The organism is Brachybacterium alimentarium, from assembly GCF_002332425.1.
GTDB classification, from domain to species: domain Bacteria; phylum Actinomycetota; class Actinomycetes; order Actinomycetales; family Dermabacteraceae; genus Brachybacterium; species Brachybacterium alimentarium.
In genome coordinates this window covers 509,804-566,838 of record NZ_NRGS01000005.1, presented here as the reverse complement: position 1 = coordinate 566,838, position 57,035 = coordinate 509,804, and the positions used below count along the sequence as shown (strand labels likewise).

The window sequence follows — 57,035 nt, the reverse complement described above, 5'->3', positions numbered from 1 at the left end:
GGCCCGGCACGCCGCGCGTCTCGCCCCGAACGGGGATGCCGTGCTGAACGCCCCGTCGGCCCCGGCTCGTTCCCAGCGAGAGCTCATCGCCCACGCCTCGTCCCTGCTCGGTCGGCCGGCCCGACGGCCGGTGCGCGTGCCCCTCGTGGTGCTGCGTGCACTGTCCGGCGTGAACACCTTCGCCCGGGAGCTGTCCGGCATCTCGAGGCTCTGGTACGCGCCCTGCGTGCTGCGCCCCGGGATCCTCACCACCGTCGACGGCCTCGAGCCGACCTCCTGGCCCGACGCCGTGCGAGCCTCCGCCGACAAAGCCGCGTCGATCCGCGCGGGGGCCGACGCCGCACCGGTCTCCACGAGCTCTCCCCTGTCGTCGTGAGGACTCCTCCGCCAGGACAGCCCGAGCATCCGGAGCAGCAGGGGTGGGTACTCCGTCGGCGCGGCCTGCTAAATTCGCGGGCATGAGCGAGAACACCGAGCCGTCCTCGGGAGGCAGCGTCTCCCGCCATCTGCACATCGTCATCGATCGTCCCTGGCGCGCCGTGTACGAGTACGCGAGCGATCCGCAGAACCTCCCCCGCTGGGCAGCGGGGCTCGCCGGCAGCGAGGTGCAGCGCGAGGTCTCCCAGTGGTCGATGAACTCCCCGATGGGTCGGGTGCTGGTGAGCTTCGTGCCGGAGAACGAGTACGGGGTCCTCGACCACACCGTCACCCTCGCCACCGGCGAGTCCGTCCTCAACCCCGTGCGCGTGCTGCCACTGGACGAGCAGCGCAGCGAAGTCGTGTTCACGCTGCGCCGAGGCACCATGTCCGAGTCGGAGTTCGCGGAAGATGCCGCAGCCGTCGCGGAGGACCTGGACACGTTGAAGGGCCTCCTCGAGGCGAGCTGACGTCGGGCCAGCCCGACATCGGTCGACCTGGTGACAGGATGGGGCCGACGACGATCCGGCGACAGAGTTGAGACATGAACACGATGACCATGTCCCCACCGGCCGAGACCCCACCCGTGCAGCGCTGGTCCGCCCGCCGGTGGGCGACGAGGATCGGCCTCTTCCTGGCCTATGCCTTCGTCTCCCTCGTGCTCGGCGCCCTCGGATTCAGCATCGTGCTGACCCTGCTGGCCGCCGGCGCTGGCACCGCGGTGATCTGGATCGGCCTGCCGATCCTCGTCGGCGGAGTGCTCACGGCGCACGGGTTCGCCACCGTCGGGCGGGCGCTGGGCTCCTCGCTGCTCGGCGCCGACCTTCCCCGTCCCGCTCCCAAGCAGGCGCCGGAGGGCGCGGGCCGGGCGCGGCGTCTCGTCACGCCGCTGACCGATCCGCAGTCATGGCTGGATGCCCTGTGGATCCTCGCCAACTTCCTCCTGGTCCTCATCACGTTCCCTCTCGCGCTCACCTGGGCCGTCGGCTCCCTGGCGATCATCGGCGGACCGGTCTCCACCCTCGCCCTGGACCGGGTCCTGCCGGAGGACGATGTGAACGGTCTCGGCGCGCTGCTCGGTGCGCCCGAGCAGTACCAACTCGCGCTCGACATCGTCCTGCAGGTCGCGATGGGCCTGTTCTTCCTGCTCACCGTGGGTCTGCTGGTGCGAGGACTCAGCGCCGCGCACCGCGGCCTCGCCCACGGCCTGCTCAGCTCACGGTACGAGACCCAGCAGCGGCTGCTGCGCACCCAGGAGTCCCGCGCCGCAGGTCGCGCCGCCGAGTCCACCGCGCTGCGGCGGCTCGAGCGCGATCTGCACGACGGGCCCCAGCAGCGCCTGGTCCGCGCCACGATGGACCTCGCCCGCGCGGAGTCCCTGGCCGCCGAGAACCCGGAGAAGGCCGGCGAGGTGATGCGCCAGACCCGTGAACAGCTGGGGCTCACGCTCGATGACCTGCGTCGGCTCTCCCGCGGCATCGCCCCGCCGATCCTCGTGGACCGCGGCCTGGCCGCGGCGCTCACCGAGCTCGCGGCCATCTCCCCTCTGCCCGCCACGGTCCAGTGCCGTGATGTCGAGCTGCCCGAGCATGTCGAGATCGGGATCTACTACGTGGTCTCGGAGTCGCTCACCAACGCTGCGAAGCACTCCGGTGCCCAGCAGGTCCACGTGGACGTGGCTCGGATCGGCGATGATGCTCAGGTGAGGATCCAGGACGACGGGCGCGGCGGCGCCGAGATGCGGACCGGAGGCGGGCTCGCCGGCCTGGCCGGACGCGTGGCCTCCCTCGAGGGCACGTTCACCGTGACCTCCCCCGTCGGCCGCGGCACTCAGGTGGAGGCGGTGATCCCGTGCGCATCCTGATCGCCGATGATTCCGCGCTGCTGCGCGAGGGTCTGCGCCTGCTGCTCGAAGATGCCGGACACGAGGTGGTGGGCACGGCCGCGACCGGCACCGAGCTCGTGGCCCGCGCCCTGGAGCTCCGCCCTGAGCTGGTGATCTCCGATATCCGCATGCCGCCGAGCCACAGCGATGAGGGGCTGCGGGCAGCACAGGAGATCCGACGCTCCTGGCCCGATGCGCCGATCGTGCTGCTCAGCCAGTACGTGGTGGTCAGCTATGCGACCGAGCTGATCGAATCCGGCGAGAGCGCCACGGGGTACCTGCTGAAGGACCGTGTGTTCGACATCCGTGCGTTCCTGGAATCGATCGAACGCGTGGCGGCAGGAGGCGTGGCCATCGACCCCGATGTGGTGGGTCAGGTGATCGCCTCACGTCGGCGCACTCCGCTCGATGACCTCACCCCGCGAGAGCGTGAGGTGCTCGAGCTGATGGGCGAGGGGCTCACCAACGCCGGGATCTCGGAGCGGCTGTTCATCAGCGGTGGGGCGGTGGAGAAGCACACCCAGCGCCTGTTCGCGAAGCTCGGCCTGAGCGAGGGCTCGAGCGTGCACCGCCGGGTGACCGCCGTGCTGACACTGCTGGGTCGTTGAGCGGCTGGGTCGTTGAACTGCTGAGGCATTGAGACGTCGAGGCGTCGAGGCGTCGAGGCGTCGAGGCGTCGAGGCGTCGAGGCGTCGAGCATTTTCCCTCCATGGCCCGATGGGGGTCAGCACATTGATTCATCTCGCGAGAAGCATTCTTTCCTCCCCATCGCGACTTTTCCACACTTCTCTCGGCAGTATTGACGGCGCCCCTCAGTACATTCACGCGACGGATACTTACCCCCGCCCCGCACGGCGACTGGGCACTCCTCGGTCGCGAACTCGTGCACCACCGGACCAGAAGACCTCCGTCACCTGCGTGCGGTGCTGAAGACCCCGGACCGGTCGGAGACTCCGCAGCCATCGCAGCGCATGACGGTTCCTCCACAGTGGCCGCCTTTGCACATTTTCATCCACATGATCATCCGCATCCTCGGGGTTATCCACAGAGGGGTGCCGCGATCTACCGGTGGATTTCGAACAGGCATACGCTTAGAGCATGAGTGCAGCGACGTCCGGGGACCGACCCGCGAAGACGGCTCCCGTGCCGGGAGAACCGTCGAGCGGGTCCGCGAGCGTCGGCGCCGACATCCTGGAGGAGGCCACAAGGAGGCTCGCGGCGGTCGCGGGCGGTCCCGAAGCGCGACTTGTGCTCGCCGAGATCGTCGCAGCGACCCTGCACGCCTTCACGCAGACCGCTTCGGTGCGCGACCCGCTCCCTGACACCTCTCCGCGTTCCGCGGAGGAGTCGCTCGCCGTGCTCGCGGGCCTCGATCACCTGCGTTCCTCCCTCGCTGCGATCGAGGCGACCTGGCAGGTCATCGCCGAGCACCGGATCCGCGAGGACGACGAGCAGCGCGACGTCCCCACCGCCGAGCAGGGTCGAGGCGCTGCACATGAGATCGCGCTGGCCCGTCGGCGCGCCCCTGCGTCCGGCGCGTTCTCCCTCGCCGCCGCGCGAAGGCTGGTGACGAAGCTTCCCGGAGCGCTCGAGCTGCTCCGCGAAGGCCGGATCACGGAGCCGAAGGCCGCCGCATTGGCCAGCGCCCTCGCCCACACGAACGCTGCCGCCTGCGCGGTGATCGACCGGGAGATCGTCGCCGACCCCGACTCGCTGCACGGGATCGGTGAGCGCAGGCTCCGTGCCGAGCTCGCGCGGACCGTGCAACGGCTCGAACCCGATGCATCACGGGATCGGGCCGAGCGTGCCGCACGAGCCCGCCACGTGACCATGACGCCTCTGGACGACGGCATGGCGCGGGTGAGCGCGGTGCTGCGTGGCATCGACGCCGCCGGGGTGATGAAGGCTCTCCAGCGCGGGGCGGAATCGCGGCGGGCCGCCGGTGCCCGCGACGCGGTCCGGGCGCTCGAGGCGGATCTCCTGGTGGACGCCGTTCTGCGCGACACCCCGCCGAGTTCGTCCCCCGCAGAGGTGGACGGCCGGTCCACCGCCCGCCGCCGGAAAGGGTCCCGCCGCTCCTCGCGACTGGACGTCGGGATCATCATCACCGACACCGCTCTGCTCGGCCGCGGCGACGACACCGAATGCGCTCAGCTCGAGGGGTACGGGGCGATTCCGGCGCACATCGTCACCGACACCCTGAGGGGTTCGCCCCCGGGGCGCCTGCGCGGCTCGGAGCCGGCGCATCCCGATGCAGAGCTCTCGGCCTTCTACCGGCGCCTGTACACGAGCCCCCGCACCGGAGAGCTGATCGCCATGGAGTCTCGGGCGCGGGCCTTCCCCGACGGGCTGGCACGCATGATCCGCTGGCGCGATGTCACCTGCCGTACGCCGTGGTGCAATGCTGTCGTGCGCCAGATCGACCACGCCGAACCGTATCGCCGTGGTGGCCCCACCAGCTACGACAACGGTCAGGGTCTGTGTGTGCGCTGCAACCTGCTCAAGGAGGCCGGGGACTGGGTGCTCACCCGGGTCACGGACACCTCCGGCCGCGGCGCTCAGGCTTCCGACACGACAGCCCGCAACGGTACGGACATCGCGGAGGGCACGGACATCACGGACGGCAAGGAGGGGCTGGGCTCGGGGCCCGTCTCCGGCTGGTCCTGGTCGAGCCCTCATGGAGCGCAGGGGATCTCACGCACTCCGCGCCTGGTGGATCCCCGCAGTCCGCTCATCACGGCGTCCCCCGAACCGACTGAACCGACTGAACCAGCCGAATCAGCTGAATCAGCCGATCCCGGAGAGCCCGATCCGACCAGTGGAGGATCCTCCACCTGTCCGTTCCTACTCACGCAGTCCGCATCGTCCACGGTCGTGATCACTCAGGCCATAGAGCCCGCAGCGTCAGCCGAGCTTGCGCGCCAGGGTGGTGATGACGTGCCAGTGCTTCTTGTCGGCCAGGAAGCGGCCGTCCTCGTCCCGCACGGTGCGATCGATGATGTGGAATCCGCGGAACATCGCGTCGATCTGCTCAAGAGGCAGGGTCGCGATGTCGGGACGGTCCGCCCAGGTGTCGTTGACCCCGAACATGTCCACCGCCATCACTCCCCCGCGAGGAAGCGCCGCCACCAGCTTGGCCCAGGTCTCCTCGAGGGCCGTCGGCCCCAGAAGTCCCAGCGTGTAGGTCGAGTAGACGATCTGCGCGGCAGGGAACGCATCCACTGCGGCGATGTCGGTGTGATGGAACTCCACCGAGCCGGTCATCCGTTCGTTCTCCACGAGCCGGGCGGCGAGGGTGTCGTCGGTGTCGTAGGCGTGCACGGTCCAGCCGCGTCGTGCGAACTGCAGCGAATCGGCCCCGGCACCTGCGCCGAGATCCAGCACCACGCCCGGTTGACGATCACCGCCGGCCGCTGCGATCGCCTTTGCTACGAGCCGACGGGCAGGACGGCCCGCAGCATGGACGTTCAGGGCCGCCCAGTCCACCTTCTCCGCCGTATCCATGGAAATCAGGCTCTACGAGTTAATGATGGGTTTCAACTTCCCGTGACACAGGACGCCTCTATTTTCGTCACGGGCGAACATCTGCGGTACGCGACCTCATCCCGGCCGGCGATCGCGCCGTCACGCCTAAGATGCGTTCATGTCTGTCGCCCCTTTGCGTATCGCAGCGATCTCTCTGCACACCTCGCCCCTCGAGGAGCCGGGAGGTGCTGATGCCGGAGGCATGAACGTCGTGGTCCTGGAACTGGCCCGGGCCCTCGCCCGTCTCGGGCACCACGTGGACCTGTTCACGCGCCGCCGCGACCCCGAGGCCCCCGCCGTCGTCGAAGTCGCCGACGGGATCCGGTTGCACCATCTCGACGCCGGCCCCGCACGTCCGCTCGCCAAGAGCGCGATGGAGCAGGCGATCACCCCGTTCCGCGAGTCCCTGCAGAAGGTCCTCATCGACGGTGACTACGACCTGGTGCACTCCCACCACTGGTTCAGCGGAGTGGCCGCACTCCCCGTCACCCGCGAGCTCGGGCTCCCCCACCTGCAGTCCTTCCACTCGGTGGCAGCGCCCGACGGTGCGGAATCCCTCGATGCCGGCGAGCCCGCCGAGTCCGGTGGGCGCATCCCTGGCGAGCAGTTCGTGGCCACCGGCTCCGACCTCGTCATCGCAGTCTCCGATGCTGAGGCGAGCACCATCGCCGAGCGCTACGGCGTGCCCACCGAGCGCTTGGCCGTCGTCCGCCCCGGCGTGGACGTGGACACGTTCCGTCCGTGCGACGACATCGACGAACGTCGGGTCCGGCCGACCCTCCTGTTCACCGCCCGGCTCCAGCCCCTGAAGGCCCCGGACCTGGCGCTCGAGGTGCTCGCCCACCTCGACCCGGATCTCGGGGCGCGGCTCGTGCTCGCCGGCGGTGTCTCCGAGGACTTCCAGGACTACCTCGAGGAGCTGCGCGACCGCGCTCGTGACCTCGGTGTCGCCGACCGCATCGAATTCGTCGGCTCCCTGGACCGCGACGAGCTCGCCGAGGCGATGCGCTGCGCCGGGGTCCTGCTGCTGACCAGCTGGTCGGAGACCTTCGGGCTGGTGGCGCTCGAATCGCAGGCCAGCGGCACCCCGGTGATCGCCTGGCGCTGCGCGGGCGGGGTGAAGGAGGCGGTGGGGCCCGAGGGCGTCGTGCTCACCAGCCGAGACCCCGATGTGTGGGCCGAGGCCGCGCAGACCCTGCTGGCCGATCCTGATCGCTACGCCAGCGCCGTCCGCTCCGCCCGCGAGTTCGCCACCACCCGCACGTGGACGGCTTCCGCCGCGACTCTCGCCGATCTCTACGCGGGCGTTCTCGAGACCGACCGCACCGCAGGAGGGACGCAAGCATGACCATCGACCCCTGGCAGCTGCTGGACGAGGCCTCCACGGTGCTCGCCGTGCATGCTCATCCGGACGACGAATCCCTCTCCACCGGCGCCCTGATCGCAGCCCTCACCGCCTCCGGGACCCGCGTCGAGCTGGTCACCGCGACCCGGGGCGAGGAAGGCGAGGTCGTGCCCGGCGCGGTCGAGCCCGGGGACACCCGACCGCTCGAACTCATCCGCGAGGCCGAGATCGACGAGGCCACCGCGACCCTCGGAATCGCCGCGCGCCACATGCTCGGCACGGCGCCCGCCCTCGCCGCAGGCGCGGACCCGCGCGTCTATCGCGACTCGGGGATGCAGTGGATCCGGGAGGGGCTCGCCGGCCCGTCGGACACCACCGGGCCCGACAGCTTCACCCGGCGGCCGCTCGAGGACGCCGTCGCCGACCTGGTCGCGCTGATCGAGCACGTGCGCCCCGATGTGGTCGTCGGCTATGACGACGGCGGAACCTACGGTCACCCCGATCATGTGCAGGCGCACCATGTGGCCGCGGCCGCATGCACCCGGACCGGGGCCCCGTTGCTCGAGGTCGCGAGCGGTGAAGCCCCCGAAGGGGCGGACGGGGCCGACGGGGCCGACGGGGCCGACGGCCGAAGCGCAGCGGACGCGTTCCTGTGGCGCGATCATCCCGGGACCGGGGAGACCGTGCGGCGGGCAGCTGAGTCCTACCGCACGCAGCTCCGCGTCATCGGATGGGCGGGGCCGGAGCGGAGAGACGGCATCGCGATCCGACACGTGGGCGGCCAGGCCGACGTGGTGCCCCTGCGCACCGGCCTCAGGCTGCGCCGCTGACGCTCTCGCGGTCCGGCGGTCCCGTGATCGCGGCAGGTGCTCTCGTGCGTCAGAGGGTGACGTCGAGCAGGGTGGGCAGGTGGTCGGAGGCGCCGGCGAGACGCGCGGCGTCCACGCTGTCGGTGGAGGTGACGGCGCGGGCTCCACGCACCGTGACGTCTGCCGTGGCGAGCACCGCGTCGATGCGGCGCACAGGAGCCTTCGCGGGGAAGGTGTGCTCGGACTGCGCCGCCGGATCGGACAGCAGCGGGGCGAGCAGGCTGCGGGCAGGACCGTCGACGGTCTCGTTGAGGTCGCCGCCGGCGATCACGGGCGCTCCGGTCCTCTCGACCAGGCCCGCCAGGTGCCGCGCGTGCGTGAGGCGGTTCTCCTCCTGGAGGGCGAGGTGGATCGAGGAGACCACGACCGCGCCGCCACCGGGGACCGACAGCCGCACAGCGGCGACGCCGCGCGGGTAGGTCGAGTTCAGGTCGGAGAGCGTCTGGGCGACGGGATGCATGCCGCGACGGATCACCTGCGCCGCCACGTGGTCCTTCGCGAGGATCGCCAGCCCGCGGCCGCCGAATCCACCGACCAGGATGCGGCGGTCGATCTGTCGGGCGAACCAGGCCAGCCGCGTGGTGGGCAGCACGAGACGGGGCGCTTCCTGGAGCAGGAGCACATCGGGGTCCAGATCGTGCACCGCCTCGACGACGGCCCGCAGGTCACCGCGCAGCTCCCACAGATTCCAGCTGAGGATGCGCAGGTCCCAGCCGTCGCCGGCATCCGTGCCCCTGCCCTGGGCCGCGTTCCTGTCCGTCACGGTCAGCCCTCCTTGGTGCCGGACGCCACCCAGGGCTCCAGCAGTCGCTCCACCAGTCCCATCAGCTCGTCGACCTCATAGCCCGGCCATCCGAACAGCATGCGCCGCCACTCCGGGGGCACCGACTTCGGTCCGAGCGCGGCACCGATCAGGGCCCCGGTGATGCAGGCCACGGTGTCGGTGTCGTAGCCGGCCCGAGCCGCAGCTTCGAGGGCGGCGACGAGGGTGTCGCGCTGAGCGAACTTCCCCTCCGGAATCGGTCCGACGCGGGTGATCGCGGACCATGCGGCCTGGAAGGCGCCCACCACCCAGCCGTTGCGGCGGAACAGGGCCGGAGTCGCCTGCTCGGCCTCCTCGATCCGCTCGATCCACAGCTGGCGGCGGTCCTCGCTCAGTCGCGGCAGGCCGCGGCGCACGTCGACCTCGCCGGTGAGGATCGCGTGCCGCACCGCGAAGCCCCACAGCATGCAGGCCTCGGTGGTGTCCTGATGCACGTGTGTCAGTCGGCACACGGCGTCGATGCCCTCAGCGGCGTCGTCGTCCGACGCCAGCAGGTACGGGAGCACGGCGGCGTGGGTGCGCATGAGCGAGCCGTTGCCCGCCGTCGCCGGGAGATCGTCGTGCGCGGAGATCGCCGCGGCCCGGAAATCGGCGGCTCGCGGGATGTAGTGCCCCGCGGCGCGGGCGCCGTCCGCGGCCCGACGGATCACCTGTGAGGTGAGCGTGCCGATGTCCGGCGTGCCCAGCGACCACGAGTACCACTCGCGGGCGATCTGGTCCTGTGCCGACTCGACCCGCAGGTCATGGCGGTTCGACGTGGACAGAGCCGCCTCGAGGACCACGATCGCCATGGACGTGTCGTCGGTCCACTCCCCCGGCTGCCATCCCAGGACGCCGCCGCCGATCATGTCGATGTCCTCGGAGTCGACGACCGGGGACTGGAATTCGTAGGGGGCGCCGAGGGCGTCACCGGTGGCCGCAGCGATCACGGACCCGGCGGCGCGGCGGCGCTGGGCGGGATCGAGGCCCTGAGCCAGGGTCGGTGCAGCGTTGGTCATCACCTCCTCATCGTTCCACATCGGGCACAGTGCTCCCTGAGGCCAGTACCCTGGTGAGGACTTCGAAGGAGCTCCATGACCGACACCACGGGCGCCCCCGGATCCACCGATCCGCACTGCACCGATCCGCATGACCACACCGGCCACGACCACCCGCCCACGGGTGCCGATCTGGTGCAGGACCTCGTCAAGGGCCTGTCGATCCTCGCGCTGCTGATCCCGGTGCTCGCCGTGGTGATGCTCCTGGCGATCCTGCCGGCCGCTCCCACCAGCCCCGTCGTGCTGCTGCTGGGCATCGCTCTCGGTGCCGCGCATCTCGTCTCCCTGGTGGTGACCAGCTTCTTCGTATCCCGCACGCGCAAGCAGCTGGCGGTGAACCCGGGTCTGCTCGCGGTGCGCAGCGCCGTGGAGGAGCTGCTGCGCGTCGCCGCCGTGCTGATCGCGCTGCTGCTGTGGCCCGCCGACATCCGCGCCGAGCTCGGCGTGTGGGTCGGTGCGGGCGCCGCTCTGGTGTGGCTCGCCCTCGCGACCGCGCAGACCGTCTCGACGCGTCGCCGGATCGCCCGCCCGTCGAACTGGTCCAAGGACGCCATCTCGACGCTGCTTTCCGAGCGTGTCGGAGCCCGCTCCACCGTGGTGATGCGTCTGCTCGATGTGATCGGGACCGCAGCCTTCCAGATCGGCGCGACCGTGCTGGTGGTCATGTCCCCCGTGCTCGTGATCGGCACCGTCGTGCTGTCGATCGGCTCGGGGCTGTCCACGCTGGTGCTGCAGCGCCGCGCTCCCGCGGAGCGCTCCCGCACCCCCTGGGCGTACGCCCCTGTCGCGATCGGCCTGCTCACGCTCGCACTCGCCTCCCTGAGCTTCGTCTCCCTCTGATCCCGTTCTGACCCACCCTCGACCTCGCAGGAGCCGATGATGACCGCTGCCCCGACCGATACCGCCCGCTCGGGCCTCCGCCTCACCGAGGTCGATCCCGACATCCGCCTCCAGGACGACCTCTTCGGCCACGTCAACGGCCGCTGGCTCGACACGCACGAGATCCCTGCGGACCGCTCCAGCGACGGGGCCTTCCACCGACTGCGGGACCTCTCCGAGGAGCGGGTGCGCGAGATCATCGAGGAAGCTGCGGCCGATATCACCGACCCGAGCGCCGTGCCCACCACCGATCATGCCCGGGTGGGCATGCTGTACCGGATGTTCATGGACACCGAGGCGATCGAGGCCTCTGGCCTGGCCCCGCTCGAGGACCTCCTCGCCCCGATCAGCGAGAGCGCGGACCTCGACGCGCTGGTGCGCACGATGGCCGCCCCGGACTCCGGCGCGAGCGCGCTGCTCGCCTACGTCTGGACCGACGACCACGACTCGACCAGCTACCAGGTCAAGATCCACCAGGGCGGCCTCGGCCTGCCGGACGAGTCCTACTACCGCGAGGAGGACTACGCCGAGATCCGCTCGGCCTATGTCACCCACCTCGCGAACATGGCCCGGCTCGCCGATCTGCCCGGCCGCCCCGGCCTGCGCGGCGAGGACGCCGAGGGCCTCGCCGCCGCGGTGATGGACTTCGAGACCCGCCTGGCCGCCTGCCACGCCGACGTCGTGCGTCTGCGGGACCGCGAGAAGTCGTACAACCCGATGGACGCCGCGCAGCGGCGCGAGCTGGCCCCGCAGTTCCCTTGGGACGCGTACATCGAGGGCACCGGCGCCCCCGCGAAAGCCTTCGAGGTCGTCTCCGTGGGCCAGCCCGAGTTCGTCTCCGCCGCGGCGGAGCTGCTGGCCGCCGAGGACCTCGACGTGCTGCGCAGCTGGCTCGCGCTGCACACCGTCGGCTCCTACGCGCCGTACCTGCCTGCGGCTCTGGTCGACGAGGACTTCGCGTTCTCCGGGCGCGTGCTGTCCGGCGCGGAAGAGCTGCGCGAGCGCTGGAAGCGGGGCGTCGGCTTCGTCGAGGGGGTCGCGGGCTTCGCCGTCGGCCGCGAGTACGTCTCCCGTCACTTCCCGCCCGCGCACAAGGAGCGCATGACCGTGCTGGTGGATGCGCTCATGGACGCCTACCGCAGCTCCATCCAGTCGCTCGAGTGGATGACGCCGGCCACGCGGGACAAGGCCCTGGCGAAGCTCGAGAAGTTCACCCCGAAGATCGGCTACCCCGACGAGTGGCGCGACTACGAGGGACTCGACGTGGTGCCGGGCGACCTGGTCGCCACGGTGCGCTCGGCTCGTCGCTTCGACGCGGACTTCGAGTACGCCAAGGTGGGCGGTCCGATCGACGAGCACGAATGGCACATGTCCCCGCAGACGGTCAACGCCTACTACAACCCCGGCCGCAACGAGATCGTGTTCCCCGCCGCGATCCTGCAGCCGCCGTTCTTCGATGCCGAGGCCGAGGATGCGGTGAACTTCGGCGGCATCGGCGCGGTGATCGGCCACGAGGTCGGCCACGGCTTCGATGACCAGGGCTCCAAGTACGACGGTGACGGCAACCTCGCCTCCTGGTGGACGATCGAGGACCGCGAGGCCTTCGACGAGCGGGCCGCCCGCCTGATCACCCAGTACTCCCAGCTCTCCCCGCGCGAGCTCGAGGACACCCACCGCGTCAACGGCGCCCTCACGATCGGCGAGAACATCGGCGACCTCGGCGGCCTGTCGATCGCGGTCAAGGCCTACCGCGGCAGCCGCACCCCGGAGCAGGCCGCGGCGGAGCTCGACGGCTTCACCGGCCTGCAGCGCGTGTTCCTGTCCTGGGCGACGGTGTGGCGCGGCAAGAACCGCATCCAGGAGGCGATCCGTCGCCTCGCCGTGGACCCGCACGCGCCCATGGAGTTCCGCTGCAACACGGTGGTCGGGAACCTCCAGGAATTCCATGACGCCTTCGACGTGCGCGAGGGCGATGGGATGTACCGCGCCCCCGAGGACCGCGTGACGATCTGGTGAGCCGGATGCCGTTCTACGTCGGCACCACGCGACCCTCCAGGATCGGCTGGACCCGCATCGGGCTGACGGTCGTGGCCGGGCTGATCGCCACGCTGCTGATGGCCTCGCGCAGCAGCGTGGCCGCCGGGCTGCTGGTCGCCATGGTCTTCGCCCTGCTGACCCTGTGGACCTGGATGGGCCAGCACACCCGGTTCGTCGTCGACGAGCGCGGGGTCACCGTGAGCCTCGGCGGGTTCCTGCCGCGCAGGCCCTGGCCGCTCGAGGACTTCCGCACCGTCCAGTACCGCACGGTGCCGGCTTCCTCGGCCGGGGTCACGCTGGGCGGCTACGGCTGGCGTCGCGGCACGGCGACGTCCTCCACCCCGGAGGAGATCACGCCCCTCGGCGATCGCAAGATCTTCACCACCGGGGAGGTGCGCCAGCCGTACCGGATGATGGTGACCCGGCCCGGCACCCTGATCGAGATCATCGGACGCTCCGGCACGAACTATCTGCTCAGCCCGGACGACCTCGACGGGACGGCCGAGGCGCTCGACCAGGCGATCCGCGCGCACCGCTGAGCGCGGGAACCGGCTAGACTCGGCGTCGTCATCCACTGACAGGGGAGCACCGCCGTGGTGCTGAGAGTGCGCGATTCAGCGCAGACCCTCGAACCTGATCCGGCTCGCACCGGCGTAGGGAGTCGGGATTTCCGCAGGGCACCCTCGGTGCCATGCGCCCCTTCCGTGTTGTGGAAGGAGAAGTGATGACTCGTTTCCGTACTGTCGACCTGCTGGTCACCGTGCTCATCGGGGCCGCCTTCGGCGTCGCGTTCCTGGGATACGGCCAGCTGTACACGCTGATCGGGCCGCTCACGGCCGTCTTCAAACCGGCAGAGGGGCTGCTCGCCGGAATCTGGTTCCTGCCGGCCGTGCTCGCCGCCCTGATCGTGCGCAAGCCGGGCGCGGCCCTGCTCGCCGAGATGATCGCGGCCGTGCTCGAGATGCTGCTGGGCGGCCAGTGGGGCTGGGGCACCGCGGTCTCGGGACTCCTGCAGGGAGGCGGCGTCGAGCTCGCCTTCGCGCTGCTGCGCTACCGCCGCTTCACCCTGCCCGTCGCGATGCTCGGCGGAGCGTGCGCGGGCATGCTCGAGTGGGTCTGGGAGCGTTTCGCCTACTACCCCGAGATGAGCTGGACCTTCGCGGTCATGCTGCTCGCAGCCTTCCTGCTCTCCGGCGCCGTCCTCGGCGGCGCGCTGGGCTGGGCGGCCTCGCGGGCGCTCGCGGCGACCGGCGCCGTGGACTCCCTCGCCTCAGGGCGTGAGCATGCGCGCACCGTCGAGGCCTGAGACCGCTCCCGCCCCGCTCCGCCTGCAGGGACTGACCTGGCGGCCGCTGACGCGGCGCGAACCCACCATCGCAGGGCTGGACCTCGAGATCCCCGCCGGTCAGCGCGTGCTGCTGGCGGGAGCGAGCGGCAGCGGGAAGTCCACCGTTCTGCGGGCCCTCGCCGGACTCCTGGATCCGGAGACCGGGGAGGGCAGCGGGCTCGCTCCGGCGCCGGCCCGTCCGGGAGAGCGGGGCCTGCTGCTGCAGAACCCTGCCCATGCCCTGGTGGCCGCGAGCGTCGGCCGCGATGCCGCCTTCGGACCCGAGAACGCGGCGCTCCCCCGCTCGGAGATCCGTGCGCGTGCCGATGATGCGCTCGCCGCGGCCCGGGTGGACCTGGATCCGTCTCGTGCGCCGTTGGAGGCGAGCGGCGGTCAACAGCAGCGCGTGGCCCTGGCCGGGGCGCTCGCGCTGGGCCCCGACCTCCTGCTGCTGGACGAACCGACCAGCATGCTCGATGCAGCGACCTCCCAGCAGGTGCGCACGGCGATCCTCGAGGCGGCCCGGGACCGCACCCTGGTGCTGGCGGAGCACCGCATCGAGCCGTGGCTCCCTCACGTGGATCGTCTGGTGGTCCTGGGCCCGCAGGCGGAGGTGCTCGCCGATGGGGAGCCCCTCGCGCTCCTGCGCGAGCGGCGGGCACTGCTCGTCGAGGCCGGGGTGGTCGAGGAGAACGGCGACCGGTCGACGTCCGCCGACGGGGCTGCCGGGGCTGCTCACGACGGCCCGGTCGTGGCGGCTCTGCGCGGGGTGACCGTGCCCGCACGCGGCCTCCGGGACACGATCGATCTCGAGGTGCCCTCGGGGCGGATCACCGTGCTGACCGGTCCGAGCGGCGCGGGCAAGACGACGGCGCTGCGGGTGATGCTGGGGGCGACGGCCCCGGCGACCGGCAGCGTCGAGCGGCCCGAGCGGGAGCGCATCGCGAGCGTCCCCCAGAACCCCGAGCACTCCTTCGTCGCACGCACCGTGCGGGAGGAGGTGCTCGCCTCCCCGTGGGCGGGCGACGAGCAGTTCGCCGCCCAGCTGCTGGACCGCTCCGGACTCGCCCATCTCGCCGGTGCCCATCCCTCCCGCCTGTCCGGAGGCGAGCAGCGACGCGTCGCGATCGTCGCCGCCCTGGCCCAGCGGCCGTCCCTGCTCGCGCTCGACGAGCCGACCGTGGGCCTCGATGCCCGTCGGCGACGCGAGGTGCGGGACCTGCTCACCGAGGCCGCGGCCCAGGGCTGCGCGGTGCTGGTCGCCTCCCACGATCCGGAGCTGATCGACCACGCGCACGAGACCCTGGTGCTCCCGGCCTCCGCGGAACCCGCGGCGCCGTCGGCCCGCGCCCGCCGGATCCCGGCCGACGCGCTCAATCCGCTCACGCTGTGCCTGATCGGGATCCTGGCTGCACTGGGCTCGTTCGCCGTCCAGACCTGGCAGGGCGGGCTCCTCGCCCTGCTGCCGCTGGCGCTGCTCGCCCCGCTCGCGGTGCGCACCCTGCGCGGAGGTCTGCTGCGTCTGGTGCCGATCCTGCTCTCAGCCGCCGGGCTCGCCTGGACCACGGCGCTGCTGGGCGAGGCGCCGGCGCTGTCGGGCGATGCGTGGCTGCTGGGGCTCAAGGAAGCGGCACGGATCATGGTGTTCGTCGCCCCCGGCGTGCTGGCGCTGGGCAGTGTGGAGGTCACCGCGCTCGGTGATGCGCTCGGCGGCCGGCTGCGGCTCCCCGCCCGCCCGGTCGCGGCAGCCGTCGTCGCGCTGGTGCGTGTGGGGCATCTGGGCCGCCAGTGGGAGATCATCACCCGCACACGCGTCCAGCGTGGCCTCGGCTCCCCCGCCTCCCCGCGGCTGCTCGCCAGCTCCACGCTCGCGCTGCTCGTGGACACCCTGCGCGGTGCCGAGCAGCAGGCGCTCGCGATGGACTCCCGCGGCTTCGCGACCGCGACACAGCGCACCTGGGCCGAGCCCAGCCGCCTGAGCCGCGCGGACCTCGTCGGGACCGCGCTCGCCGTGGGACTGCTGGTGTGGCCCCTCGCCGCCGAGCTGATCGTGCGATGAGCGCGCGTGCGATGAGCGTCAGCGCTGCGACGTACCCTGAGGTCATGAACGACGACTTCCCGCACGCCGACCGGAGCCCGGCCCAGGGCGCGAGCCAGGACGAGGCCGTGATCGCGCTCGCGAGCTCGATGCTCGACGCCGCCCGTTCCGGAGACTCCTCGCAGCTGCTGCCCCTGATCGACCAGGGAGCTCCGGTGGATCTGCGCGACAGCGCCGGCAACACCCCGCTCATGCTCGCCGCCTATCACGGGCATGCGGAGCTGGTGCGCGAGCTCGCCGCCCGCGGGGCCGACGTGGATCTGCCCAACGACCGCGGTCAGACCCCGCTGGCCGGAGTCGCCTTCAAGGGGTACACCGACGTGGCCGACGTCCTCCTGGCCGCGGGTGCCGACGCCGACCTCGGCACGCCGAGCGCGCTGGAGACCGCGAAGTACTTCGAGCGCACGGAGATCGTCGCGCTGATCACCGCGGCACGCTGACCCGGACGGCCCCGGCGCGGGCGGGCCGAGCGGTCAGCTGCGCGGGTGGTGGTACTCCATCGGCACGTGCTCGATGCCGGCCTCGAGGAAGACGGGACCGACGGTCCTGTAGCCCATGGCGTTGTACCACCCCTCGAGGTACGCCTGTGCGTCGATCCGCACCACCTGCTCCGGGGCGAGCTGCTCGGTGAGATTCAGAGCGGCGCGCATGATGCGCCCGCCGAAGCCGTCGCGCCGGTTCTGCGCGCGCACGGCGAGGCGGCCGATGCGCATCGAGCCGTCGGGCTCCGTGAGCACGCGGACGTGGGCCGCCGGCTCGCCGTCCGCCTCGATCCACAGCAGCGTCGTCGTCTCCTCGAGGTCTCGGCCGTCGAGGTCCGGATCCGTGGCGCCCTGTTCGATGCTGAAGACGTCCTGGCGCAGCTTGGCGAGCAGATAGAGGGTCCGCGGAGCGATGTCGGCCACCGCTGCGCGGTGGACCTGGGTGCGGGTGTCGGATGCGGTGCTCGCTGCGTTCATGGCGACACGGTATGACACCTGCGGTCACGAGGCGGTCTCGGGGACCGTCGACGAAGCGTGACGGGGAGCACCGAGAACGTCTCAGGACGCCTGCGCGGAGGAGGAGCTCATCCGCGCGAGTCTACGGACGCTCGGACCTCTCGGGAGCCAGGGCCCAGGGCGCTGCGGGATGCTCGCGGCTCCAGGCGGCCCGTCGTGAGCGCACCGTCTGGCAGCGGGGGCACCAGAACACGGTGCGCGCGGCCATGTCGGCGCTGCGGATCTCCGTCGCGCACACCCGGCACGGGAGGGTCTGGCGGTGGTAGACGTAGAACGACTTCTCGCGCGGGACGACGTCCGGGTCCTCGTCGCCGTTCTGGCGGGTGCCGCGGGAGCGCTCGACGATGCGGGCCTCGATGTCGCGGTGCTCCGGCTGGGTGGTGACGATGCGGCCGGTGCGCGCCCCGTACTCCATGAGCGGCACCAGATCCTCCCAGATCCCCTCGACCATCCCGCGAGTGAGGTCCCTGCCCGGCACGGTCGGATCCAGACGCGCCCGGAACAGCACCTCGGCGCGATAGATGTTGCCGATCCCGGCGATGACGTCCTGGTTCATCAGCAGCACCCCGATCGCGGTGCGGGAGGCGAGGACCCGGTCCACGAAACGCCGTCGGTCCGCATCGGCCCGCAGCGGGTCCGGTCCCAGCCGGTCGATCACCGCCTGCCGGCCGGCGGCGTCGAGCACCTCGCAGGCGGTGGGCCCGGTGAGGTCGGCAAGACCCTGGGGACCCGCGATCCGCAGCCGCGTCGTCGGCCGCGGGACGATCCGTCGCCAGTCGACGTCGCCGTCGTCCAGACCCTCCTCGCGCTCCCCGATCCGCACCCGCGGGGCGCCGATCGCGTGCACGGTCGCGAACCCCGGTTCGCCCGCGAAGGTCCACGAGCCGTACAGGCCCAGGTGCACGCGGACGTAGCGGGTCACGGGCGCCCCGGCATCCACCGAGGCGTCCGGCACGAAGGCGAGGAAGAGATGCTTGCCCACGGCTTCCGCGTTAGCCAGGACCCAGCCGTCGAGGTCCGCGGCCTCCGAGAACCTGCCCTGAGGGCTGGACGTGCGGACCCTCTGCTCGCCGAAACCGGCCCGCAGCGCCGCTGCGAGCCGGTGGACGGTGTGCCCCTCGGGCATCAGGCAGAGGTGCCGTCGGCGCCGTCCGTGCCGTAGCCGCCGGTCTCCTCGTAGCGGGCCATCAGGTCGATACGACGCTGGTGGCGCTCCTCGCCGCTGAAGGGCTCGGCCAGGAACACGTCGATGAGGGACTCGAGCTCCTCCTCGCTGTGCTGGCGCGCTCCCACCGAGATCACGTTGGCATCGTTGTGCTGGCGGGCGAGCTTCGCGGTGTCCTCGTTCCACACCAGAGCGGCGCGCACACCCGTGACCTTGTTCGCGGCGATCTGCTCCCCGTTGCCGGAGCCGCCGATGACGACGCCGAGCGAGCTCGGATCCGCCACCACGGCCTCGCCCACGGAGGTGCAGAAGGGCGGGTAGTCATCCAGGGCGTCGTACGCGTGGGCGCCGTGGTCGGTGACCTCGTGACCCTTGGCCTGCAATGCCGCGACCAGGCGGTTCTTGAGCTCGAAGCCGGCGTGGTCGGTGCCGATGTGCACGTGCATGAAGGGGTTCTCTTTCTCTGGGACGAGTCGGGGAGCAGTGGGCCGGCTGGAATCAGCGGAAATCGGGGCCGACGGTGCGCGAGCGCTTGAGCTCGTAGAAGCCGGGGAGGGAGGACATGGTCTCCAGGGCGTCGAGCAGCCGGCCGGCGTCCTCGCCCTTCGGTGCGGGGGACACGACCGGGCCGAAGTAGGCCACGGAGTCCTCGCCGTTCCCGAAGGAGATCACCGGGGTGCCGACGTCCTCGCCGACGCGGGAGATCGCGCCCTCGTGCGAGGCGCGCAGGGCCTCCTCGACCGCGTCCCCGGGGGCCGGAGCGTAGGCCTCGATCAGCTCAGCGGGCAGTCCGGCGGCGTCGAGGGCCGCGACCGCGACCGCACGGCGATCATCGTGCTGACCGCCGACGTGATAGCGCTCGCCCCAGGCCGTGTACCAGCGGGCGAAGGCCGCGGCGCCCTCGGTGCGGGAGATCTCGATCGCCAGCCGGGCCGGGCCCCAGGAGTCGTCGAGCATCCGGCGATACCCCTCCTCGAGGTCGCGGCCCTCGTTCAGCACCGACAGCGACATCACCGAGAAGGTGGGCTCCACCGCACGAACCTCCGCCGCGTGCAGCAGCCACCTGCTCGTCATCCACGCGTACGGGCAGACAGGATCCACGAACAGCTCCACAGGACGTGCGCTCACGACAGGTTTCCTTCCCTCGGGACATGGTCGGGACCATTCTCTCACCGCCGCTTCGGAAATGCTGTTGCGCCCATCGCCGGGTGCCTGTTGGATTCATCAGGTGCTCCTCGCTTCGTCCGCGTCCCCCTCCTCCCCCGCTCCGTCGCGCGGGGTGATGCGCTCGATCGTGCGCAACCACCGTCGCTCGATCCCCTGGATCATGGCCCTCTCCTTCGTCGTCGAAGGGGTAGACATGCTGGTGCCCGTCCTGATGGGCCTGATCATCGACGCCGGGATCGTGCAGGGCAGCCTGCTGGTGACCGTCGGCGGCGCGATCGGGATCTTCGTGCTGCGCCTGCTGAGCACCTGGGCGTGGACGATCATGTTCGCGGCCAGCCAGCGCGCCCGCATGTTCGAGCGGCACCGGCTGCGCGTCGCCGTGACCGCTGCCGTCCTGGATCCGCGCTCGAAGCCCATCGAGCGCCCCGCCGGTGAGGTGCTGTCCATCGCGACCTCCGACGCCGACAAGGCCTCGGACGTCATGGACATGCTGCCCTGGGCGTTCCCGGCCACCACCGTGGTGCTCGCCGCCAGCGTCTGGCTCGCGATCCTCGATCTATGGCTGGGCCTGGCCACGATGCTCGGCATCGCCGTGATGGTGATCGTGGTGCGCGTGATCAGCCCGGTGCTGTCGGCCCGGTACGACGCCCAGCAGTCCAAGGCCGCCGACGCCGCGGCCACCGCGACCGACCTGGTCCACGGACTGCGAGTGCTCCAGGGTCTCGGCGTGCAGAGCCGGGCACGCGCCCAGTACCGCCGCCGCTCCCGCACCGCGCTCGACGCCGCCCTGGTCAACGCCCGTTTCTCGGGGGTCTCCAGCGGCCTGACCACCCTGGTCACCGCCGCGATGATGGCGGCCGTCGTGATCATCGCGTCCCAGCGCACCGTCGCCGGCGACATGACCATCGGCACGCTCATCGCGGTCGTCGGCGTGGCCCGCTCCAACATGGGCATGCTGCAGGGACTGTCGGGGCTGCCCGTGTGGTGGGCGAGCATGTCCACGTCCGCACGGCGCGTGCGGAACCTGCTGGCCGATCTCGGCCGGGAGGTCGATGATCCCGAGCTCGCCGTGGAGCGCCTGGCCCTGGCCCGCGATGAACGCGGCGAGCGGAGCCCCGGCGAGCGCCGGCCCGGCACCGGCGGCCTGCGACTGCGCGGATCCGGCACCGGCCGTCTGCGCGGGATCGAGCTCCTGGTCCCCGACGGCCGGGTCGTCGCGGTCGCCTGCGCGGACATGCGCGATGCCGAGGCGCTCATCGAAGCGATCTCCGGACGCACCGAGCTGGCCGAGGTGCTCCTGGGCGGGGACGAGGTCACGCGGGAGAACCGCTTCACCAATCGGGCGGATCTGCTGGTCGAGCCGCATGTGGTGGATCTGTTCGACGGCACCCTGCGTGAGCAGCTCGCCACGCGCGCGCCGGACTCGGTGCTCGCGCCGCCCCAGGACGGCTCCGCGCCCGATGCCTGGGCCGATGCGGCACTGCACGCCGCCGGCGCGGACGACCTCCTGCGGATCCTGCCCGAGGGCTACGACACCCGCATCCTGGACCGCGGCGCGAACCTCTCCGGCGGTCAGCGCCAGCGGATCGCGCTGGCCCGCGCCGTGGCGGCCGACGCCCCGGTGCTCGTGCTGCACGATCCCACCACCGCGGTCGACGCCGTCACCGAGCAGAGCATCGCCGAGGCGCTGGTGGCCGCGCGACAGCGTCCCGACCGCGCGACCCTGCTGATCACGCGCTCCCCCGCGCTGCTGCGGGCCGCCGACCAGGTCGCCTTCGTACGGAACGGCTCCCTGGCCGGCCACGGCGACCACGAGGACCTGATGGACCACGACGACTACCGGAAGATGGTGCAGCGATGAACGCGGACCTCAGCGTCGTCGACTGGGACGCCGATCCCGAGGAGCTGCTCGAGGCCGACGCCACCGCGCGGCGGCAGCTCGACGAGCACGCCCAGATCCTGCCGATCGCGACCATCGGTGCGGCGTTCGCCCATCTGGGCGGGCGGCTGCGCCAGTTCCTGGGCATGACGGTGCTGACCCTGCTCGTGGTCACGTGCGGCGCGGCCGCCGCGGCCTGGATGCCCCGCCTGATCGGTGACGCCGTCGATCTCGTCCAGCAGGGTGCGGGCTCCGATGCGCTGTGGCGCCAGGGCGGGCTGATCATGCTCGCCGGTGTCCTGCAGGCGGTGTTCTCCGCGCTGGGCTGGGCGCTGGTCAGCGGGCTCGGGCAGCGGGTGCTGGCCGGGATGCGCGAGGACGTGATCGACCGTGCGCTGGACCTCCCCGCCCAGAGCATGGAGGTCACCGGCATCGGCGACGCCCTCTCCCGCGTCGCCGACGACGTGGACGTGACCGCGCGCGCCGTCAACAACGTGGTGCCGAACCTGATCCAGATGGGCTTCTACGTCGTCGTCACCCTGATCGGCATGGTGACGCTCTCACCCTGGCTGCTGATCCTGGTGGCGATCGTCGTCCCGATGTATCTCCTCAGCGCCGTCTGGTACCTCCGGCAGACCGCCCCCATCTACCGGCGCGAACGGGTGGCGATGGGGGCCCGTGCCCAAGGGCTGCTCTCGGCCATCCACGGCATCCCCACCGTGCACGCCTACGGCATCGAGCGCCGCGAGACCCGGCACGTCGCCGTGCTCTCGGAGACGGCGGTCGTGCTCGGCATGCGGGTGATGACGCTGGTGACCAAGCTGGTGAAGATCGTGGTGTGGCCCGAGAACCTCTCGATCGCCCTGGTGCTCGTGCTGGGCTACGCCATGGTGCACGTGGGCGGCGCCCCGATCGGTCTGGTCACCGCGGCGGCGCTGTACCTGATCAGCCTGCTCTGGCCGATGATGAACCTCATCTTCTCCCTCGACGACGTCCAGTCGGCGGCGGCGAGCCTGACCCGCATGGTGGGCGTCATCGAGGCGATCGATCCGGCCTCCTCCCCGGGCGACGAGCGACCGCTGGATGCCTCGATCAGTCTCGAGGGCGTCTCCCACGCCTATGGCACCGATGACGACGGCGAGGAGCGGGTCGTGCTGCGGCCCATCGATCTCGAGATCGCCCCCGGCGAGGTGGTCTCCCTGGTGGGAGCCTCCGGTGCCGGGAAGTCGACCCTCGCCTCGATCATCGCGGGCACCCTCGAACCGCGCCACGGCCGGGTGCTGCACGGCGGGGCGGACCTCACGCGCGCCGATATCGAGGCCGCCCGAGCGCATTCCTCGATCGTCAGTCAGGACGTCCACGTCTTCCGCGGCACGCTGAAGGAGGATCTGCGGCTGGCACGCCCCACCGCGACCGACGAGGAGCTGTGGGAGGCGCTGCAGCAGGTGGACGCCTCGGGGTGGGCCGAGCGCCTCCCCCGAGGTCTGGACACCGAGGTGGGTGAGAAGGGCGAGCGGCTCACGGCCGAGCAGTCCCAGCAGCTCGCGCTCGCGCGCGTCGCCCTGCAGGACCCGGCGGTGCTGGTGCTCGACGAGGCCACGGCCGACGAGGGCTCCTCCGGCGCGCGGGTGCTCGAACGCGCCGCGCTCGAGGTCGCGCACGGTCGCACCACGATCATCGTCGCCCACCGTCTCTCGCAGGCGATGGTGGCGGATCGGATCCTGATGATGGCCGATGGCCGGGTCGTGGAGCAGGGCACGCACGACGACCTGGTGGCGCGCGGTGGCGACTACGCCACCCTGTGGGAGGCCTGGGCGGGGTGAGCCGGGGCGTTCAGGAGCCGGCGCGCACCAGACCGGACTCGTAGGCCGCGACGACGAGCTGCGTGCGGTCGCGCAGGGCCAGTTTGGAGAGCATGCGCGAGACATGCGACTTCACCGTCTGCTCGGCCATCACGAGCTCGTCGGCGATCTCGCGGTTCGCGAGCCCCCGTGCCACGAGCAGCAGCACGTCGAGCTCGCGCTCGGTGAGGGCGTTGAGGCTGGTCGAGGCGCGCCGGTCCCGTGCGGGCCGTGCGACGAAATCGGCGATCAGGGCACGGGTCACGCGCGGGGCCAGCAGCGAGTCGCCGCCCGCGACGACCCGCACCGCCTGGACCAGCTCCTCGGGTGTGGAATCCTTGAGCAGGAACCCGCTCGCCCCGGCTCGCAGGGCGGCGAACACGTACTCATCGGCGTCGAAGGTGGTCAGCATGATGATCTTCGGTGGCGTACCCGGCATCGCGAGCACCGTGCGCGTGGCATCGAGCCCGCCCACATGGGGCATGCGGATGTCCATCAGCACCACGTCGGGCCTGGTCCGACGCACCACCTCGGTGATCCCGGCGCCGTCCGCCGCGGTCCCGACCACCTCCAGCCCCTCCTGCGCGTTCAGCAGCGCTTCGAAGCCCCCGCGGATCATCGACTGGTCGTCGACGATCAGCACACGGGTCGCGGACTGCTTCGAAGGAACCATGGGGACACAGTATCCGCGCTCACCGGGAGGAGTCCTGAGTGTTCCTCGTCCCTGACCGCCACAGTCTGCGCCGCCTGGGCCATGACCTCGCGCTCGTGCTCCCCGGGCTCGCGCTCACCCTGCTCTCGATCGTGCTGCTGCTCCCGCTCGCCGCGGTCTCGGCGGCGCTCGCGCTCGTCTGGATCGGCCTGCTCCTGTTCCCCTTGACCCTTTCCCTGGCCTCCATCTTCGCGAGACTCGACCGCAGCCGTCTGCGGCGCTGGGGGCTCGAGATGCGGGAACCCAGGTACCAGGCGCGAGGGCGCGGCGCGACCGGGCTGCTGCGCCTGGTCACCGATCCACGGCGATGGCTCGACCTCGCCTTCGAGGCTCTCATCGCGCTCCCGGTGCGCGTGCTCACCGTCGGTGCGACCGTGGCCTGGGCCGCACTCGCCCTGGGCGGGCTGACCTTCTGGTTCTGGGGGCGCTTCCTCCCGGACTCCGGCATGCCGGTCCCCGGCCAGTGGGCTCTCGCGCTCGTGCTCGGTCTGGCCCTCGCGCTCTCGTTCCCGGCGATGGTCCATGCGCTCGCCCTGTTGGACATCGTGGTCAGCGCGCCGCTGCTGGGCGGCGCCGTCCCCGGGTCGCCTCGCCGCACGCCCTTCCCGTCGATCGCGGGCGGCGCCGTGGACACTCGGGTCCGCGAGGGGGCATGGACCTGGATGACGGTCGCGTTCGTGAGCTTCGTGCTGGTGGTGGTCAGCTGGCCGGTCACGGCCGCCCTCTACGACGTGCACCCGGCGGCGGCCATGCTGGTCTCGATCGCGGCGGCGCTGGCCGGGCTGCTCGCGGTGCGCTGGCCCTGGGCGGGTCTGGCCCTGAGCGTGCTCGCAGCGCTGTCCATGATGCTCGTGACCGCCCCGGTGCAGGCCTCGCTCCCCTGGCCCTGGCCGGTGACCTCCCTGCTCGCGCACTGTGTGACGCTCACGGTGCTCGCGATCCTGCACCGCTGGTACTGGTCGGTGTCCGCCTGGTCCGGCGGCGCCCTCCTCACCCTGGTCTCCCTGCTGATCACCGAGCCGCGGATGCGCGCGGAGGATGCTCTGCGCGAGATCACCACCAACGGTGTGGTGCTCGTGGCGATCAGCGGCGGCGTGGTGCTGCTGGGCCTCACCGTGCGCCAGTGGCTGCTGGTCAGCGGTCAGGTGGAGCAGGCGCAGACCCTCAGCGCCGATCAGGTGCGTCGGCGCCACGAGCTCGAGGAGCGCAGCCGCATCGCCCGCGAGCTGCATGACGTGGTGGCCCATTCGATGTCCGTGATCACCGTGCAGGCCGGCACCGCGAAGTTCCGTCTGCCGGGCATGGACTCGCAGACCGAGCAGGAGTTCGAGGACATCGCCGCCTCCTCCCGGCAGGCGCTCGGGGAGATGCGTTCGCTGCTGGCGACCCTGCGCACCGACGACTCCCTCGACGAGATGCCGATGCCCGGGCTGGGCGACGTCCCCGAGCTGCTCGAGGCGAGCCGCGCCACCGGCGCCTCGATCAGCGCTGATCTGTCTCCGGCCGACGTACCGCCCACGGTGGGTCTGACCGCCTATCGCGTGGTGCAAGAGGCGCTCAGCAATGCGCTGCGCCATTCTCGAGGAGCCGCGATCAGAGTGCGCGTCGTCCCGTCGGCGGGGACGCTGCTGGTCGAGATCGCCAACACCGCTCCGGACACCGGTCAGGATCCGATCCCCGGCTCCGGGCTCGGGCTCGCGGGCGCCCGCGAACGGGTCACGGCGCTCGGCGGCACCGTCGAGGCCGGACCCAGCGCTGGCGGTGGATTCATCGTCTCGGCAGAGATCCCGATCGCCGACCCCCTACCTGGGTAGGGGGTGCAGGTGCGCTCCGCAGGGGGACGCGCACCTGCCCCGTGGACACCTAGCGTCATGTGCATGACGACCACAGCCGCACCTCGCCCCGTCCGGCCGCAAGCGGCCGCGCAGACCAGGGACTACTTCGAGCTGTCGCAACGGGTGAAGGACGCGGGGCTGATGGGCCGCAACGTCCGCTCGTACGTGCTGCGCACCATCCTCCTCGCCCTGGCCCTCGGCGGGGCCTTCACGCTGCTGTTCACCTTGGGGAGCACCTGGTGGCAGCTGGCCGTCGCCGCACTGTTCGGGATCCTGTTCACCCAGGCCGCCTTCCTGGGCCACGACGCCGCGCACCAACAGGTCTTCTCCTCCGGGAAGCGCAACGAGTGGTTCTCCCGCATCATCGGCAACTTCGTGGTGGGCCTGAGCATCGCCTGGTGGACCCGCAAGCACAACAAGCATCACGCCAACCCGAACACCATCGGCCGCGACGGCGACATCGCCGCCGGCGCCCTGGTCTTCGTCCCCGGAGACGCCAGCGAGCGCACCGGCTTCATGGGATGGCTCGCCAAGCGTCAGGGATGGGCGTTCTTCCCGGTGCTGTCCCTGTTCGCCTTCGTCATGCACTACGAGGCGATCTCCGCAGTGTTCCGCACCGAGCGGGTCAAGCACCGCACCGCCGAGGGGGTCCTCGTGCTGACCCGCCTCATCGGCTTCCCGGTGATCGTCTTCGCGACCCTCGGCCTGGGCATGGGTGCCGCCTTCCTCGGCGTGCAGCTGGCCGTGTTCGGCATCTACATGGGCAGCTCGTTCGCCCCGAACCACAAGGGGATGCCGCTGATCCCGAAGGGCCTCGAGGTCGACTTCCTGCGCCGCCAGGTGCTCACCAGCCGCAACATCACCGGTGGGCGCCTGATGAACTGGGCGATGGGCGGGCTCGACCTGCAGATCGAGCACCACCTGTTCCCCCGCATGCCCTCGGCGAACCTGCGCAAGGTGCAGCCGATCGTCAAGGAGTTCTGCGCCGAGCGCGGCATCACCTATACCGAGACGAACCTGCTCCGCAGCTACGGGATCATCATCCGGTACCTGAACCGGGTGGGTCTCGGCCACGCCGATCCCATGGACTGCCCGCTCGCCGCTCAGCTGCGCGGCGCCCCGCTCCCCGGCTGATCCGGCCGGCGCCGGTCCTCCGGCGCAGTGATCCCTCCGGCGCGCGCCGGGTCCTTCCTCGGCTGCGGGGAACGGCGCGTCGCCCGGTCGCCCGGGAACGACGCGGTATGGTCGCCCCATACGCCTACCCCTTCACGGGCAGAGCAGCCCCGGCCCGGTGGCCGGACGGTACGGGGCGCCCGTGGAGGCCGACCCGGCCGGGATCACCACCATGTCTTGCACACCGCGCTGGTCGCCCGGCGACCAGGTGACCTGGACCTACTACACCTCTCAGCACCCCACCCGCACCGTCCGCCCCGGCACCGTCGTGCTGGACGACGACCGCGGGGTGGCCGTCTGGATCGCACCCGGCACCGAAGTGCTGCTGCCGGTGCTCGAATCCGGTGCCGCCCTGCGCCGCGCCGGCGACGAGGGGATGTTCACCGCGCCCCGACTGCAGTCCAAGCAGCTGTGGACCGGCAACGGGATCCTCATGATCGGCCTGCCGGACAAGCCCTACTCCATCTGGCTGTTCTACAAGGACGACGGCTCGCTGGGCTGCTACTACATCAACCTCGAGACCCCCTACGAACGGACCGAGGAGGGCGTGCGCACTCGCGATCTGGTGCTCGACCTCGTCGTGCTGCCGCGCCGGGACTGGCACTACAAGGACGAGGACGAGCTCGAGGGCGCCGAGCGCACCGGCTACTTCAGCGCCGAGGAGATCGCCTCGATCCGGGCCGCCGGCCGTGAGGCGGAGCAGCACATCGCCGAATGGACCTACCCCTTCTCCGCCGGCTACGAGTACTTCTTCCCGGACCCCTCCTGGCCGCTGCCCACACTGCCGGAGCACTACACCTGGGATCTCGACCTGACCCGACGGTGAGCAGGCGCCGGAGCGGAAGCGGTCGCGGCTCCTTCGCCATTCGTCACGGATCGTCCGGTCGAGGGTGGCAGGATGGCTCGATGGCATTCGAGAACCTCACTCGCGACGAGGCCCGCAGCCGCGCCTCGTTCCTCAGCACCGATTCCTACGACATCCGTCTGGACCTCACGACCGGCCCGGAGACGTTCCTCACCGAGACCACCCTCCGCTTCTCCTCCAGCTCCGCGCAGGAGACCTTCGTGGACCTCATCGCGAAGGCGGTGACCGAGATCGAGCTCAACGGCGAGCTGCTGGCCGAGCCCGCTTCCCGCTTCGACGGTGCCCGCGTTCGCCTTCCCGCCCTCGCCGAGGGCGAGAACGTCGTGCGCATCCTCGCCGAGGGCACCTACATGAACACCGGTGAGGGGCTGCACCGCTTCGTGGACCCGGTCGATGACGAGGTGTATCTCTACACCCAGTTCGAGGTCTCGGACGCACGCCGCATGTTCGCCTGCTTCGAGCAGCCCGACCTCAAGGCCACCTATCAGCTCACCGTGACCGCGCCGGACCACTGGCGGGTCATCTCCAATGCCCCGGCGCCGGCACCGACCCCGGCCGGTGCGGGTTCAGCGACCTGGGTCTTCGATCCCACTGAGCGGATCTCCACGTACCTCGTCGCACTGATCGCCGGCAACTACCAGGGCGGCACCGGCGAGGTCACCACCCGTGACGGGCGCACCGTGCCGATGGGAGTCTTCGCCCGGGCCTCGCTCGCCGGGCACGTCGACGCGCAGAACGTCATCGACGTGACCGCAGCCGGCATCGACTTCTACGAGGAGGCCTTCGACCAGGACTTCCCGTTCCGCAAGTACGACCAGGTGTTCGTGCCCGAATACAACATGGGCGCGATGGAGAATCCCGGGGCGATCACGTACGTGGAGTCCTACGTGTTCCGCTCCGAGGTCTCCGACGCCGTGCGCGAGCGCCGCGACCTCACGATCCTCCACGAGCTCGCCCACATGTGGTTCGGCGACCTGGTCACCATGCGCTGGTGGGACGACCTGTGGCTGAACGAGTCCTTCGCCGAGTACGCCTCGACGCTCGCGAGCGCCGAGGTCACCCGCTGGACCGACGCCTGGACCACCTTCGCGCTCGCTGAGAAGGTGTGGGCCTACCAGCAGGATCAGCTGCCCTCGACCCACCCGATCGTCGCCGACATGGTGGACCTCGAAGCGGTGGAGACCAACTTCGACGGCATCACCTACGCCAAGGGTGCCTCGGTGCTGCGCCAGCTGGTGGCCTACGTGGGCCGGGACGAGTTCTTCGCCGGCGTGCGCGCCTACTTCGTGAAGCACGCCTGGTCCACCACCGAGCTCTCGGACCTGCTGTCCGAGCTCGAGGCGACCAGCGGTCGTGACCTGAGATCCTGGTCGCGACTGTGGCTGCAGACCGCCGGGGTCAACACCCTGCGACCGCTGATCGAGCGCGACGAGGACGGCACGGTCCGCCGTTTCACGATCGAGCAGACCGCCCCCGAGGAGCACCCGACGCTGCGCCCCCACCGTCTGCAGGTGGGCGGCTTCACGCTGCAGGACGGCAGGCTCGCCCGCACCACCACCGTGGAGATCGACGTCGACGGCGAGCGCACCGAGGTGCCCGAGCTGGTCGGCGAGCGCGCGGACCTGTGGCTCGTCAACGACGGCGATCTCGCCTACGCGAAGATCCGCCTGGACGACGCCTCCCTCGCCGTCACGATGGAGCACCTGCGCGATCTGGACGACCCGCTGGCGCGCACCCTGCTGTGGTCCTCGGCGTGGGACATGGTGCGCGACGGAGAGCTGCCCAGCCGTCGCTACCAGCAGCTCGTGCTCGCCCACATCACCGGGGAGCAGTCCTCGTCGGTGAACCGCACGCTGCTGCAGCAGCTGGAGTCGGTGGCCGGGCCGTACGCCAGCCCCGACCAGCGCGTGCTGCGCACGGAGACCGCGGCGAGCGCTGTCTGGGAGCTCGCGGAGGCCGCCGAGGCCGGGTCGGACGCACAGCTGCAGTTCCTCGAGACGTTCGCACGCCTCGCCCGCACCGAGGCGCACCGCGAGACCCTCGAGGGCCTGCTGGGCGGTTCGATCACGCTGCCCGCCCGCACGATCGACACCGACCTGCGCTGGAAGCTCGTGATCTCCCTCGCCGTGCTCGGCGGGATCGACGTCGCCGGCATCGACGAGCAGCTCGCCTCGGACGACACCCAGTCCGGCCGCAAGAGCGCCCTGACCGCGAAGGCCGCGCTGCCCACCGAGGTCTCCAAGGCGAAGGCCTGGCGCCGCACGGTCGAGAAGGACACGCTCGCCAACGAGTCCATCACCGCGGTGATCCTGGGCTTCCGCCGAGTGGTCGACGAGTCTCTCCTCGCCCCGTACCGCCAGCGCTACTTCGCGATGATCGGCCGGGTGTGGGCGGAGCGCTCGAACGAGATCGCCAACCGTCTGGTGGCGGGCTACTTCCCGTCGTCCTACGGCGGCCAGGGCGTGCTCGACGACGCCGATGCCTGGCTCGCCGATGCGGAGGAGGCGCCCTTCGGCCTGCGCCGCCTGATCATCGAGGGTCGCGACACCGTGGCCCGGCAGGAGCGCGTGCGCGCCGTGGACATCGGCTAGGACCCACCGGACGCCGACGGGCGCCGCGCNNGCGCGGCGCCCGTCGGCGTCCACGAGGGCTCAGGCGTCGAGCGTCTCCTCGAGCAGCGGCACCATCTTCTCCACGGCGAACTTCGTCGAGAGCACGGAGCCCAGCGAATACGCCGAGGACAGGTCCCCGCCCAGGACCAGCGCGCGGCCGTCAGCGACCGCAGGGATCTGCTGCCACTGCGGGTCCTCGCTGATCTCCGTGGCGTCGAGGTAGATCGGGAAGGCCACGATGAGATCGGCATCGTAGAGGTCCAGCTGCTCGGCCGAGATGTCGACGGAGAATCCGGTGGCGGAAGCCGGCAGCTCCGCGATCTTCGGCGAGAGGACGAAGCCGAGGCGCTCGAGGAACTCCACGCGCTCGGTCCCGTCGATATAGGCGCCCCAGCCCTCGGAGCTGCGCGTTGCCGCGGTGACCGTCTTCCCGGCCCAGTCCTCGTGCGCGGAGGCGGCCTCCCGGAACAGCGAGTCGACCTCTTCCTGCAGGGCCTGGGCGGCGTCGGGGACGCCGAGCGCCTGGGCGATCATCGTCAGCTGCTGCTCGGGGGTGGTGAGGTAGTTCTCGCCGCCCTCGGGGACGCCGATCGTGGGGGCGATCTGGCTGAGGCGGTCGTAGCGGTCCTGCTCCCCGGAGCTCTTCACGTCCAGGATCAGGTCGGGCTTCAGCGCGGCGATCGCCTCGTAGGAGGGTTCGAGGGTCTCGATGATCGTGGGGGCCTCGCTGTACAGACCCTCCGCCCAGGGGCCGACGCCCTCGCCGCCGAAGGCGAGCCAGTCCGAGGCGCCGACCGGCTCGACGCCGAGCGCGAGCGCGGTCTCCGCGTCGCCCCAGCCCAGTGCCACGACACGCTGAGGCGCCTGGTCGACCGTGATGGCGCCGAAGGCCGTCTCGACGGTGGCCGGGAAGGTGCCGCCCCCTGCGTCGCCCGCCGCGGTGCGCTCCGCGTCGGGCGCGTTCTCGGAGTCGCTGCACGCGGCCAGTGCGAGGGTGGAACCGGCCACGAGGACGGTCAGGAGTGAACGGCGAGGGATCATGATGGGTGCTCCGTGAGGTGAAGGGCGGCCCCGACTGGACCAAAGGTCAGGCTACCCTTACCGAACACGGGGCCGACAGAGCCCTCCTCCCCTCCGAAAGCAGATTGTGACCGGACGCTCACCCCTCGCCCCGCCGCGCTCGCGGACCGGGGCCTCCGCGCTGCGGCCGCGGCTCGCCGCCGCGACCCTGCTCGCGCTGTGCGCCCTGCTCCTGTTCAGTGCAGCCAGCCTGTACGTCGGCTCGCGCCTGGTGTCGCCGACTGCGGTGAGCAGGATCCTCGTCGATGCCCTCACCCACCTCGGCTCCGACCAGACGTCGCTGCAGCGCGCCGCCGCTCTCGACCTGCCGGTGCAGGACTATTCGGCCGTGGTCGATCTGCGCCTGCCGCGCACGGTGATCGCCCTCGCCGCGGGCGCCGCGCTCGGGCTGGCCGGGGCCCTGATGCAGGTGCTCACCCGCAACCCGCTCGCCGAGCCCGGCATCCTCGGGGTGAACGCCGGCGCCGCCTTCGCGGTCGTCCTCGTGATCGTGCTGCTGGGCGTCTCCTCCCCCGCGCTCTTCGTCGGCGCGAGCCTGCTCGGCGCCCTGATCGCCACGCTCGGCGTGTTCATGATCGGCACGCTGGGCGCCGGGGTGATCACGCCCGAGCGCCTCACCCTCGCCGGTGTCGCGCTCGGTGCGGTGCTGGCGGGCCTCACCTCCGCCTTCCGGTTGTCGAACCCGCGGGAGTACTCGATCCTGCTGCTCTGGGAGAGCGGCGATCTCTCGCAGCGCGGATGGGAGACCGCCCTGCCCGCGCTCCCCGTGGCCGCGCTCGGGCTCGTGCTCGCGATCGCCCTGGCCGGCCCGATGAACGCGCTCTCCCTCGGGGACGACATGGCCGCCTCCCTGGGCGCTGACGTCCACCGCACCCGACTCCTCCTGGTCCTCACGATCACGCTGCTCGCCGGTTCCGCGACCGCCCTGGCCGGCCCGATCGTGTTCCTGGGGCTGATGGCACCGCACGTCGCCCGCTGGGTGGTGGGACCGGACCAGACCCGACTGCTGCCGCTGGCCGCGCTGCTCTCCGCGGCGATCATGGTGCTCGCCGACGTCCTCGCCCGCGTGGTGGTCTGGCCCGGCGAGGTGCCGGTGGGCGTGGTGAGCGCACTGATCGGTGCACCGGTGCTGATCCTCCTGGTCCGACGCCGACGGGCGAGCGGGCTGTGAACGCACGGAACCCTGCCCCGCAGTCGGCGCCCGCGCGGACCGCCGTGGCCTCGACCTCCGCCCCGGTGCTCACCGCCCGACGTGCTCGGCGGCGTCTCGTCACCGTGGCGCTGAGCGTGATCGCCGTGGCGCTCACGCTGCTCGCGCTGTCCCGCGGCGATTTCCCGCTGACCCTGCCCGAGCTGCTGCAGGCGCTCGCGGGACGAGGCGGCTTCGCGAGCACGATCGTGCTGGAGTGGCGGATGCCACGAGCCCTGGCGGCCCTCGTGTTCGGCGCGGCCCTGGCGCTGTCCGGAGCGATCTTCCAGACCCTCACCCGCAACCCCCTGGGCTCCCCCGACGTGCTGGGCTTCTCGACCGGTGCGTACACCGGCGTGCTGCTGCTGACGCTGGTCGCACCGCCTGCGCTGGCTGGGACCCTCGGCGGGGCCGCGAACACCCTCGGCGCCCTGCTGGGAGGGATCGGCACCGCCGTGATCGTGTACCTGCTGGCCCGCCGCGACGGCGTGCAGGGGTTCCGGCTGATCGTGGTGGGCATCGGCGCCTCGGCGATGCTCAACGCCCTGAACGTGTGGATCCTGCTCCAGGCGCAGGACGAGGTCGCGATGGCGGCGAGCATGTGGGGTGCGGGATCGCTCGCGCTCGTGGACTGGGCCGGCATGCTGCCGGTGCTGATCCTGCTGGTGGTCGCGGTGCCGGGCCTGCTGCTCTGCGTCCCGGTCATGCAGCAGCTCGAGCTCGGCGACGACATGGCCTCCGTGCACGGCGTCTCCGTGGAGCGCACCCGGCGCCGGATCCTGCTGCTGGCGGTCGTGCTGGTCGCGGCCGTCACGGCGCTGTCCGGACCGATCGCCTTCGTCGCGCTGTCCGCCCCGCAGCTCGCGAAGCGCCTCGTCGCGGGGACGGGCATCCCGCTCGCGGCGAGTGCTGCGATGGGGGCGGTGCTGCTGTCCGGTGCGGATCTCGTGGCCCAGCACGTGCTGCCCACGGATCTGCCGGTCGGCGTCCTCACGATCGTCCTCGGTGGCCTCTATCTCGTCGGACTGCTGCTGGCCCCTGCTCTCCAGGCTCTGCGCACCGGGGGGCGTTATGGTCGGGACCATGCCTGAGGAGACCTTCGAACTCGGACCATTTCTCGCCGATCCCGGCACCGACCAAGCACTGAGCATGATGGATTCCCTGGTGCGATGGCTGACCAGCAGCGGAGTGCTGATCGTGGTCATCCTCGTCGCCGCCACGGCGGCCAGCATGGTCGCCAGCTGGCTGCTGCGACGGTTCTTCCGCACCATGGCCGATTCCGGCACGAAGCTCTCGAGCGTCGCCGGGAGCGTCGTCAAGCGTGATGCGCGTGCCCAGAAGGCGGCGCAGGCGCGGCGGGAGCAGCGAGCCGAGACCCTCTCGAGCGTCGCCCGCAACGTGGCGCACCTGATCATCTGGGCCGTGGCACTGGTCATGATCCTGGACAAGATCGGGGTGAACATCGCGCCGGTGATCGCCTCGCTGGGCGTGATCGGCCTGGCGGCCGGCATCGGTGCCCAGACGATCATCAAGGACGTCGTCGCCGGCATCGTCATGCTCTTCGAGGACATCATCGCCGTGGGCGACTACGTGGACCTCGAATACGCCGAGGGCACCGTGGTGGGCATCAACCTGCGTGTCACCCAGGTGCGCGGGGTCGACGGCGTGCTGTGGACGGTCCGCAACGGCGAGATCGTCCGCACCGGCAACTACTCCCGCGGCTTTTCCAATGCCGTCGTGGTGCTGGACATCGACGCGGGCGCCGACGATCGTGCGGTGACCGACGTGCTCACCACGGTCACCGAGCAGCTCGCGAAGGATCCCGACTGGACCGATGTGCTGCAGTCCGCCGCGTCGATCAGTGGCATGCTCGATATGGACGGCAACCGCTACCAGCGGCGAGTGATCATCCAGACCGCTCCCGGTGAGCAGTGGGGCGTCGAGCGCGAGCTGCGCGGCCGGGTTCGGGCGGCCTTCACGGACGCCGGCATCGGCTTCGCCCTGCCCCGCTTCACCGAAGCCGTCCAGTCCTGATCCGACCTCCGAGCCCCACCAGGAGCCCTCGATGACCACAGCGCGCGACCAGATCAGCTTCTACGAGGCGGTGGGCGGCCACTCCACCTTCGAGACGCTGGTGGACCGCTTCTACGACGGCGTCGCCGAGGACCCGCTGCTGAAGCCGATGTATCCCGAGGACGACCTCGACGGTGCCCGGGTGCGCCTGTGCACCTTCCTCGAGCAGTACTGGGGCGGCCCCAAGACGTACGGCGAGACGCGCGGCCATCCCCGTCTGCGGATGCGCCATGCGATCTTCCCCGTCTCCCCCGCGGCGCGGGACGCCTGGCTGCACCACATGCGCGTGGCGATGGACTCGCTCGAGCTGCCGCCGCTGCATGCGGAAACGTTGTGGGACTACCTCGAGCGCGCCGCGCATTCGCTGGTGAACACCGTCGACGGCGGCGAGGCCCCCGCATCCGGGCGGACCATCCCGGACCACCTCACCTGAGCTGTCCCGCCGAGCACGCCTGACGACCTCAGTCCCGAAAGGTCAGCGGCTCGCCCTGGAACTGCTGCAGCTCGCTGCGGGTCTGCCCGTCCAGCCGCACGGGGGCGCCTGTGGCGGCGTCGACCATGACGACCACGGTGCGGGCACGGGCGTAGGGTCGCTCCCCCTCCGGGTCGTCCCGCGTGAGGACCAGGTAGTCCACGCTCAGACTGGCTCCGCCCAGCCGGGACAGCCACAGCCGCACCACCGCGCCATCACGACGGTGACTCAGCGAACGCACGTACTCGATGCGCTGCGAGGCGATCACCGTGCTGATCGATGACCCGGCGCCGCCTCCCGGAAGGGCCGCTGCGGGGGCCGGGGCGCCGAGCGCGACCTGGTCCTCGGGCGCGGGCCAGAAGGCGCCGATGCGGGCCTCCTCGAGCAGCCTCACGATGGCGGCGTTGTTCACGTGCCCGTAGGCGTCCAGATCCGTCCAGCGGACGGGGACGTCGATGTCGAGATGACGGGCATGCGGGGTGTGAGCGGTATCTGCCATGGTCAGCATCGTAGGGCGTTCCGGCCCAGTACGATCGATGCCATGACCGGAACCCCCTGTGACCCCGCCGCCGTCGCCGCGGGCCTGATCGATCTGCTGGACGTGCGCGAGATCGTGGTCGACCCCGCCTTCGCGACCCCCGCGACGGTCGCGGCCTACGAAGCGGACTCCTCGCCGCAGCCGGGCGGGCACGTGTTCGGCGGGCAGGTGATGGGGCAGGCGGTGGCCGCGGTGGGCCGCACGGTGCCCGAGGGCCGACGCATCCACTCGATGTACTCCTACTTCCTCGCCCCCGGAGACCCGGGGCACCCGATCCGTTTCCAGGTCGACGCGCTCCGCGACGGCAACTCCTTCTCCGTGCGCCGGGTGCTGGCGACGCAGCCCGGGCGCACGCCCGAGGAGGCTGAGCGGACCATCCTCGCGATGACCGCATCGTTCCAGGAGCAGCAGGACGGGCTCGAGCACCAGGAGCGCGCTCCCGACGCTCCCGATCCCGAAGGGCTCCCCACCACCGCGCAGGTGCTCGACGGCATCGACCATCCCGTGGCCCGCTACTGGGCCACGCAGCGCCCGATCGACATCCGCCATGTCACCGATCCGATCTACCTGCGCCCGGATCCCGCGTCCGACGCCGCGGACACCCAGATGGTGTGGATGCGCACCCTCGCGCCGGTCGAGGCCGATCCGCTGCTGCATGACGCGATCCTCGCCTTCGCGAGCGACTACACGCCGTTCGAGCCGATCCTGCGCCGGCAGGGCCTGAGCTGGATGACGCCGGGGCTGCGCATGGCCACGATCGATCACGCGATCTGGTGGCACCGCCACGTCGACGCCAACGAATGGCTGCTGTACGTGCAGCGTTCCCCGTCGGCCGCCGGCGGTCGCGGCCTCACCCACGGCCAGGTGTTCGACCGCGCCGGGGATCTGGTCGCGACGGTCACCCAGGAGGGCATGATCCGGGTGAAGGACCGCACCTGATCCCTCAGCGCGGGTGCCTGCGCGGGGGCAGTGCTGAGAAGCGGCGCTGACCGGCTCACCCCATCGCGGCGCGTGCCTCGTCCTGAGCCTTCGGAAGGGCGTCCTCGGCGCTCGAGGACCCGGTGAAGATCTCCGCGATGAGCGGCAGAGCAGCCCCCGTGCCCTCGGCGGAGCGGATGCCGTGCTCCGGGAGCGCGACCTCGTCGGGCACCGACTCCAGCGCCGAGACATCGACGCCCTCGTCGGTCCAGGCCTCCTGCCAGGCTCCGTGCAGTTCGCGGTGCGCCGGGATCCCGACCCGGTTCTCGACCAGCGGCCGCTGGCCGTCGATGCCGCCGAGCCAGGTGAGCAGCTTCTCGATCGCCGTCCGACGGTCGTCGTCGTCCGGATCCACGCCCACGGCAGCGACGGCGTGCACCAGAGGCCGGGAGCCATCGGGGCCGGCGACCACCGGGTGGACGCTCCACTCGAAGGCGTCCTCGATGCCGCCTGCGAGGGCATGCAGGTCGTAGGTGCCCGTCTGCAGCAGGCCGAGCTTCCCCTCGAGGAACAGGCTCTGGCACAGACCCGCGTCCTCGACGGTCTCCTTCCCCGCGGGGGCGAGATGCTCCGACGCGAGATCCGCGAGGTACTGCACGGCGCCGATGCCCTCCTCGGAAGCGAAGACGAACTTCCCGTCCTCGTCCTGCCAGGTGCCGCCGTGCCCGGCCACGAAGGGGCCCAGCACGGCCGAGCGGTCCACGTGCGCCCCGAAGCCGAAGGCGGTTCGGGACGCGGCGTCGAAGTCCTCGTCCCCCGGGTGCAGGCCCTCGCCGTCGGTCGTGATCTCGCGGGCGAGGTCCCGCAGCGGATCGCTCGAGGCGCCGGGGTCGAAGGCCAGCGCCGAAGGGTCTCCGCCGGCGTCGGCGACCAGCTCGTCCTGGGCGATCAGGATGCTCTGGTCCCAGAACTGGGGCACGCCCCAGATCCCGTCCTCGAGGCGGTAGAGGTCGGTGGCGACGTCCTCCCACTGGGAGACCAGCCTCCCCAGCGGCTCCCCGACCTCGAGCAGCTGGCCGCTCTCCTGCGCCTCCGCAAGGTTGGCGGTGTTCATCCACAGCACGTCCGGCAGGGACTCGCCGGCGATGTCCAGCGGCAGCTGCTTCCAGTAGTCGTCCCAGACCATCACCTCGACGTGCACCGCGATGCCGGTCTCTTCGGTGAACGCCTCCAGGGAGTCCTCGTAGGCGGAGGCCGCGGCGTCGTCCCACACCCGCATGCGCAGCGCCTCGGCATCGTCGATCTCGACCGGCTCGCCCCTCGAACAGGCGGCGAGGGTGCCGGAGCCTGCCAGGCCGAGCGCGGCGGCGGAGACGAGGAGCTGACGACGGGTCGGCACGAGGGCAGGACCTTCCGATCGGGATGTCTGGCGGTTCAGGCGGTGGCGACCGGCCCGAGCTCTGCGCGGCGGGCGAGCACCGCGTGCTGCGGAGTGACCCGCACCGAGCACCCCACCACACCGGACCCCGTGAGCGCGAACCGTGCAGCCCAGCGGTCGCCATCCCCACGCAGCAGCGGGACCGGCGAGGGGACCTCGTTCTCCCCGTCCCGCTCACTGTGCCGGCACGAGCAGCGCTCATAGCGGCCGTGGAGCGCGGCTCCACGGCCGATGGTGCGCGATCCGGGACGCTGTCCAGCCGCGTGCCCACCCGGACGCTGATCACCCGGACGCGGAGCACCCCGCGGCCCGTCCTGCACGGACGGATCGCGGGGTGCTGGGGCACTCGAGCACTCAGGTGCTCGGGTGCTCAGGGAGAACCTCAGTCGCGGGTGAGGCGACGGTAGGTGACGCGGTGCGGACGCGCCGCGTCCTCACCCAGGCGGGCCACCTTGTTCTCCTGGTAGGCCTCGAAGTTGCCCTCGAACCAGTACCAGTTCGCGGGGTTCTCCTCGGTGCCCTCGTAGGCCAGGATGTGGGTCGCGACCCGGTCCAGGAACCAGCGGTCGTGCGAGACGACCACGGCGCAGCCGGGGAACTCCAGCAGGGCGTTCTCCAGCGAGCCGAGGGTCTGCACGTCCAGGTCGTTCGTGGGCTCATCGAGCAGCAGCACGTTGCCGCCCTGCTTGAGGGTCAGCGCCAGGTTCAGGCGGTTGCGCTCACCACCGGAGAGGACCCCGGCCTTCTTCTGCTGGTCCGGGCCCTTGAACCCGAACTGGCTGACATAGGCGCGCGAGGGGATCTCGACCTTGCCGACCTGGATGAAGTCCAGTCCGTCGGAGACGACCTCCCAGAGGTTCTTGTCCGGGTCGATGTTCTCCCGGTTCTGGTCGACGTAGCTGATCTGCACGGACTTGCCGATCTTCAGCTCGCCGTCGTCCAGCGGCTCCAGGCCCACCATGGTCTTGAACAGCGTCGTCTTGCCGACGCCGTTGGGGCCGATCACACCGACGATGCCGTTGGGCGGCAGGGTGAAGGAGAGCCCGTCGATGAGCACCCGCTCGCCGAAGCCCTTCTTGAGGTCCTTGGCATCGATCACCTGGTTGCCCAGCCGCGGGCCCGGCGGGATGGTGATCTCCTCGAAGTCGAGCTTGCGGGTGCGCTCGGCCTCCGCGGCCATCTCCTCGTAGCGCGCCAGACGCGACTTGGACTTCGCCTGGCGGCCCTTGGCGTTGGACCGCACCCACTCCAGCTCCTCCTTGAGGCGCTTGGCGAGCTTTTGGTCCTTCTTGCCCTGGACGTTGAGGCGCTCCTCCTTCTTCTCGAGATAGGTGGAGTAGTTGCCCTCGTAGGGGTACAGGTGGCCGCGGTCGACCTCGGCGATCCACTGAGCCACGTGGTCCAGGAAGTACCGGTCGTGGGTGATGGCGATGACGGCGCCCTCGTACTGCGTGAGGTGCTGCTCCAGCCACAGCACGCTCTCGGCGTCGAGGTGGTTGGTGGGCTCGTCCAGCAGCAGCAGGTCGGGCTTCTCCAGGAGCAGCTTGCACAGCGCCACGCGGCGACGCTCACCACCGGAGAGGTGGGTGACCGGCTCGTCGCCGGGCGGGCAGCGCAGCGCATCCATCGCCTGCTCGAGCTGGGAGTCGAGGTCCCAGCCGTTCGCGGCGTCGATGTCGGTCTGGAGCGTGCCCATCTCGGCCATCAGCGCGTCGAAGTCGGCGTCGGGCTCGCCCATCTCCTCGCCGATGGCGTTGAAGCGCTGGACCTTCTTGAACAGCTCGCCCATGCCCTCCTGGACGTTCTCCAGGACGGTCTTGGACTCGTCCAGCGGGGGCTCCTGCAGGAGGATCCCGACGCTGTATCCGGGCGAGAGGCGTGCCTCGCCGTTGCTGGGCTGATCGAGCCCGGCCATGATCTTCAGGATCGTCGACTTGCCGGCGCCGTTGGGGCCGACCATGCCGATCTTGGCACCCGGGTAGAAGCTCATGGAGACGTCATCGAGGATGAGCTTGTCTCCCACGGCCTTCCGGGCCTTGTACATGGAGTAGATGAATTCAGCCAACTCGTGTTCCTGTTCGGAGAGGGGTCTGGGGATTCTCACCGGCGCGCCGTCTCGGCGCCGCACGGGCGGTATCTCGGTGTCCGACTCTACCCCGCCGATCACGCCCGCACCCTCAGCAGGGTGAGGGGCGCCGCTCTCCGTGCCGGCTGGGCGCTCAGTCCAGCGGGACGCCCCGCTCGGCCAGCACCCGACGGGCGATCTGGGCGCCGTGCTCGGCGCCCTCGGCGCGCTCCTCGCCGTTGCGCGGCCACAGGTGCGCATCGATCCCGAGAGCGCGCGCCGCGTCGACGTTCTCCTGGCGGTCGTCGAAGAAGATCACGGCCGACGGGATGGACACTCCCCCGGTCTCGTGCGAGAGCACGTCCAGCAGCACCTCGTAGAGCTCCCGGTCGGGTTTCACCGCGCGCTCCTCCCCGGAGATCACCGCGATCGTGAACGCCTCGAACCAGTCCGCGCGGCGCACGGCCTCGCCGAAGCTCTCGGAGGCGTTGGACAGCAGAGCCAGGCGCACGCCGTTGCGGGCGAGGTCGTGGATCAGTTCACGTGCGGCGGGATCCAGGCGCAGGAAGTAGCGGTTGTCGGCCGCCTGCAGCTCGTCGATCTCGGCCTCCGAGAGCTGCTCCACGCCGCTGGCCGCGGCCACCGCGCTCCAGTATTCCTCTCTTGAGCTGGCGCCCTGGTCGTAGGCGGCGCGCTCGGCCCACAGCTGATCCCGCAGGGCGTCGATGTCGCCGCCGAGCAGCTCGTGGATGCTCGGCACGGGATCGTGCCCGGCGCTGAGCACTCCCCCGAAATCGAGCACGACGGTGGGCTTGGGCGGTGTACGGCGGCGGTTGCGCTTGCTCATCAGTTCTCGTCATCCGACGTCTCGACGACGTCATCACAGGTGGGGAGTCCGGCGGTGCTGCCGGACTCGGCGATCGTCTCGACCGCCTCCAGGGCGCCGTCGAAGTCCGAGACGGCGACCACGTCCAGGCCGTCGGGCTCGTACCCGACCACCTCATCGCAGTTGGTGGAGGGGGCGAGGAAGAACTCGGCGTCCTGCTCGTCGGCGCCGACCATCTTCTGCCGGATCCCGCCGATCGCGCCGACGGTGCCGTCCTCGGAGAGGGTTCCGGTGCCGGCGATGCGGTGCCCGCCGGTGAGCGCTCCGGGAGTCAGCTCGTCGTAGACCGACAGCGAGAACATCGTCCCGGCGCTCGGTCCGCCGATGTCGCCCACGGCGATGTCCACGTCGAGCGGGAAGTCGTAGCCGATGTCGAGCGCGACGCCCATGCGCGGGGCGCCGTCCACGGTCTCGGCGGGCACCTCCAGGTCCAGCTCCTCGTCCCCGCGGCGCACGCGCATCGGGATCCCCTCGCCCTCGGGCGTGGCGCGCACCAGCTCCTGGAAGCCCGTGACGTCCGAGGCCGTCTCGCCGTCCACGGACAGGACCACGTCCCCGGCCTCCAAGGTGCCCTCGGCCGGGGCGCCCTGCTCGACGCCCGCGATCATCATGACCGGGTCGTAGTCGATGCCCAGCTCGCCGAGCGCCACGGCGACCGCGCCCTGCTGGGAGGTGGTCATCGCGACAGTGTTGGTCAGGGCGGTCTGCTCGCGGGTCTGCCCCTCGGGGAAGAGCGCCTCACGGGGCAGAACGGACGAGGAACGGTCGAACCAGGAGGCGACGACCTCGACCGGGGTGACCCGGTATCCGGGCCCGCCGTCCACGGAGACGGTGGTCATCATGAGCGATCCGTCGGTCGCGTAGGTCTCGGCGCCGTCGATCGTGAGGATCTGCTCCTCGTCGTACTCGCCGAGCACGTCGATCGCGGGGCCGGGCCGCTCGATGACATAGGGCACGGGCATCAGCGAGGCGCCGAGGATCATCAGGCACAGCAGCACCATCGCGGGCAGGGCGACCCAGGGGTGCGCGAGCTGCGCGTCCCCGACGGAACGGGAGATCGCCGCACGGGCCCGGCGTGCACGGGTCGGCCGGGGCTGGTCGTCTATCACCCCGACATTGTGCCCCACACCGACGTGTTCGACCTTCCCCCAGCCGCGCTCGGTACGCTGTACGCCCCACAGACTCCTGGAGGTGGCCATGAACACTGATCCGATCCCGGGCGGACCCGGCGATATGGACGAGGAAGCGCTCAAGCGCTTCCTCAAGGAGACCTTCGGGGACGCCCTGCCCGAGGGCGCTCTGGACGGACTGGACCTCTCGGCACTGGCCGAGCAGGCGAACCTTCCGCAGGACCCGGCGCAGCTGCGAGCCGCCGCCGCGCAGATGCAGAGCATGTTCACCGCTCAGGGAGACAATCCCGTGAACTGGCAGATGGCCGAGGACATCGCTCGACGCACGGCCGCCGGGATGACGGGCATCCCCGGCGCTCCGGAGCCCACCGGGACTCCCGGGGACCCCGACCCCACCCCCGCGCAGATCTCCGACCTGCGCCAGGCCGCGCAGGTCGCCCGGCTGTGGCTGGACCCGGCGCTCTCGATCGACGTGCCGTCCACCGAGCTCGGCGTCTTCAGCCGCGGCACCTGGCTGCACCGCACGCTCCCTCATTGGAAGAGCATCGTGGAGCCGGTGGCCCGCTACATGGCCGGCGCCATCGGCGAGGCCATCGCCTCTCAGATGGGTCAGCTGGGCGGCATGGAAGGCATGGAGGACATGGCGGGGCTCGCAGGCACGGGCATGCCCGGGGACCCGGCCGGGATGATGGAGCGCATCGGCGGCACCATGTTCGGCGTCCAGTTCGGCCACGCGATCGGGTCGCTCGCTCGCGAGGTCGCCGGCACCACGGACCTGTCCCTGCCGCTGGGCCGCGACGGCGAGCCCGCTCTGGTCGCGTCCAACGTCGACGACCTGATCTCCGCGCACTCGCTGGATCCGGGCGCGGCCCGCATCTTCCTCGCCTCCCGCGAGATCGCCCATGCCGCTCTGTTCTCCGCGGCGCCGTGGCTCGGCAAGGCCCTGTTCTCGGCGATCGAGGACTACGCGCGCGGCATCACGCTGGACCTCGACGCCCTCGACGAGATGGTGCGGGATCTGGACCTCTCCGATCCGCAGGCGATGCAGGCGCGCCGTCCCGAGGACATGTTCGTCTTCACCCGGCGGGCTTCGCAGGAGCGGGCTCTCCAGGAGCTCGCGACCACGCTGGCCCTGATCGAGGCGTGGGTGGACCATGTGACCACCCAGGCGCTGGAGGGGAAGCTTCCCGAGCTCGACGCGATGCGCGAGGTGCTGCGCCGGCGTCGCGCCTCGGGCGGTCCTGCCGAGGAGATGCTGGCTCGGACCATCGGCATCGAGCTGCGGCCCCGCCGCGTGCGCGAGGCGCTCTCCTGGTGGGAGAGCGTGCTGGCCACGGAGGGCGAGGAGGGCCGCGAAGCGAAGTGGGACCACCCGGACCTGCTGCCGACGGCGGAGGTCCTCTCCGGGCGCCCGCAGGCTCCGCAGTCCCCGCAGGACGTCGCGGAGGACGCTGCTGACGGGCTGGCCGACGTGGAGATCCCCACGGACTTCGACGCCGAGCTGGAGCGTCTGCTCAGCGGCGAGGTCTCCTCCTCCGTCCCGCGCGAGGACGGCGCGGGCGGGGTGCGTCCGCACGAGGACGGGACCACCACCGGCAGCACGGACGACAGCCGCAGCGAGAGCGGGAACGACGACGGCAGCGGCGGCAGCGGCGGCACCGACGGCGACAGCGCCGGCGGTGCCGACGGCGACGGCTCGCGCGGGGACGAGGACGGCGATCCCGGTCCTTCCGATGACCGCTGACCGTCTCGATGAGGCCCGGGCGGAGCTCGCCTCCGCTCCGGACCAGGGTCTCGCCCGGCAGTACCTCCACCTGCTGGAGGGCTCACCCGCAGCTCTGCACCGTGAGGGCGGGCCGCGGCACCTCACCGCGAGCGCCGTCGTGATCGATGCGCCGGGCGAGCACGTGGCGCTCGTGTGGCATCGCAAGGGGCGCTTCTGGGTGCAGCCCGGCGGCCACCTCGAGCCGGGCGAGACGAGCTTCGAGCGCGCCGCCCGCCGGGAGGTCGCCGAGGAGATCGGGCTGTCGGCTCTCGAGCGGGTGGGGCCGGGCCCCGCTGTGCTCCATCGCCATCAGCTCGACGCGGCGTTCGGGGCCTGCTGCGAGCACTGGGACGTGCAGTACCTCCTGCGCGCCTCGGAGGACGCGGCCTCGCTCCCCCTCACCGCGAGCGAAGAGTCCCCCGAAGTGCGCTGGGTGCCGTGGCCGCTGGAGGCCGACGGTCCGGCGCGCTCCTGCGCCGCGCTGCCCGAGGGCACCGTCGAGGACATGCCGGGCAAGCTCGAGCAGCTCGCCCCATATCTCGCGCGCTACTCAGGCTGAGAGGACTGAGAGGGCAGAGTGGGCTGAGAGGGGCCGTCGGGCGCAGCCTGCTCTGGAGGACCCTCCAGATCCCCCTCGAGCTCGCCGGGGAGCAGATTCTTCGCCCACGAGACGCCGTCCAGGAACCCCTGCGCCTTCTGCGCCTGGGGATAGAGGGCCATCAGCTCGCGGAACTCCTTGCCGTGGTCGAGGACCAGCAGATGGACCAGCTCGTGCATCATCACCGAGCGCACCACGTAGTCGGGCATGTCCTGCAGCTGATGCGAGAGCCGGATCGTGCCGTCCGTGGGGGTGCAGGATCCCCACCGCTGGTTCTGCCGTGTGGACCAGGTCACCGAACTGGGCCGTGCACGACCGCCGAGATAAGCCTCACTGACCTCTCTCGCCATCTTCTCCAGGCCGGCGTCGCTGCGTCGGCGCGGCGTCTTGCGGGACTCCTTCCGGACCAGCTGGTCGACCATCTTCGTGACCCAGTCCCGCTCCTGCCGCGCACTGAACGTCGCCGGGACCGCGACCACCAGATCGCCGTCGCGTCGAGTGATCGACACGGTGCGGCGCCGACGGGAGGAGCGGCGCACCAGGACCCGCTCCCCGCGCGGTCCGGTCACGTGCTCGTGGAGGACGAGATCTGTCATGAGGAGAAGCCTGGCACGTTTCGGGGCGAAAAAAGTTCTTCCACAACCCCCTCCCCCACAGACCCCCGCCCCAGGCCCCTGACCTGCGCGGACGATCGTTCCTCCACAGGTGTCGGGAACTCATCCCGAGGTTGTCCACACCCCGGGGCCACTTGTCCACAGTCGGTCCCCCGCCGCCCTTTGACCTGCCCGGTGCGCAGGGGCTAAGTTTCCCAGCACGTGGGACCCCGGGATAACTAGCAGGACGCACACGGGGAAGGTGCGCGTGGTGCTGAGCGCCCCCGGGGGCCCACGGCCCTTAGGCCTTCGTCGCCTACGGGGCCTCCGATGTCGGCCCGTCGCACGCACTTCCTCCGCTCGCTGAGCTCTTCTCTCCCGAAGCGTGCGATGGGCCGCCCCGTTCGGACACTCCTCGATTCGTGCGCCTCAGGCGCTCCCCGTTACAGTGGGTCGGTCCCGGTCTCGCGGCGCATGCCGCATGTCCGGATGACCGAACATCACTTTCGATCCCAAGGAGCGGATATGGCTGACGAGACCTATGCCGGAGAGTTCTACTGCGTCAAGTGCCGCGAGAAGCGGGAGGCCGAGGGCAACGTCGTCGTCTCCAACGGTCGTCGCATGGCCAAGGCCGTGTGCCCCGAGTGCGGCACCAAGCTGAACCGCATCCTCGGCAAGGCCTGATCCGGCCTTCCCAGAACGCACGAGGGGCGAGGCACCNNGGTGCCTCGCCCCTCGTGCGTCTGCCGCCGGACCGGCGCACGGCTCATGCCGCGTCCGCCGGCTTCTCCTGCGGGTTCTGGTCCGGAGCCTGCTGCGGGTTCTTCCGTGGGCGTCCTCGGCCGCGCTTGACGGCGATGATGCGGCCCGCGTCGAAGATGGCACCGCCCCAGACGCCCCAGGGCTCCTCCCGGTCGAGGGCGCCCTGCCGGCACTCCTCGAGGAGCGGGCAGCCGGTGCACAGACTCTTGGCCTGCTCGAGATCGGCAGGGCGTTCGGAGAAGAAGAGGTCCGCAGCGTCGGTGTCATGGCACGGCAGCATGTGTGCCGCAGTGTCTGCGGGGCTGAAGAAAGTGGTGAGTAGAGAAGTCATCGTCTCGCTGCTTCGAAGATCGTCGGGGGGACGAGCCCTTACGGGCGGGGGTGCGGCGGCGGTGCCGCACCGGCAGCGAGGGGAGGCCTCGTCAGCTCAGGCTGGGCACCGCAGGGGCGTAGCCCCGTTCGCGCTGCAGAAGGGAGGGCGCGCCGACGGGGCGCAGACCTGCTCCTGCGAGATTCCTGATGATGATCACTGAGGCCACCCCCTTTCGAATGCGCGCGTCCCGGTGTCCCGGACCACGACGTGGACGATTGACGACGATGAGTCTACACACCTTGCGCAGAACCCACATCTATTTTTTGACCTGCAGTTTCAACCCTCTGCGGGGTTCTCGGCGCGGTGCCGGGAGAGGATCTCGAGCAGTCCCGGACCGAAGCGTTCGGCCTTGCCCGGACCGATGCCGGGCACCGCCAGCAGCTGCCTCTCGTCACGCGGATCGCGTTCGGCGAGCGCCTCGAGGGCCGCGTCGGTGAGCACCGAGAAGGCCGGGGCCCCGCTCTCCCGTGCCCGCTGCGCCCGCCACTCCTTCAGGGCCGTCAGCAGGGCGGCATCGGCCAGCGGCGGGCAGCCCTCGTGGCGGCCCAGACGCTGCTCGCGGGGAGAGACCAGTCCCTGTGCGCAGACCCGGCACTCGGAGTAGACGGTCGCACTGCGGCGGCCGGTGCGCCGTGGATCGGCTCCGGGCCGGGAGCCGCCGGCATCAGGATGGTCGAGCACACCGTCCAGGAACCTCGACGCCTTCCGGCTCCCGCGTGCGCCGGGGGACCGCGCAGCGGACCAGCTCACCGTGAGCAGGTCCCGGGCGCGGGTGAGGGCCACGTAGAACAGGCGTCGCTCCTCCTCCACCTCGGCGGCCGTGGAGGCCATCGAGATCGGCATCAGCCCGTCGCTGGCTCCCACCATGTGGACCACGGGCCATTCCAGACCCTTCGCGGCATGGACCGAGGCGAGCGTGACGCCCTCGACCACGGGGGCGGACTGCGCCTCGGCGCGCTCCTCGAGCTCGCGCACGAGGTCCATCATGGTCGAGCCCGGGCGAGCGGTGACGGTGTCCGCGAGGCCCACCAGCGCATTGAGGGAGTCCCAACGTTCGCGCACCGCGCCGGTGGTCTCCGGGGCCGTCTCGGACCATCCCTGCTGGGAGAGGATGTCGCGCACCGCGCGGGCCGGATCCAGCTGCTCGACGCGGGTGGCGGCCCGCAGCGAGACCATCGCCCGCCGCACCTCCTGACGCTCGAAGAAGCGGTCGCCGCCGCGCACCAGGTAGCCGATGTCGCGGGCGGTCAGCGCCTCCTCGAAGGCCTCGGACTGGCTGTTGGTGCGGAAGAGGATGGCGATCTCCGAGGCGGAACGCCCCTCGGAGATCAGGGCGGCGATGCGATCGGCGACGCCGTCGGCCTCGGCGGGGTCGTCCGGGAAGGACTCCACCAGCGGCGGCGGGCCGTCCTGCCGCTGCGAGACCAGGGTGAGGCGGCTGTCGCGGGTGCGGCCCTGGGCACCGTCGAGCACGGTGTTGGCCATCCGCACGATCTGCGGCGTCGAGCGGTAGTTGCGCTCCAGACGGATGGTGCGGGCGCGCTTGAACTCCGTGCGGAAGTCCAGCAGGTAGGAGGCGCGCGCGCCGGCGAAGGTGTAGATCGTCTGCGCGGCGTCACCGACCACGCAGATGTCGTCGGAGGTGCCCAGCCACAGCCGCAGCAGGGAATGCTGGAGGGTGGAGACGTCCTGGTACTCGTCGACCACGAAGTGCTTGTACTGGCCGCGGACCTCCCGGGCGACGTCCGCCCGTTCGGTGAGGAACCCGACCAGGTGCAGCAGCACGTCCTCGAAGTCGATGACGTTGCGCTCCTTCTTGACCTCCTCGTACTGGGTGAGGATGCGGGAGATCGAGCGGGAGTCGAAGCCGGCCACGCCCGGGCGCTTCGTCGACTCCGCGGCCTCGGGATAGGACTCGGGGGTGAGCATCGAGACCCGGGACCATTCGACCTCGGCGACGATGTCCCGCAGCGCGGCGCGATCCACGCTCATGTGCAGCCGTTGGCAGGCCTCGCCCACGCCCGCGAACTTGTTGGGCATGATGTCCGGCATCGCCCCGCCCACCACGCGCGGCCAGAAGTGGCGCAGCTGCCGCAGCGCGGCGGAGTGGAAGGTGCGGGCCTGGACCGCGGGCACGCCGAGGTCGCGCAGACGCGAGCGCATCTCCGCGGCGGCCTTGGCGGTGAAGGTCACGGCGAGCACGTGGCGCGGGTTCAGCTGCCCCGTGGCGACGCCGTAGGCGATGCGGTGGGTGATCGCGCGGGTCTTGCCGGTGCCGGCGCCCGCGAGCACGCAGACCGGTGCCCCGAAGGTGTGCGCGACCTCCCGCTGCTCGGGGTCGAGAGCGGCGAGGATGCTCTCGGCATCGGTCGGCGGTGCAGAGTCGAGGGGCAGGGCTGGATCCGTCATCGCTCCCATCCTGCCAGCGGCCCCTGACATCTCGCGGGCCACTGTGGACGGCGCGTGCCTCACACCTCGGCAGGACCGCCGTACCAGTCGTCGATCAGCGCGCGGCCCAGGGAGGCGTTGCCAGGCAGCTCGATCTCCTCGGCAGCGAGCGCGGCGGCGAGCTCCTCCCGGGAGAACCAGGTGGCTTCAGCGATCTCGTCCTCCTGGAGCGTCATCTCCACGGCGCCGGGGACCCAGGCGCGGTAGCCGACCATCAGCGAGCGCGGGAAGGGCCAGGGCTGACTGCCCACGTACTCGACCTCCTCGACCACGAGACCGACCTCCTCGGCGACCTCGCGGGCGACGGCGTTCTCGAGGCTCTCCCCCGGCTCCACGAAGCCGGCGAGCACGGAGTGGAACCGGCCGCGGAAGTTCGCGTTGCGGGCCAGCAGCAGGCGGTCGCGGCTGTCGCGCACGGCCATGATCACGGCGGCATCGGTCCGCGGGAAGTGCTCGGAGCCGTCCTCGCGGCAGCGCAGCACCCAGCCGCCCACCTCGGGCTCCAGCAGTGCTCCGCACATCGGGCAGTGACGCATCGAACGGTGCCAGGACCCCATCGCGACGGCGGTCAGCGCGAGGTCCGCGTCCCGGGGCGTGAGCCGCTCGGCCACGCGCCGCAGATCGCGCAGGTCACGCCCGGGATCATCGAGCTCCGGGCTCGGCTCGGGGATCTCCACGGCGAGCACCCGGAGGCCCTCGTGCACCCCGAGCAGGACGAGCGGCTGGGTGCCGCCCCCGCGGGGGTCCGAGCGCTCCAGGGAGACGTGGAGGGTGCCCTCGTCGTCCTCGCGCAGAGCCGCCGAACCGGCTCGGGTGACCAGGTAGCGGGCGTCGTCGCCCGGCGCGATCATCGCCGGATCGACGCGGCTGAGCGCGTCCCGGTCGGTGCTGAGAAGGGTCAGCGGGGTGTGCAGGTGGGGGCCACGGAGGTTCGCCATGCCCGAAAGCCTACGCGGATCGGAGGGGACCTCCGGGTACGGTGGACGGGTGCATCGCAACTCGTACTCCCTGGCTGCCCTCGCGGCGGCGGCGGTCCCCGGGCTGGTCCCGGCGCGCACCACGCCGATCGCGACCCCCGACGAGGATCTCGACGTCGCGGGGATCATCGGCGAGCAGGGCCGCCGGGTCCTGGTCCAGTCCCCGTCCACGACGGCCTCCGGTGTACGCCTTGAACGTGACCTGAAAGTGGCCGATGCGCTCTCCGGGACCCCGTTGCAGGGCGTGATCCCGCCGGTTCTGGGCTTCGTGAAGCTCTCCGAGGGCGGTCGCGCCACGGTCACCGAGGCTCCCGTCGGGCGCCCGCTGATGCTCGAGGACCTCCAGGGCTCCTCCGAGCTCGCCCGCTCGCTGGGCCAGGTCCTCGCCCGGATCCACACCGTTCCGCGCTACGCGGCGGAGTCCGCCGGGGTGGAGTCCTTCACCCCGGAGGTCCTCCATGCCGAGCATCGTGCCCGGATCCTCGCCGCGAAGGCGGACGGCTACCTGCCGGCCGCCGTCTCCCAACGCTGGGAGACGCTCCTGGAGGACGAGGAGCTGTGGGACATCGCCCCCCAGTTCATCCATGGCGACCTCTCCGAGGAGAGTCTGTTCGTCTCCGGTGAGAGCATCAGCGCGGTCCGCGACTGGTCCTCCTCCAAGGTCGCCGATGCGGCGTCCGATCTGGCCTGGCTGATCTCCTCGCTGGACCCCGAGAGGTTCGACGACCTCTACTCCGCCTATCGCGACGAGCTGCCCACCTCGACGCACCCGCGCCTGGTGGAGCGCGCGCAGGCGCTCGGCGAGTTCGCCGTCGCGGAATGGCTCGCCCACGGCGTGGAGACCCAGGACGAGACGATCATCTCCGATGCGCGCGGGATGATCGCCGACCTCGATGCCGACCTGGCCCAGCTCGCCCGCGACGAGGCCGAGCGTGCCTACGACGAGATGGCCGCACGCGAGGCGCACGAGGACAGGGCCTGAGGCCCCCTCCTCGCAGCATCACGCTCCCCTGTGCGTCATTCCGCCCTGAGCCTCATTCCGCGGTGAGCATCTCGGCGATCCGCTCCCGGGAGGGGTGACGGGTGACCTCGTGGGTGACGCCGTCGGCCACGAAATGGAAGGCCGTCCGGATGCGGGACAGCGGCAGACCGGTGCGCTCATGCCAGGCCAGCCGGTACAGGGACAGCTGCAGCGCACGTTCGCGCAGCTGCGCGGGCCGAGGGACGCGACCGGTCTTCCAGTCCACGATGATCACCCCTCCCCCGGCGGGATCGCCGGGCTCCGCGGGGGCGTCCGGGTCGACGAAGACGGCGTCGATCACACCGCGCACGGCGATGGTCCCCACGCGCGTCTGCACCGGGTGCTCGACGGCGATCGGGGTGCGGTCCGCCCATGCGGACGCAGCGAACGCCTCACGCAGGGCGAGGTCGTCGGCCACGGGTCCTTCGTCGTCCCCGAGGTCCAGGAGGTCCTCGAGGTCCAGCAGCGTCGAGCTGTCGTAGCGGGATTCGAGCCAGGCGTGGAACGCGGTGCCGCGCGCCGCCGCCGGGGAAGGACGGCGCGGGAGCGGCCGCAGCAGATCGATCGCCGCCCCGTGCGGGTCACGGGCCTGGTGCACGACCTGGGAGGCCGACAGGCGCGGTGGGGAGTGCACGAGGGGCGGTGCAGCCTGCTGCGCGAGATCGTCGATCGCGCGGCGCACGATCTCGGCGAGCACCGGGTCCTCGATCTGCCCGGGCGTCTCCCCCGCCTCGGCGAGCAGGTCGGCGGCACGACGGCGCGACTGCTCGGCCTCTCCCGGCGCGGGCGGCCACTGGGCCTGCGGCAGCTCCTTCTCCAGGGGGTTCGTCTCCGGGACCTCCTGGACGATGCGGAACTGCTCGGGGACGAGATCGCCGACCTCGACCAGATAGCGGGAGCGAGGGCGCGACCTCGTGACGCCCAGGCGCCAGGCGGCGGAGGTCAGCAGCAGCCGGCGGCGGGCGCGGGTGACGGCGACGTACATCAGCCGTCGGTCCTCACGCAGCGACTCCTCGCCCTGGTCGAAGTGGTACTCCTGGATCAGGCCCTCGGCATCGACCTGGGTGTCGGCCTCGGCCCAGGCGAGGTCGGGCAGGGTGTCGGCGTCGCCGCGCAGCGCCGTGGGCACCGAGGCGGAGGCCAGATTGCCGAGCCAGCCCCCGGCCGGCACCCGCACCCGACCGCTCTCATCGGTCTTCGCCCGGCGCAGGTCGTAGGACGGCACCGTGCCCTCGGTGAGCCCGGCGACCGCCACCAGATCCCACTCGAGACCCTTCGCGGAGTGCATGGTCACGATCGTCACGACACCGGGATCGGCTCCCTCCTCGACGTTCTGCTCGGGGGCCGCGGAGACGGCGAGCCCCGCTTCCTCGTCCTCGCTGATCTCCAGCAGGTCGAGGTAGGCCCCCAGGCCCCCGCGCTGGGCGGTGCGCTCGAAGGAGGCGGCGTGATCGCGCAGCGCCTCGAGGTCGGCGAGGACCCGCGATCCCGGATCGTCCGCGAGCAGCGTGAGGTCCACGTCCAGCACGCGCACGGCGGCGGTGACCAGATCGGGCAACGGGAGCGGGAGCAGCCGCCGCATCTCGCGGAGCAGCTGCTGGACCTGCCGGAGACGATCGAGGCCGGTCGGGGACAGCGAGCGGCCGGAGGGGTCGGTCCAGTCCGCCGGCGGCAGGTCGTCGACCGCGTCGACCAGGGAGACGGTCTCCGCCTCGTCCTCACCGCCGGGTGCGCTCGTGGCTCGGCGCAGTCGTGATCCCATCCGGTCCCGCCAGCGTCCGAGCACTGCGAGGTCGCGAGCGCCGAGACGGAACCGGGGGCCGGTGAGCAGTCGCATGAGCGCGTCCCCTCGTCCGGGATCGTGGGCGCACTGCAGCACGGCACGCACATCGGCGACCTCGGGGCGGTGGAGGAGGCCGCCCAGACCCACCACGTGGGTGGCCAGGCCCCGCTCCTGAAGTCCTTCGACGAGCGCGGGGATCTGGCGGCGCGCGCGCACCAGCACGGCGGCCGACGCCGGGACCTCCTGGGGGTCGTCCTCGGCGCGCCGCGCGAGGATCCAGTCGCCGATCGCCCGGGCCTCGGCGCGCTCGTCGGAGGCCTCGACCGTCTCGGCGGCCCCCTCCCCGGCACCGGGCCGCGCCTGCAGCTCGGGGATGGTGAGGCCGGCGTCGGCCTCACGCAGCGGGGCCGCCAGACGGTTCGCCAGCGCGAGGACCGCCTCATCGTTGCGCCAGGAGGTGGACAGCGTGCGCTGCAGCACGGGGGCGTCGTCGGTCGCGAAGGCCTCGGCGAAGCCGGCCAAGGAGGCCGCCGAGGCGCCGCGCCAGCCGTAGATCGCCTGCTGGGGATCGCCGACGGCGCAGGCGGCGTGCCCGGGCCCGAACAGGTCGGTGAGCATCTGGAGCTGCGCGACCGAGGTGTCCTGGAACTCGTCGAGCAGCACCACCCGGTGCATCCGTCGGGCGAGCCGACCCGCGGCGGGCACCTCGCGCGCCACCCGAGCCGCGAGGGAGACCTGGTCGGCGAAGTCCAGCGCGGAGCTCTCGGCCCGCACCTGGGCGAAGCGCTCGAGCAGCGGGATCAGGGCCAGTCGCGATTCGAGGGCGCTCAGCACGGAGGCGACGGCCTTGGGAGTGGTGCGCCGCTTCCCCTCGACCTGGAGCGGGATCCCCGAGAGGTGGTCGCGCACGGTCTCCAGATGCGCGCGCAGCTGGTCCGGGGTCACCAGATGGTCCGCGATCGACGAGGTCAGGGACAGCAGCGCGGCGGTGAGCGTGGCCGGGGAGGCTTCGAGGTCCAGCGAATCGTCCCAGCCCTCGACGAGGGAGTGGGCGAGCTGCCAGGACGCGGAGGTGGACATCATGGTCAGCTCGGGGTCGATGCCGACGGCGAGCGCGTGCTCGCGCACCAGGTCCAGGGCGAACCCGTTGTAGGTGTGGACCAGGGGTCGTTGGCCCACCAGGTCGTCGTGGCCGCGCTCCAGGCCGGTCGGGAGGGTCATCCCTTCCGCCCGCATAGCCCCGGCGAGCGCGGCGAGCCTCGTGGAGATCCGTGCCGAGAGCTCATGGGCGGCCTTGCGGGTGAAGGTCAGTCCGAGCACCTGGCGCGGCTCGACCACCCCATTGGCGATCAGCCACACCACGCGCGAGGCCATAGTCTCGGTCTTCCCGGAGCCCGCTCCCGCCACCACCAGCATCGGGGCCATCGGCGCTTCGATCACGGAGACCTGCTCCGGTGTGGGAGGGGGCTGCTCGAGCAGGGCGGCCAGGCGGGAGGCCGTGAGCGTCGCGGGGGTCATAGCTGATCTCCTTCGGGCTGCAGCGGGCAGCTGCTGCGCACCGCGCACTGGGAGCAATGGGTGTTCAAGCGGGCGGTGACCTGCTGGCCGGAGACGTCCTGGGACACCTCCGCGACGAGCTCGTCGAACCACGCGGGGTCTTCGGCGCGGTCCAGCGCCGCCTGGGTGCGCACCGAGGCCTTGCGGCCGCCGGTGCCGACGTACACCAGCTGGGCGCCGTTCAGTCGTTCCGGGGCGTCCTCGCCGAGCTGCTCGGCGAGCGCGCCATCCCGCACCGCTGCCTGATAGGCGGCCAGCTGCAGGTCGTCCTCGGCGGCCTTCGCCGTCTTCGCGCTGCGACCGGTCTTGAGGTCGACGACCCGCAGCCCGGTCGCGTCGCCCTCGATGCGGTCGATGCTGCCGCGCAGGCGCACCCTTCCCAGCTCCACCTCGAACGGTGCCTCGACGGCGAGCGGCTCCCCGGCCGAGCGGAGGTGCTCGTCGAGCAGGCGGGCCGCATCCTCGGCACGTCGCACCCGGCGCCGTCCGGACCAGGTCTCGGTGCCCGGGACGCTGCGCAGCAGGGTGTGCAGCTCCGTGAGCAGGTCCTCGGGGCCGCCGTCCGACCCGCGCGGATGGACCTGGGCGAGATGGTGCAAGGCGGTGCCGATGAGCTGGGCGGGACCGCCTGCGCGGGTGCCGCCGGCGCGCTCCATGAGCCAGGACTGCGGGCAGTCCACGGCGCGTTCCAGGGCAGAGGGGGACAGCGAGATCACGGTGCCCGGTGCGTGCAGCGGTTCCCTGCTGCTGGGGTCCTGGTGGTACCAGCGCGTCGGATCCGTCCCCGGGGCGCCGACCGCGGCGAGGGAGTCCAGTGCGCGCGCGGCATCCTGCGCGCGCTGCGGGTCCTCGTCGTGCAGACGGCGACGCAGCGCCGCGACCAGCTGGCGGGTATCCGGGGCGGGACCGGGATCCTGGCGCAGATGCTCGAGGTCGATCCACGGCGGGCCCCCGGCATCGGCGAGCGCCGCGCAGGCCTCGTGCAGGGCGGAGGGCTCGAGCTGATCGTCCTGCACGGCGGTGACGAGCACGCGGGTGCGAGCCCGGGCCATGGCGCTGATCGCCAGACGCAGTTCGTCGGCGATCACCTGGCTGCGTTGGATCGCTCGCAGCGACTCGGGATCGCCGGGCAGCTCGGCGCCCTGCCGCGCTGCGGCGACCAGCGACAGCTCGGCGGCGCCGAACAGCGTCGAGCGCAGGCGGAGATCCGGCCAGGCCCCCTCCTGGATCCGGGCGAGCACGACGGTGTCGCGATGCTCACCGGCGAGCTGGGCGGGGGTGAGCACGGCGACGCGGCCGCGCGGGGCGGAGGCGGCAGCGAGGGTGTCCTCGACGACGGCCTGGCCGCGCACCTGTTCGACGAGGTCCATCGCTCCGGCTCCGGGCCGCCGGTCGGTGAGGCGCTCGGCGGCGGCGAACAGCTCCAGCAGCGCGTCCAGTCGGGAGCTCGCGAGCCGGGCGCGCGCCCCGTCCACGTCCCCGGCCGCGCCGAGCGCGGCGCGGCGCCAGCCTCCGGCCAGCTGTGCGGCGTCCCAGGCCTGCCAGAGCACCTGCTCGGCAGGGGCGTCGCGGTGCTCCCGGACCGCACGGATCATGGAGCGCACCCGGTGCACGGGCGCGGCCGCCCGGTCCCTCGCGGCGGCGTCCGGGAGCCCGGGCACCTCTTCGTCCACCAGTGCCTGCGCGAGCAGCGTCTCGCTGGGCGTCTCCTCGGTCGGGTCGAGCTCGCGGCGGGCGCCGAGCAGCAGGCGTCGGATGCGCCGCAGGCGCAGCGTGTCCGCGTCCCCGAAGGGCCCGCGCAGCAGCTGGTCCGCGACCCGTGGATCCAGCGGGGCGTCGTCGGGGGCGAGACCGATCTCGAGAAGGGTCAGCAGATCGGCGACGGCGGGCACCTCGCGCAGCGGCTGCGGGCGTCGTGGCACCCGCACGGGCAGGCCGGTGCGGGAGAGGAGGTCGGCGACATCGGCCACGGCCGCGCCGGAGCGGCACACCACGGCCATGTCGTCGTACTCGACCTGCTCGCGATGGTGGAGGTCCCGCAGCGCGGAGCCGATGAGGCGGGCCTCGTCCAGCGGGTCGTCGGCCTGCAGCACGGCGATCCCGGAGCCCGCCGCCGCCCGGGGCGCACGGTTCGCGGCGGGCGCCCCGGCCAGCGGGAGCCGGCCGCGCAGCGAGTCCACCCCGGCGGTGATCCCCGGGACCATCCCGTGGCAGCCCGTGAGAGCCACCTCGGCGACGGAGCGCGGCAGGAGGCCGCGCAGCCGGTCCGCGGCATCCGGGAGGGCGCCGCGGAAGGTGTCCACGGCGGCGTCGGGGCAGCTGCTCACGAGCACGCGGGCACCGGCCCCGGCGAGCGCGGCCACCAGGGCGATCCCGGCGGTCGTGAGGTCCTGGGCGTCGTCGACGACCACGTGGTCGAAGGGCGCCGCCGTGCGCGGATCCTCGAGCAGCCGCGCCGCCCGGCGCACCAGCCCGCCGGAATCCAGGCGCGGCCCGGCGTCCAGGGCTGCGGAGGCCTCCAGGTCGAGCACGCCGAGGTAGTCCCGCAGGATCGCGGCCGCATCGCACCAGGCGGGCCGGGAGCGCTCGCGGCCCAGCCGGTCGAGGTCCGTCGGGGTGAGTCCCAGCTCGGTCGCGCGGGTGATCAGATCGCGCAGCTCCGTGCGGAAGCCGGGAAGGGTGCGGGCGCCGGGATCGACCTCGAGGTTCCACGCGTCCCTCCCGGCGATCAGCTCGGCGAGCAGGGCGTCCTGCTCGGCGCCGGTGACGAGGGTGGGCTCTCCCAGACCGCGGGCGAGGGCGTCGGCGCGCGCGATCGCATGGCCGAGCGCGGGCGGGGTCATCGCCCGGACCTCGCCGGCACCGTGCACGGCGAGCGCG

At 71.6% G+C, this 57,035-nt stretch carries 47 protein-coding genes, 1 pseudogene and 1 riboswitch (1 of these 49 cut by a window edge); of the genes and pseudogenes, 28 read left to right on the top strand and 20 right to left on the bottom strand.

Features of this window, described 5'->3' with window-relative positions; genetic code table 11:
- From CIK71_RS05780 to CIK71_RS18155, 5 genes and pseudogenes are all read left to right on the top strand, one after another.
- Positions 1 to 376, top strand: partial view of an NAD-dependent epimerase/dehydratase family protein gene (locus tag CIK71_RS05780; protein ID WP_096164182.1) — the 3' end only. The gene continues 611 nt to the left of window position 1, outside the view; 376 of the gene's 987 nt are visible here — the last part of the coding sequence; the start codon falls outside the window, past its left edge; it ends in the stop codon at positions 374 to 376.
- Positions 377 to 458: 82 nt separating this feature from the next.
- On the top strand, positions 459 to 887 hold the full coding sequence (locus CIK71_RS05775) for an SRPBCC family protein (protein WP_176485553.1): 429 nt from the start codon (positions 459 to 461) through the stop codon (positions 885 to 887).
- 74 nt (positions 888 to 961) lie between these two features.
- Positions 962 to 2,281 (top strand): sensor histidine kinase, encoded by a 1,320-nt coding sequence (locus tag CIK71_RS05770; RefSeq protein WP_096164181.1) that lies wholly within the window; start codon positions 962 to 964, stop codon positions 2,279 to 2,281.
- Positions 2,269 to 2,910, top strand: a complete 642-nt coding sequence (locus tag CIK71_RS05765) for a response regulator transcription factor (protein ID WP_096164180.1) — start codon at positions 2,269 to 2,271, stop codon at positions 2,908 to 2,910. The genes CIK71_RS05770 and CIK71_RS05765 overlap by 13 nt, the downstream gene beginning before the upstream one ends.
- Positions 2,911 to 3,400: 490 nt before the next feature.
- Positions 3,401 to 4,768, top strand: a pseudogene (locus CIK71_RS18155) (DUF222 domain-containing protein); the annotation flags it as partial.
- Positions 4,769 to 5,206: 438 nt separating this feature from the next.
- Here the strand turns inward: CIK71_RS18155 and CIK71_RS05755 are convergent.
- Positions 5,207 to 5,806 (bottom strand): class I SAM-dependent methyltransferase, encoded by a 600-nt coding sequence (locus CIK71_RS05755; RefSeq protein ID WP_096164179.1) that lies wholly within the window; start codon positions 5,804 to 5,806, stop codon positions 5,207 to 5,209.
- Between the two features lie 139 nt (positions 5,807 to 5,945).
- Between CIK71_RS05755 and CIK71_RS05750 the strand changes: the two genes are divergently transcribed.
- Positions 5,946 to 7,175 (top strand): glycosyltransferase, encoded by a 1,230-nt coding sequence (locus tag CIK71_RS05750; protein WP_096164178.1) that lies wholly within the window; start codon positions 5,946 to 5,948, stop codon positions 7,173 to 7,175.
- Positions 7,172 to 8,002, top strand: a complete 831-nt coding sequence (locus tag CIK71_RS05745; protein ID WP_096164177.1) for a PIG-L family deacetylase — start codon at positions 7,172 to 7,174, stop codon at positions 8,000 to 8,002. Before CIK71_RS05750 ends, CIK71_RS05745 begins: the two co-directional genes overlap by 4 nt.
- A gap of 49 nt (positions 8,003 to 8,051) precedes the next feature.
- Here the strand turns inward: CIK71_RS05745 and CIK71_RS05740 are convergent, their stop codons facing one another.
- Both CIK71_RS05740 and CIK71_RS05735 read right to left on the bottom strand, forming a co-directional pair.
- A complete protein-coding gene (locus CIK71_RS05740; protein WP_096164176.1) occupies positions 8,052 to 8,804 on the bottom strand; it encodes an endonuclease/exonuclease/phosphatase family protein in 753 nt (250 codons plus the stop codon).
- A gap of 2 nt (positions 8,805 to 8,806) precedes the next feature.
- The gene (locus CIK71_RS05735) at positions 8,807 to 9,862 is read right to left on the bottom strand and encodes an ADP-ribosylglycohydrolase family protein (protein ID WP_096164267.1); all 1,056 of its coding nucleotides are present in this window, start codon (positions 9,860 to 9,862) and stop codon (positions 8,807 to 8,809) included.
- Between the two features lie 75 nt (positions 9,863 to 9,937).
- Between CIK71_RS05735 and CIK71_RS05730 the strand changes: the two genes are divergently transcribed.
- The 6 genes from CIK71_RS05730 (at position 9,938) to CIK71_RS05705 (ending at position 16,682) form a co-directional block, all read left to right on the top strand.
- Positions 9,938 to 10,741: a hypothetical protein gene (locus tag CIK71_RS05730; protein WP_096164175.1), complete on the top strand. Its 804-nt coding sequence runs from the start codon at positions 9,938 to 9,940 to the stop codon at positions 10,739 to 10,741.
- A 39-nt stretch (positions 10,742 to 10,780) separates the two neighbouring features.
- Positions 10,781 to 12,796: a M13 family metallopeptidase gene (locus CIK71_RS05725; RefSeq protein WP_096164174.1), complete on the top strand. Its 2,016-nt coding sequence runs from the start codon at positions 10,781 to 10,783 to the stop codon at positions 12,794 to 12,796.
- 5 nt (positions 12,797 to 12,801) lie between these two features.
- Positions 12,802 to 13,356, top strand: coding sequence for a hypothetical protein (locus CIK71_RS05720; RefSeq protein ID WP_096164173.1), 555 nt, complete (start codon positions 12,802 to 12,804; stop codon positions 13,354 to 13,356).
- Between the two features lie 30 nt (positions 13,357 to 13,386).
- A riboswitch (TPP riboswitch) is annotated at positions 13,387 to 13,494 on the top strand.
- A 47-nt stretch (positions 13,495 to 13,541) separates the two neighbouring features.
- Positions 13,542 to 14,123 (top strand): ECF transporter S component, encoded by a 582-nt coding sequence (locus CIK71_RS05715; protein ID WP_096164172.1) that lies wholly within the window; start codon positions 13,542 to 13,544, stop codon positions 14,121 to 14,123.
- A complete protein-coding gene (locus CIK71_RS05710) occupies positions 14,101 to 16,203 on the top strand; it encodes an ABC transporter ATP-binding protein (RefSeq protein WP_096164171.1) in 2,103 nt (700 codons plus the stop codon). The genes CIK71_RS05715 and CIK71_RS05710 overlap by 23 nt, the downstream gene beginning before the upstream one ends.
- Positions 16,204 to 16,247: 44 nt before the next feature.
- Positions 16,248 to 16,682, top strand: a complete 435-nt coding sequence (locus CIK71_RS05705; RefSeq protein ID WP_096164266.1) for an ankyrin repeat domain-containing protein — start codon at positions 16,248 to 16,250, stop codon at positions 16,680 to 16,682.
- 33 nt (positions 16,683 to 16,715) lie between these two features.
- Here the strand turns inward: CIK71_RS05705 and CIK71_RS05700 are convergent, their stop codons facing one another.
- The 4 genes from CIK71_RS05700 to CIK71_RS05685 form a co-directional block, all read right to left on the bottom strand.
- A complete protein-coding gene (locus CIK71_RS05700; RefSeq protein ID WP_096164170.1) occupies positions 16,716 to 17,201 on the bottom strand; it encodes a GNAT family N-acetyltransferase in 486 nt (161 codons plus the stop codon).
- A gap of 121 nt (positions 17,202 to 17,322) precedes the next feature.
- On the bottom strand, positions 17,323 to 18,366 hold the full coding sequence (locus tag CIK71_RS05695; protein ID WP_096164169.1) for an Fpg/Nei family DNA glycosylase: 1,044 nt from the start codon (positions 18,364 to 18,366) through the stop codon (positions 17,323 to 17,325).
- Entirely contained in the window at positions 18,366 to 18,851 is a 486-nt protein-coding gene (locus CIK71_RS05690; RefSeq protein WP_096164168.1) for a ribose-5-phosphate isomerase, read from the bottom strand. Before CIK71_RS05690 ends, CIK71_RS05695 begins: the two co-directional genes overlap by 1 nt.
- 52 nt (positions 18,852 to 18,903) lie before the next feature.
- Complete coding sequence (locus tag CIK71_RS05685; protein ID WP_096164167.1) at positions 18,904 to 19,533, bottom strand: mycothiol-dependent nitroreductase Rv2466c family protein; 630 nt, start codon at positions 19,531 to 19,533, stop codon at positions 18,904 to 18,906.
- Between the two features lie 100 nt (positions 19,534 to 19,633).
- Between CIK71_RS05685 and CIK71_RS05680 the strand changes: the two genes are divergently transcribed.
- Complete coding sequence (locus CIK71_RS05680) at positions 19,634 to 21,433, top strand: ABC transporter transmembrane domain-containing protein (RefSeq protein WP_241964050.1); 1,800 nt, start codon at positions 19,634 to 19,636, stop codon at positions 21,431 to 21,433.
- The gene (locus CIK71_RS05675; RefSeq protein ID WP_096164166.1) at positions 21,430 to 23,274 is read left to right on the top strand and encodes an ABC transporter ATP-binding protein; all 1,845 of its coding nucleotides are present in this window, start codon (positions 21,430 to 21,432) and stop codon (positions 23,272 to 23,274) included. The genes CIK71_RS05680 and CIK71_RS05675 overlap by 4 nt, the downstream gene beginning before the upstream one ends.
- A 10-nt stretch (positions 23,275 to 23,284) precedes the next feature.
- Here CIK71_RS05675 and CIK71_RS05670 read toward each other — a convergent pair whose 3' ends face one another.
- Complete coding sequence (locus CIK71_RS05670; protein ID WP_096164165.1) at positions 23,285 to 23,965, bottom strand: response regulator; 681 nt, start codon at positions 23,963 to 23,965, stop codon at positions 23,285 to 23,287.
- Positions 23,966 to 24,003: 38 nt separating this feature from the next.
- On the opposite strand from CIK71_RS05670, the gene CIK71_RS05665 reads away from it, so the two are divergent.
- The 4 genes from CIK71_RS05665 (at position 24,004) to pepN (ending at position 30,468) form a co-directional block, all read left to right on the top strand.
- On the top strand, positions 24,004 to 25,818 hold the full coding sequence (locus CIK71_RS05665; RefSeq protein ID WP_096164164.1) for a sensor histidine kinase: 1,815 nt from the start codon (positions 24,004 to 24,006) through the stop codon (positions 25,816 to 25,818).
- 63 nt (positions 25,819 to 25,881) lie between these two features.
- Positions 25,882 to 26,973, top strand: a complete 1,092-nt coding sequence (locus tag CIK71_RS05660; protein WP_096164163.1) for a fatty acid desaturase family protein — start codon at positions 25,882 to 25,884, stop codon at positions 26,971 to 26,973.
- 211 nt (positions 26,974 to 27,184) lie between these two features.
- Positions 27,185 to 27,838 (top strand): ribonuclease FAU-1 family protein, encoded by a 654-nt coding sequence (locus CIK71_RS05655; RefSeq protein ID WP_158541953.1) that lies wholly within the window; start codon positions 27,185 to 27,187, stop codon positions 27,836 to 27,838.
- 80 nt (positions 27,839 to 27,918) lie between these two features.
- On the top strand, positions 27,919 to 30,468 hold the full coding sequence (gene pepN, locus CIK71_RS05650) for an aminopeptidase N (protein ID WP_096164161.1): 2,550 nt from the start codon (positions 27,919 to 27,921) through the stop codon (positions 30,466 to 30,468).
- Between the two features lie 60 nt (positions 30,469 to 30,528).
- Here pepN and CIK71_RS05645 read toward each other — a convergent pair whose 3' ends face one another.
- Positions 30,529 to 31,530 carry an iron-siderophore ABC transporter substrate-binding protein gene (locus CIK71_RS05645; RefSeq protein ID WP_096164160.1) on the bottom strand — a complete coding sequence of 334 codons (1,002 nt, stop codon included), beginning with the start codon at positions 31,528 to 31,530 and terminating at the stop codon, positions 30,529 to 30,531.
- A gap of 106 nt (positions 31,531 to 31,636) precedes the next feature.
- Between CIK71_RS05645 and CIK71_RS05640 the strand changes: the two genes are divergently transcribed.
- From CIK71_RS05640 to CIK71_RS05625, 4 genes are read left to right on the top strand one after another with little or no spacing between them, the layout of a single operon-like run.
- A complete protein-coding gene (locus tag CIK71_RS05640) occupies positions 31,637 to 32,740 on the top strand; it encodes a FecCD family ABC transporter permease (RefSeq protein WP_245857303.1) in 1,104 nt (367 codons plus the stop codon).
- A gap of 44 nt (positions 32,741 to 32,784) precedes the next feature.
- Positions 32,785 to 33,849: a FecCD family ABC transporter permease gene (locus CIK71_RS05635; RefSeq protein WP_245857302.1), complete on the top strand. Its 1,065-nt coding sequence runs from the start codon at positions 32,785 to 32,787 to the stop codon at positions 33,847 to 33,849.
- Complete coding sequence (locus tag CIK71_RS05630) at positions 33,842 to 34,792, top strand: mechanosensitive ion channel family protein (protein WP_096164157.1); 951 nt, start codon at positions 33,842 to 33,844, stop codon at positions 34,790 to 34,792. The genes CIK71_RS05635 and CIK71_RS05630 overlap by 8 nt, the downstream gene beginning before the upstream one ends.
- Positions 34,793 to 34,823: 31 nt before the next feature.
- Positions 34,824 to 35,264 carry a globin gene (locus CIK71_RS05625; RefSeq protein ID WP_096164156.1) on the top strand — a complete coding sequence of 147 codons (441 nt, stop codon included), beginning with the start codon at positions 34,824 to 34,826 and terminating at the stop codon, positions 35,262 to 35,264.
- 28 nt (positions 35,265 to 35,292) lie between these two features.
- On the opposite strand, the gene CIK71_RS05620 is transcribed toward CIK71_RS05625, so the two are convergent.
- Positions 35,293 to 35,802 (bottom strand): acyl-CoA thioesterase, encoded by a 510-nt coding sequence (locus CIK71_RS05620; RefSeq protein ID WP_176485552.1) that lies wholly within the window; start codon positions 35,800 to 35,802, stop codon positions 35,293 to 35,295.
- A gap of 42 nt (positions 35,803 to 35,844) precedes the next feature.
- Between CIK71_RS05620 and CIK71_RS05615 the strand changes: the two genes are divergently transcribed.
- Positions 35,845 to 36,780, top strand: coding sequence for an acyl-CoA thioesterase (locus CIK71_RS05615; RefSeq protein WP_096164154.1), 936 nt, complete (start codon positions 35,845 to 35,847; stop codon positions 36,778 to 36,780).
- 55 nt (positions 36,781 to 36,835) lie between these two features.
- Here CIK71_RS05615 and CIK71_RS05610 read toward each other — a convergent pair whose 3' ends face one another.
- From CIK71_RS05610 to CIK71_RS05590, 4 genes are all read right to left on the bottom strand, one after another.
- Positions 36,836 to 38,158 carry an ABC transporter substrate-binding protein gene (locus CIK71_RS05610; protein ID WP_158541952.1) on the bottom strand — a complete coding sequence of 441 codons (1,323 nt, stop codon included), beginning with the start codon at positions 38,156 to 38,158 and terminating at the stop codon, positions 36,836 to 36,838.
- A 421-nt stretch (positions 38,159 to 38,579) separates the two neighbouring features.
- A complete protein-coding gene (gene ettA, locus CIK71_RS05600) occupies positions 38,580 to 40,262 on the bottom strand; it encodes an energy-dependent translational throttle protein EttA (RefSeq protein ID WP_096164152.1) in 1,683 nt (560 codons plus the stop codon).
- Between the two features lie 154 nt (positions 40,263 to 40,416).
- Complete coding sequence (locus tag CIK71_RS05595) at positions 40,417 to 41,109, bottom strand: HAD-IA family hydrolase (protein ID WP_096164151.1); 693 nt, start codon at positions 41,107 to 41,109, stop codon at positions 40,417 to 40,419.
- On the bottom strand, positions 41,109 to 42,257 hold the full coding sequence (locus CIK71_RS05590; RefSeq protein WP_245857301.1) for a YlbL family protein: 1,149 nt from the start codon (positions 42,255 to 42,257) through the stop codon (positions 41,109 to 41,111). The genes CIK71_RS05595 and CIK71_RS05590 overlap by 1 nt, the downstream gene beginning before the upstream one ends.
- Before the next feature lie 88 nt (positions 42,258 to 42,345).
- Here CIK71_RS05590 and CIK71_RS05585 point away from each other — a divergent pair, with 88 nt between their 5' ends.
- Together CIK71_RS05585 and CIK71_RS05580 are read left to right on the top strand one after the other, a co-directional pair.
- Positions 42,346 to 44,022, top strand: a complete 1,677-nt coding sequence (locus tag CIK71_RS05585; RefSeq protein WP_096164149.1) for a zinc-dependent metalloprotease — start codon at positions 42,346 to 42,348, stop codon at positions 44,020 to 44,022.
- Positions 44,012 to 44,602: an NUDIX hydrolase gene (locus CIK71_RS05580; protein ID WP_096164148.1), complete on the top strand. Its 591-nt coding sequence runs from the start codon at positions 44,012 to 44,014 to the stop codon at positions 44,600 to 44,602. Before CIK71_RS05585 ends, CIK71_RS05580 begins: the two co-directional genes overlap by 11 nt.
- Here the strand turns inward: CIK71_RS05580 and CIK71_RS05575 are convergent.
- A complete protein-coding gene (locus CIK71_RS05575; RefSeq protein ID WP_096164147.1) occupies positions 44,590 to 45,237 on the bottom strand; it encodes a M48 metallopeptidase family protein in 648 nt (215 codons plus the stop codon). The genes CIK71_RS05580 and CIK71_RS05575 overlap by 13 nt on opposite strands.
- Positions 45,238 to 45,759: 522 nt before the next feature.
- On the opposite strand from CIK71_RS05575, the gene CIK71_RS05570 reads away from it, so the two are divergent.
- Complete coding sequence (locus CIK71_RS05570) at positions 45,760 to 45,918, top strand: DUF5679 domain-containing protein (protein ID WP_010551122.1); 159 nt, start codon at positions 45,760 to 45,762, stop codon at positions 45,916 to 45,918.
- A gap of 82 nt (positions 45,919 to 46,000) precedes the next feature.
- Here CIK71_RS05570 and CIK71_RS05565 read toward each other — a convergent pair whose 3' ends face one another.
- The 3 genes from CIK71_RS05565 to nudC all read right to left on the bottom strand — a co-directional run bounded on the left by CIK71_RS05565 (position 46,001) and on the right by nudC (position 49,755).
- Entirely contained in the window at positions 46,001 to 46,327 is a 327-nt protein-coding gene (locus CIK71_RS05565) for a WhiB family transcriptional regulator (protein WP_096164146.1), read from the bottom strand.
- 318 nt (positions 46,328 to 46,645) lie between these two features.
- Positions 46,646 to 48,778, bottom strand: coding sequence for an ATP-dependent DNA helicase UvrD2 (locus CIK71_RS05560; protein ID WP_096164145.1), 2,133 nt, complete (start codon positions 48,776 to 48,778; stop codon positions 46,646 to 46,648).
- Positions 48,779 to 48,837: 59 nt separating this feature from the next.
- Positions 48,838 to 49,755 carry an NAD(+) diphosphatase gene (nudC, locus tag CIK71_RS05555; RefSeq protein ID WP_096164144.1) on the bottom strand — a complete coding sequence of 306 codons (918 nt, stop codon included), beginning with the start codon at positions 49,753 to 49,755 and terminating at the stop codon, positions 48,838 to 48,840.
- 49 nt (positions 49,756 to 49,804) lie between these two features.
- Here nudC and CIK71_RS05550 point away from each other — a divergent pair, with 49 nt between their 5' ends.
- Positions 49,805 to 50,776 carry a phosphotransferase gene (locus CIK71_RS05550; RefSeq protein WP_096164143.1) on the top strand — a complete coding sequence of 324 codons (972 nt, stop codon included), beginning with the start codon at positions 49,805 to 49,807 and terminating at the stop codon, positions 50,774 to 50,776.
- A gap of 52 nt (positions 50,777 to 50,828) precedes the next feature.
- Here the strand turns inward: CIK71_RS05550 and CIK71_RS05545 are convergent, their stop codons facing one another.
- Both CIK71_RS05545 and CIK71_RS05540 read right to left on the bottom strand, forming a co-directional pair.
- Entirely contained in the window at positions 50,829 to 54,116 is a 3,288-nt protein-coding gene (locus CIK71_RS05545) for an ATP-dependent helicase (protein ID WP_096164142.1), read from the bottom strand.
- On the bottom strand, positions 54,113 to 57,035 hold a 2,923-nt coding region (locus CIK71_RS05540), incomplete at its 5' end, for a UrvD/REP family ATP-dependent DNA helicase (protein ID WP_245857300.1). The genes CIK71_RS05540 and CIK71_RS05545, both read right to left, overlap by 4 nt.

Excerpts from the sequence above, each read along its gene's own strand:
- CIK71_RS05775 (WP_176485553.1), top strand. The coding sequence starts at position 459 with ATGAGCGAGAACACCGAGCCGTCCTCGGGAGGCAGCGTCTCCCGCCAT.
- CIK71_RS05770 (WP_096164181.1), top strand. The coding sequence starts at position 962 with ATGAACACGATGACCATGTCCCCACCGGCCGAGACCCCACCCGTGCAG.
- CIK71_RS05755 (WP_096164179.1), bottom strand. The coding sequence starts at position 5,806 with ATGGATACGGCGGAGAAGGTGGACTGGGCGGCCCTGAACGTCCATGCT.
- CIK71_RS05750 (WP_096164178.1), top strand. The coding sequence starts at position 5,946 with ATGTCTGTCGCCCCTTTGCGTATCGCAGCGATCTCTCTGCACACCTCG.
- CIK71_RS05745 (WP_096164177.1), top strand. The coding sequence starts at position 7,172 with ATGACCATCGACCCCTGGCAGCTGCTGGACGAGGCCTCCACGGTGCTC.
- CIK71_RS05735 (WP_096164267.1), bottom strand. The coding sequence starts at position 9,862 with ATGACCAACGCTGCACCGACCCTGGCTCAGGGCCTCGATCCCGCCCAG.
- CIK71_RS05730 (WP_096164175.1), top strand. The coding sequence starts at position 9,938 with ATGACCGACACCACGGGCGCCCCCGGATCCACCGATCCGCACTGCACC.
- CIK71_RS05725 (WP_096164174.1), top strand. The coding sequence starts at position 10,781 with ATGACCGCTGCCCCGACCGATACCGCCCGCTCGGGCCTCCGCCTCACC.
- CIK71_RS05720 (WP_096164173.1), top strand. The coding sequence starts at position 12,802 with ATGCCGTTCTACGTCGGCACCACGCGACCCTCCAGGATCGGCTGGACC.
- CIK71_RS05715 (WP_096164172.1), top strand. The coding sequence starts at position 13,542 with ATGACTCGTTTCCGTACTGTCGACCTGCTGGTCACCGTGCTCATCGGG.
- CIK71_RS05710 (WP_096164171.1), top strand. The coding sequence starts at position 14,101 with ATGCGCGCACCGTCGAGGCCTGAGACCGCTCCCGCCCCGCTCCGCCTG.
- CIK71_RS05705 (WP_096164266.1), top strand. The coding sequence starts at position 16,248 with ATGAACGACGACTTCCCGCACGCCGACCGGAGCCCGGCCCAGGGCGCG.
- CIK71_RS05700 (WP_096164170.1), bottom strand. The coding sequence starts at position 17,201 with ATGAACGCAGCGAGCACCGCATCCGACACCCGCACCCAGGTCCACCGC.
- CIK71_RS05695 (WP_096164169.1), bottom strand. The coding sequence starts at position 18,366 with ATGCCCGAGGGGCACACCGTCCACCGGCTCGCAGCGGCGCTGCGGGCC.
- CIK71_RS05690 (WP_096164168.1), bottom strand. The coding sequence starts at position 18,851 with ATGCACGTGCACATCGGCACCGACCACGCCGGCTTCGAGCTCAAGAAC.
- CIK71_RS05675 (WP_096164166.1), top strand. The coding sequence starts at position 21,430 with ATGAACGCGGACCTCAGCGTCGTCGACTGGGACGCCGATCCCGAGGAG.
- CIK71_RS05670 (WP_096164165.1), bottom strand. The coding sequence starts at position 23,965 with ATGGTTCCTTCGAAGCAGTCCGCGACCCGTGTGCTGATCGTCGACGAC.
- CIK71_RS05660 (WP_096164163.1), top strand. The coding sequence starts at position 25,882 with ATGACGACCACAGCCGCACCTCGCCCCGTCCGGCCGCAAGCGGCCGCG.
- CIK71_RS05655 (WP_158541953.1), top strand. The coding sequence starts at position 27,185 with ATGTCTTGCACACCGCGCTGGTCGCCCGGCGACCAGGTGACCTGGACC.
- pepN (WP_096164161.1), top strand. The coding sequence starts at position 27,919 with ATGGCATTCGAGAACCTCACTCGCGACGAGGCCCGCAGCCGCGCCTCG.
- CIK71_RS05645 (WP_096164160.1), bottom strand. The coding sequence starts at position 31,530 with ATGATCCCTCGCCGTTCACTCCTGACCGTCCTCGTGGCCGGTTCCACC.
- CIK71_RS05630 (WP_096164157.1), top strand. The coding sequence starts at position 33,842 with ATGCCTGAGGAGACCTTCGAACTCGGACCATTTCTCGCCGATCCCGGC.
- CIK71_RS05625 (WP_096164156.1), top strand. The coding sequence starts at position 34,824 with ATGACCACAGCGCGCGACCAGATCAGCTTCTACGAGGCGGTGGGCGGC.
- CIK71_RS05620 (WP_176485552.1), bottom strand. The coding sequence starts at position 35,802 with ATGGCAGATACCGCTCACACCCCGCATGCCCGTCATCTCGACATCGAC.
- CIK71_RS05615 (WP_096164154.1), top strand. The coding sequence starts at position 35,845 with ATGACCGGAACCCCCTGTGACCCCGCCGCCGTCGCCGCGGGCCTGATC.
- CIK71_RS05595 (WP_096164151.1), bottom strand. The coding sequence starts at position 41,109 with ATGAGCAAGCGCAACCGCCGCCGTACACCGCCCAAGCCCACCGTCGTG.
- CIK71_RS05585 (WP_096164149.1), top strand. The coding sequence starts at position 42,346 with ATGAACACTGATCCGATCCCGGGCGGACCCGGCGATATGGACGAGGAA.
- CIK71_RS05580 (WP_096164148.1), top strand. The coding sequence starts at position 44,012 with ATGACCGCTGACCGTCTCGATGAGGCCCGGGCGGAGCTCGCCTCCGCT.
- CIK71_RS05575 (WP_096164147.1), bottom strand. The coding sequence starts at position 45,237 with ATGACAGATCTCGTCCTCCACGAGCACGTGACCGGACCGCGCGGGGAG.
- CIK71_RS05570 (WP_010551122.1), top strand. The coding sequence starts at position 45,760 with ATGGCTGACGAGACCTATGCCGGAGAGTTCTACTGCGTCAAGTGCCGC.
- CIK71_RS05565 (WP_096164146.1), bottom strand. The coding sequence starts at position 46,327 with ATGACTTCTCTACTCACCACTTTCTTCAGCCCCGCAGACACTGCGGCA.
- CIK71_RS05560 (WP_096164145.1), bottom strand. The coding sequence starts at position 48,778 with ATGACGGATCCAGCCCTGCCCCTCGACTCTGCACCGCCGACCGATGCC.
- nudC (WP_096164144.1), bottom strand. The coding sequence starts at position 49,755 with ATGGCGAACCTCCGTGGCCCCCACCTGCACACCCCGCTGACCCTTCTC.
- CIK71_RS05545 (WP_096164142.1), bottom strand. The coding sequence starts at position 54,116 with ATGACCCCCGCGACGCTCACGGCCTCCCGCCTGGCCGCCCTGCTCGAG.